Origin of the sequence: Kitasatospora sp. NPDC048407 (genome assembly GCF_043200475.1) — a bacterium.
In the GTDB taxonomy this organism is placed as follows: Bacteria; Actinomycetota; Actinomycetes; order Streptomycetales; family Streptomycetaceae; genus Kitasatospora.
Map to the genome: position 1 here is coordinate 108,773 of NZ_JBICXW010000018.1, position 56,491 is coordinate 165,263.

Genomic DNA, 56,491 nt, shown 5'->3' on the forward strand with positions numbered 1-56,491 from the left:
TCGGCCGCCAGCTCGATGCCACTTGGATGCTGCGCTCCGCGGCCGAGCCCGGCCCTGCTGAGCAGAAGGTCTGGCGGCGGCAGATCCTCAGCCTCAGACTGCAGATTGCCAACGTGCTGCGCTCCCAGGGCTCGTACATCGAGGCACTGGAACTGGACCGGGCGACCCTGAACGGCCAGCGCGAACTCCTCGGCGAACACCACCCGTACGCCCTGATGACCGCCAACTCGATGGCCGCCGACCTGCGGTACCTCAACCGCTTCCAGGAAGCCCTCACCCTCGACCAGGACACCTACAACCAGTTCATCGAACTCTTCGGCGAGGACGACCCGCGCACCCTCTCCGTCGCCAACAACCTCGCCATCGACCACCGCCTGGTCGGCAACAGCGTCGCCGCCCGCGACCTCGACCAGGACACCGTCGAACGCCGCTCCGCCGTCCTCGGCCCGCTTCACCCCTACACCCTCGGCTCCAAGTCCAACCTGGCCCGCGACCTGCGCGAAATGGGCGACTACAAGGGCTCCGCGGAACTGCTCAGGGAAGTCGCCAATGTCTTCACGGCCCTTTCGCATTCTGGCCTTCCCGAGGGACTGCGCAACGCGAAGTCGCTCGCCGTCTCACTGCGCCGCGCCGGACAGTACGCCGAAGCCCGCGAACTCACCGAGCGCACCTACGAGCGGTACGTCGACCTGTACGGCCCCGAATTCCCCGACGCACTCGCCTGCCGGCTCAACCTCGCCGCGGACTTCAGTGCCGCCGGTGACAAGGAGACCGCCCGCGACATCGCCACCGATGTCTACGAGGGCCACCGGCGACTGTTCGGCGACGAGCACTCCTTCACCTTTGCCTGCGAGAACGACCTCGGCATCTATCTGCGCGGCTCCGGCGACACCGAGGGCGCCGTCCAGCACGGCCGCTCCGCGGTCGACGGACTCAGCCGCGTGCTCGGCGCAGACCACCCGTTCGCCCTCAACGCCGTCATCAACTTCGCCAACGCGCTCGCCGAGAACCGGCAGCTCGACGAGGCCGAACAGCTCGGCCGCAGCGCGTACGACGGCCTCGCCGCCCGCTACGGGGCCACCCATCCCGACACCCTGATCTGCCAGGCCAACCTCGCCATCACCCTCCGCGCGGCCGGACGGCGCAGCGAGGCCGAGAGCTTGCGCATGCAGGCCGTCGCGGCGCTCGTCGAACTCTTCGGCGAGGAACACCCGACTACCATCGCGGTTCGAAACTGGCACCGCGTTGATCGTGATCTCGATCCTCCTCCTTTTTGACCCGCTCATATGTCGCGGCCGGATGGGTGGCCACGGTGCCGTCCGGCCGGTGTCCCCTGGTTCACTGCCACCCGGCCGGTGACCTCGGGGGCGTCCAGCGCGAGCAGCCGGGCGTAGGTCTCGGCCGACAGCCCGTTCCAGTAGTCAGTGGCGGGGACGGCCAGCGCGGGCCAGGTTGCGTCGAGCAATTCTTCGACCGCGTCGGCCTGCGCTCGCCAGTTCCCGATGGCGGCGCGCCGGATTTCGGCCAGGGCGGCGTCCGGATCGGGGCGATGGGGGCACGGCGTCAGCGGCGCTGGCCCGTCCGTCGAGGGCATGGCGTGGAGGAACTGCTCGTCGGCGGTGAACGCGGCGAGCGCGATCCGGACGCACGGCTCGGTGCGCGCGCGGGCCTGCGGGCATACGGTTTTGCCGCGGTCGCCCGCCACCCGGACCATCGGGACGGCCACCGAGCAGTCCGGGTCCTGGGCGAGCGCGAGGATCACGGCAAAGCGGTCGTCGGTGAGCGTCTCGTCCCAGTCGTAGTGGTGGAGAACGTATCGCGCGAGTTCGTGTCGGACGTCCGCGTCCGGGCAGGTGGCGAGCAGGCGGCTCGTGTCGGCGGGTGTGTCCGGCCGGTCGATGGGCGGCCATCAGGGCCTCGGGGGCGTCCCCAGGAATCCGCTCCCGTGACATCGCCCCGGACGCGATCAGCCGGAGGAACGCCTCACGCCCGCCGACGGTCAGCGGGGCGTCGAGCTGGCCGGGCGTCAGTTTCGGCTGATCGCACAGTTCCGACAGGACACCGGAGGCGCCGTGGGCGATCAGCGTGTCGATGTGTTCGGGAAGCAGCGCGGGATTGCCGGCTGGGTTCCGCAGGACGTCGTGCGCGCCGCTGAGACTCGGGCGGGGTTGGGTCGGTGCGGCGCGGGATTTGTCAGTCCTGTTCGCTTCAATCGCGGGGACGGAAAGGGGGATGCCGGGATGGGGTCTCTGGGAGTGCTGTTCGCGCTGACCGAGAGCGAGCGGACGCGGCTGTTGGCGTGTGAGGGCGACGAAGAGGTCATGGCGCTGGTCGGGGAGGTGGAGGAGGCCTGGGACGGGCCGCGGGTGTGCGAGTTGGACAAGGCGTGGGACGCGCTGCACCGGTGTCTGACGGACGGTCGGCTGGAGTTCGAGAACGGGGAGTTCCCGCTGTCCCACGTCGTTCTGGGCGGGCGGCTGCTGCTGGAGGACGACGACTACGTGGCCTGCTACGCGGATCCGGCGCAGGTGCGGGCGGTGGCGGCCGCGTTGGAGGAGGTCGACGAGGAGTGGTTGCGGGGGCGGTACGCGGAGCTGGAGTTCGAGGAGTACGAGGGCGCGCGCGGCGAGGAGGACTTGGAGTACACGGTGTGCTTCCTGCCGGGCGTGCGGGAGTTCTACCGGCGGGCCGCGAAGGAGGGCCGGGCGGTGGTGTTCACGGTCGATCAGTGAGCGTGCCTGTCGCCGCTCTTCACGACTTTGCCATCAAATGATCATTCGTTTGCCAAGGCGATGACCACGGGCAGACCACCAGGACGGGTCGAATTCCCTTCGCACACCGACCCATTCGGCGAAAGGCGCCTCTCCGATGTCCAGCACTTCCGACCGTCCCACGCCCGACCAGCAGTTGCTCGCCGCCGCCGGACGGCTCGACCGGCGGCGGTTCCTGACCGTCACCTCGGCCGCCGCCGCGCTCGCGTTCGGCGTCAACCTGCCCGGCGCGCACGCCGAGGAGAACGAACTCGCGCCGCGGACCCTCACCGAGAACCCGTTCACCCTCGGCGTCGCCTCCGGTGACCCGCTGCCGGACGCGGTGGTGCTGTGGACCCGGCTCGCGCCGCGTCCGCTGGAGCCAGGGGTGGGGCTGCCGCCGGCGGGGAGTGTCAAGGTCGGCTGGGAGATCGCCCGGGACGAGCGGTTCCGCCGTGTCGAGCGGCGCGGCAGCGCGAAGGCGCACGCCGAGTTCAACTGGTCGGTGCACGTGGACGCGACCGGCCTGGAGGCGGCCCGCGAGTACTGGTACCGGTTCACCGTCGGGCAGTGGACCAGCCCCGTCGGCCGCACCCGCACCGCGCCCTCGCACGGCCGCAAGCTCGACAGCACCAAGCTCGGGCTGGTCTCCTGCCAGGCGTACGAGGACGGCTACTTCACCGCCTACCGCCACCTCGCCCAGGAGGACCTGGACGCCGTCTTCCACGTCGGCGACTACATCTACGAGTACGGCATCGACTCCGTCGGCGGCGACCGCAAGTACACCGACCGCGTCCTGCCCGCCGCCCTCAACCACGAGACCACCACGCTCGAGGACTACCGGCTGCGGTACTCGCTCTACAAGACCGACCCCGACCTGCAGGCCGCGCACGCCGCCCACCCCTGGTACGTCACCTGGGACGACCACGAGGTGGAGAACAACTACGCGGGCGGCATCCCCGAGAAGAACCAGGACCCGGCGCCGTTCGTCGCCCGCCGCGCGGCCGCCTACCGCGCCTACTGGGAGAACCAGCCGCTGCGGATGCCCAAGCCGGGCGGCACCGACCTGACCCTCTACCGCCGCTTCCAGTACGGGCAGTTGGCGCAGTTCGACATCCTCGACACCCGCCAGTACCGCGACGACCAGGCCAACGGCGACGGCTGGCAGTACCCCACCCCCGAATCCCAGGACCCGAAGCGCACCCTGATGGGCGCCACCCAGGAACGCTGGTTCGCGGACGGGCTGCGCCGCTCCAAGGCGCTGTGGAACGTCGTCCCGCAGCAGGTGGTGTTCTCCCGCCGCAAGAACACCACCGCCGCCAGCTCCAAGCTGTCCATGGACGCCTGGGACGGCTACCCCGCCGCCCGCGAGCGCTTCCTGACCGCCGTCGACCAGGCCGGCGTCAAGAACCTGGTGCTGCTCACCGGCGACGTGCACGTCGCCTACGCGCTCGACGTCAAGCGCGACTTCGACGACCCGAACTCCCGCACCGTGGGCGTCGAGTTCGTCGGCACCTCGATCAGCAGCGACGGCGACGGCGAGGCCCACCCCTCCAACTGGGCCACCCTGACCGCCGCCAACCCGCACATGAAGTTCTACGACGGCCGGCGCGGCTACACCGTGGTCACCCTCGACCGCCAGCACGCCCGCGCCGACTACCGGGCCGTCACCCACATCACCCGCCCCGACGGCACCCTGCTCACCGCCGCCTCCTTCGTCACCGAGGCCGGCAACCCGGGCATCCGGCCGGCCTGACACGAGCGGTGGCCTGCGACGGTTCGTGAGGATCCGGGCCGTCGCAGGCCGCCGGTCAGACCCGACGGGGAAGCCGTCACACATCTTCACCGTCAGTTGTGGAGGAAGCCCTCCAGGGACGCCGCGAGGGCCACCGGGGTCTCGTACATCGGGTAGTGGCCGCTGCCGCCCAGCTCTTCGAGTTCGGCGTTGGGGTAGTGGGTGAGGAAGGTGCCGCGCATCACGTCGGCGGTGAGGGCGAGGTCGTGCTCGCCGACGATCACCTTGACCGGCACCGGGTTGCCGCTGATCCGGTGCTCCAGGTCGGCCGTCGCCCAGTCGCGGACGTAGCCGCCGAACGCCTCGGGGGCGGACAGGCGGAGGGACTGGTCGACCATGCGGTCCAGCCAGACCCGGCCGGCCCGTTGGCCGGTGACCAGGTCGAGGATGGCGAGGCGCTTCTCCCGGTCCTCGGCGGCGCCGTAGAACAGCGCCTCGCCCGCCTCGTCCAGCGGGTACGCCCCGGCCGGCACCGGCGCCAGGCCGACCAGCTTGCGCACCCGCAGCGGCGCCTCGGCGAGTACCTGCTGGGCCGCCTTCCCGCCCATCGAGTGGCCGACCAGGGAGAAACGGTCCCAGCCGAGTTCGTCGGCCAGGGCGAGCGCGTCGGCGGCGATCTCGGCGAGCGTGTACGTGCCGGGAACGTCCTTGCGCTGGCCGTAGCCGCGGTAGTCGAGGAAGGCGTAGCTGAAGGCGTCGCCGTCGAGGTAGTCGAGGAACGGGCCCCAGCCGGCGCTGGTGCCGAACCAGTCGTGGAGGACCAGGACATGGTGGTCGCCGGTGCCGGTCAAGCGGTGCGGAATCGTCATGCCCTCGGTCGTTCCCCGCGATCCGCCCGCCTGAACAGGCAGTTCACCCGGCATGGGCGGGGCCACCTGACGAACCGGAACCCCTGGGCCCGGGCTCAGTGCGGGCGCGGCGGGCCGGCCGGTGGCCGGTCCGGGTTCGCGGTGCTCAGCCGGGCGACCAGCTCGCGTTTGAGCACCTTGCCGCTGGGGCCGAGGGGGAAGGCGTCCACGAACTCCACCCGGCGCGGGTACTTGTACGGCGCCATCCGCTCCCTGCTCCAGGCGACGATCTCGGCGCCGAGGGCGGGGCCCGGCGTGCTGCCGGGGTGGGCCCGCACCACCGCGCAGACCTCCTCGCCGTGGACGGGGTGGGGGAGCCCGACGACGGCCGCCTGGGCGATCGCCGGGTGGCGGGCCAGGACGTCCTCGACCTCGCGCGGGTAGACGTTGTAGCCGCCGCGCAGCACCACGTCCTTCTTGCGGTCGACGATGGACAGGTAGCCCTCGTCGTCCTTGACGCCGAGGTCGCCCGAGCGGAACCAGCCGTCCACGATGGCCTCGGCGGTCGCCTCCGGCCGGTTCAGGTAGCCGGCCATCACGTTGTGGCCCCGGATGACGATCTCCCCGGTCTCGCCGGCGGGCAGCAGCTCGATCCTGTCCGCGACCTCCGCCCTGGCGATCTCGACCTCGACGCCCCAGATCGGCCGGCCCACCGTGCCGGGCCTGAGCGGCCACGCCTTCTGGTTGTAGGCCACCACCGGGGACGTCTCGGTCAGCCCGTACCCTTCGAGGACCGGGCAGCCGAACGTCTCGCGGAACGCGTCCAGGACCGCCACCGGCAGCGCGGCGCCGCCGGAGAACGCGCGGTCGAGCGCCGGCCTGCGCGGGTCGGCGCGGGCCGCGTCGAGGAGCGCCGTGTACATTGTCGGGACCCCCATGAACACGGTGCAGCCCTCCCGCACCATGAGCTCCAGCGCGCCCGGTCCGTCGAACCGCGGCATCAGGACCATGGTCGCCCCCGCCCGGAAGCAGGTGTTCATGCCGCAGATCTGGCCGAAGGTGTGGAACAGCGGCAGGCAGCCGAGCAGGACGTCGTCGGCGGTGAAGTCGAACGGCGACAGCATGGTCGTGTCGACGTTCATCACCACGTTGAGGTGCGTGAGCAGGGCGCCCTTGGGCCTGCCGGTGGTGCCGGAGGTGTAGAGGACCAGCGCGATGTCCCCGGGGTCGCGCGGCACCTGGCGGTCGATCGGGGCGCTGCGCGCCGCGAGCGCGTCCAGCTGCCGATCGGGGGCACCCTCCCGCTCCATGACGGTGAGCAGGGGCGTGCCGGCCGTCTCCGCCGCCTGGCCGCCCTCGGCCAGCAGCGGGGCGGCGCAGATCAGCGCCACCGCCCCGGAGTCCCGCAGGACGTACGCGATCTCGTCCGCCCGGAGCAGGGCGTGGACCGGGACCGCGACCGCGCCGAGCGCGAGCACGCCGAAGTAGGCCAGCGGGAAGTGTGGGGTGCTGGGCAGCAGCAGCGCCACCTTGTCGTCGGGGCCGATGCCCCGCGCGCGCAGCACCGCCGCGTACCTCCGCGCCCCGTCCCACAGCTCGCGGTAGGTGATCTTCCGGGCGCCGGACACGATCGCCGGGTGCTCCGGCCGGCGCAGCGCGGACTCGGCGAGGATGGCCGCCACGGAGAGGGTCACGGGGGTCTCACCCGCTCGCTTCCGCGGCCAGCCGCGCCTTGTCCGGTTTGCCGACACCGGTGAGGGGCAGCTCGGAGCGGACGCGGATCCGCGCGGGGACGTGCTTGGGCGAGACGGTCGCCCGGACGTGCTCGGCCAGCTCGTCGGGGCCGGCCGTGCCCGCGTCGCGCAGCACCACGGCGGCGTGCAGGTACTCGATCCGGTCCCGGTCCCGGACGCAGAAGACGGCGGCCTGCACCACGTCGGGGTGGGCCAGCAGGGCGTTCTCCACCGTCACCGGATGGATCTTGATGCCGTTGGTCTTGATCACCTCGCCGATCCGGCCGCGCAGGTGCAGGTAGCCGTCACCGTCGACGAAGCCGAGGTCGCCGGTGTGCACCCAGCCGTCCCGTACGGTCCGGGCGGTGAGCTCGGGCTCGGCCACGTACGCGCTCATCGTGAAGGGCGACCGGACGCAGACCTCGCCGATCTCGCCGGGCGGCAGGTCGTGGTGGTCGTCCGGATCGGTGATCCGGACCCAGTCGGGCATCGGGCGGCCGACCGTGGCCCGCAGCCGGGCGTCGAGGTGTTCGGCGGGCGAGAGCATGCTGACGAAACCCGCCTCGCTGGTCGCGTACACCTGGAGCAGCACGTCGCCGAAGACCTTGACCGCTTCGGCCAGTCGCTCGGGGGACGCGGGGGAGCCCAGGTAGGTGACCATCTGCAGACTGGACAGGTCGGTCGAGCCCAGCTCCGGATGGTCCATCAGCAGGTACAGCTGCGGAGGGGAGAGCAGCATCCGGGTGATCCCGTGCCGCGCGACGGAGCGCAGCACGTCGCCCGGCTCGAAGCCGTCCCGCAGGACCACCGAGCCGCCGGACGCGAGCGAGTCGTCGGCCGTGGCGCCGCTGGAGTGGCTGAGCGGGAGGCAGGCCAGGTAGACGGACCGCCAGCGCATCTGGAGCCCGGCGGAGATGAAGCCGTTGCGGGCCCGGAAGTCGAAGGCGATGCCCTTCGGCTCGCCGGTCGTCCCGCTCGTGTACGTCACCACCGCGGGCCGGTCGGGGGCGATCTCGATGCCGGCCGGGTCCAGCGCGTCCGGGTCCCCGGTCGTCAGGTCCAGGACGTCGGGGCCGAGGTCGCCGAGGGCGACCAGGGTGAGCGGCGTGCCCAGCCGCTCGCGCAGGTCGCGGGCGGACGCCAGGTTCTCCTCGTCGACGGCCAGGTGCGTCGCGCCGGTGTCCCGGAGGATCTTGAGCTTGGCGCCGGCGGCCAGGTGGTCCGCCGGGTCGACCGCGTTGGTGGTGTGCAGGTGGACCACCGTGGCCCCGACCAGGTTCGCGGCGTACCGCAGGACCAGGGTCGGGGCGGTGTTGGTGACGGTCAGGATGGCGACCACGGCGCCGGCGCCGTGCCCGCCGGTCTGCCGGTGCAGGGCCTGCGCGGCAGACCGGACCAGGGCGGTCAGCTCCGCCGCGGTCAGCGTCCGGTCGCGCCAGGACAGGACCACTTTCTCCGGTTCCGCGGAGATTACCTCAAGGATCTGGCTGACATACGTTTCGTCCGACGGCATGGGAAACTCCAGTGGTGCCGTTTCGAGGAATTTCCGCACAGCCTACAACGGGCAAAGCGGGTCCACCAGGGGGCGTGAATCGGAAAAGCGGATGCGCGGCGGGTTCTCAATTGTCGCACCCCGCGCCATCGAAGTGATATTTCGCTCTGAGACAATTCCCTCTACCGGTCCGGGCCTCGCATCGGCGCAGTCTTCGGAGAAAAGGGTCGTCATGAACCAATACCTGGAGCTCTTCTCGCGGCGCATGAAGGAAGGTGGATCACCGAAGGCGAAACGGGAGTTCCTGGAGATCGGCCGGCTCGCCGGGAAATTCCCGGCGGCCAAGAGCCTGCGGGACGGGGTCACCTCCGAGATCAGCGTGTGGTGCAGCAACGACTACCTGGGAATGGGCCAGCACCCGCTGGTCCTGGCGGCGACCCGCGAAGCCCTCGACGAGTACGGCGCGGGCTCGGGCGGCTCCCGGAACATCGGCGGGACCAACCACTGCCACGTACTGCTGGAGAACGAACTGGCGGATCTGCACGGAAAAGAGGACGCCCTTCTCTTCACCTCCGGGTACACCGCCAATGACGGAGCCCTCACGGTCCTCGCCGGCCGGCTGGGGGACTGCGTCGTCTTCTCCGACGAGATGAACCACGCCTCGATCATCGACGGACTCCGCCACAGCGGCGCCGAGAAACACATTTTCCGGCACAACGACACGGCGCACCTGGAAGAGCTGATATCCGCCGCCGATCCCGACCGGCCGAAGATGATCGTCATGGAATCGGTCTACTCGATGGCGGGCGACGTCGCCCCGCTCGCCGAGATCGCCCGGATCGCCCGGAAATACGGCGCGATGACCTTCCTCGACGAGGTCCACGCGGTCGGAATGTACGGGCCGCAGGGAGCCGGTATCGCCGCCAGCCTGGGCATCGCGGACGAGTTCACCGTCATCATGGGAACGCTCGCCAAGGGATTCGGCACCACCGGCGGGTACATCGCCGGTCCCGCCGAACTGGTCGACGCGGTGCGCGGCCTGTCCCGCTCCTTCATCTTCACCACCGCCCTGCCTCCGGCGGTCGTGGCGGGCGCGCTCGCCGCGGTCCGGCACCTGCGCACTTCCGACGAGGAGCGCGACCGGCTCCACGCGAACGCGCGGCTGACGCACCGGCTGCTCACGGAGCACGGCATCCCCTTCGTCTCCGACGGCTCCCACATCGTCTCGATCTTCGTCGGGGACGACGCGCTCGCCCGGCGGATCTCCGCCCTGCTGCTGGAGCGCCACGGCATCTACGTGCAGGCGATCAACGCGCCCAGCGTGCGCGCGGGACAGGAGATCCTCCGGAGCGCACCCGGCGCCGTCCACCAGCCCGCACAGGTCGAGGCGTTCGTCGCGGCACTGGACGGGATCTGGCGCGAGCTCGGGGTGCCGCGCATTTAGGGCTGCACGGCCGACCCGCTCCACGGGGTACGCGCGCGGCCCTCCCGCCGCTCCGCGCCCCGCCCGCTCCACGGGGTACGCGCGCGGCCCTCCCGCCGCTCCGCGCCCCGCCCGCTCCCCGTACCCGCGTCGTGTCGCGGCCCGCGCTATCGGGCTGCTATGCGGCAGTGGGCAAGATCGACGTCGCAGGTCCGGTGGGGGTACGCGCCGGGCCTGACGAAGGCGTCCCGGTCGGCGCGCGCCCCGCGAGAGCGGGCGCCCGCCACGGTTCGGCGACCGGTGGTCCCGCTCGCCGTGAAGGAGTCCGAAGACACGATGGCGCACCCCGACGGTACGGAAGCACCGCTGCTGTGGACACTGGCCGGCAGCGGCAGGGAGTCGCTGGCGGCCGGCGCGCGCGGCCTGCACGGGTACCTGGCCGGTCGTGACGACTGGAGCCCCCAGGACATCGCGCTCGCCCTCGCGCGCACCGCCTCCGAGGGGAGCCGGCGGGCGGCACTGGTGGCCGACCGCCGGGACGGGTTCCTGCGGCGGCTGGACGCGCTCGCCGACGGCAGGAGCATGCCCGGCCTGGTCGAGGGCACCGCCGCGGCGGGCCGCCGGGTCGCCTTCGTGTTTCCCGGACAGGGCGCGCAGTGGCCCCGGATGGCCGTGGACCTGCTGGACACCTCCGCGGTGTTCCGCGACCGGATGGACGCGTGCGCGCAGGCCCTCGAACCGTTCACCGACTGGTCGCCGATCGACGTGCTCCGCGACCCGGACGCGCCGGGCGCCCCCGCCGCGGACCGGGCCGACGTGGTGCAGCCCCTGCTGTTCGCCGTGACGGTGTCGCTCGCCGAGCTGTGGCGCTCCCACGGCGTGGAACCGGCCGCCGTGCTCGGGCACAGCGTCGGCGAGGTCACCGCCGCCGCGGTCAGCGGCGCGCTGTCCCTGGACGACTCCGCACGGGTGGTCGCCCTGTGGAGCCAGGCCCAGGCGACCCTGGCCGGGCAGGGCGACATGGTCTCCGTCATGGCCCCGGCCGACGAGGTCGAGCCGCGGCTGCGCCGCTGGGACGGCCGCCTCGTCGTCGCCGCGCACAACGGCCCGCGGTCCGTGATCGTCTCCGGCGACCGCGACGCCGCGGCCGAACTCCTCGCCGACCTGGCCTCGGAGGGGGTGCACGCACGGCGGATCGCGGTCGGCCTGGCCGCCCACTCCCCCCACATCGACGCGATCGTCCCCCGGATGCACGCCGACCTCGCCCCGATCCGGCCCCGCACACCGCAGCTGCCCTACTACTCCGGACTGACCGGCGGACGACTGGACGCCCCGGTCCTGGACGCCGACTACTGGTGCCGCAACCTGCGCAACCCTGTCCGGTTCCACCAGGCGGCCGGCGCCCTGCTCCGGGACGGGTACGGCGTCCTGCTGGAGGTCAGCCCGCACACCGTGCTGACCTCCGCCCTCACGGACTGCGCGGAGGAACACGGCGCGCAGGCCGCCGTCCTCGGAACGCTGCGCCGGGACCAGGGCGGTCCGGGCCGGTTCCTGACCTCGCTCGGCGACCTGTACGTGCACGGTGTCACCCCGGAACGGGAACCGGAAGCGCCGTCCGCAGGGGTACGGGAGCTGCCGGCGGCGGTCCTGGCGGCGCTCGCGGAGCCCGGCCCGGCGGACCCGGACGGTGCGGGCGGCACGGGCGGCACGGGCGGCGGCCGGGACGCCGGCGGCGCGTTGTACGCGGAACTGGCCGGCATAGACGCCCCGGAACGGCGCGCCGCGCTGGCCCGGCTGGTGGACGAGGAGATCGCCGCGGTGACCGGGCGGTCCGAACCGGTCCCCGCCGACGTGGCCTTCCTCGACCTCGGATTCGACTCCGTCACCGCCGTGGAGCTGCGCAACCGGCTGAGCGCGGCGACCGCGCTGCGCATCCCGGCGACGGCCGTCTTCGACTGCCCGACCCCGGCGGCCCTGGTCGCGTACCTCAGCGCCCGGATCGGCGGCGACCGGCCCGACCTGCGCACGGACGCGGTCGAGCCGGTGCGGCGGCCCGCGGACGACGACCCCGTGGTGATCGTCGGCATGGGCTGCCGCTACCCCGGCGGCGTCGGCAGCCCCGACGACCTCTGGGAGCTGGTGTCGGCGGGCGCCGACGCCGTCTCCGCGCTGCCCGACGACCGCGGCTGGGACACCGCCGGACGGTACGACCCCGCACCGGGCACACCGGGCCGGTACTACCAGCGGGAGGCGGGTTCGCTCGCCGGCGCGGCCGACTTCGACGCCGAGTTCTTCGGCATCTCGCCGCGCGAGGCCCTCGCCATGGACCCGCAGCAGCGGCTGCTGCTGGAGACCACCTGGGAGGCGCTGGAGCGGGCCGGGATCGACCCGTCCACCCTGCGGCGGACCCCGACGGGCGTCTACGTCGGCGCGATGACCATGGACTACGGCCCCTCCCTCGAACAGGGCGCCGACGAGGGCGGCCACCTGCTGACCGGCAACACCGGAAGCGTCGCGTCGGGCCGCCTGGCCTACACCCTCGGTCTCGAGGGGGCGGCGGTCACCGTGGACACGGCCTGCTCGTCCTCGCTGGTGGCCCTGCACCTCGCGGTCCGGGCGCTGCGGTCCGGCGAGTGCTCGCTGGCGCTGGCCGGCGGCGCGACCGTGATGTCCACGGTCGGCATGCTCGTCGAGTTCAGCCGGCAGGGCGGCCTGGCCCCCGACGGTCGCTGCAAGGCGTTCGCGGCGGCCGCCGACGGCTTCGGCCTGGCCGAGGGCGTGGGCATGTTGCTGCTGGAGCGGTTGTCGGACGCGCGGCGTCTCGGGCATCCGGTGTTGGCGGTGGTGCGCGGTTCGGCGGTGAACCAGGACGGTGCGAGCAATGGTCTGACGGCGCCGAACGGTCCGTCGCAGCAGCGGGTGATCCGGGCGGCGCTGGCGGACGCGGGGCTGACCGCCTCGGACGTGGACGTGGTGGAGGCGCACGGTACGGGGACGCGGTTGGGCGACCCGATCGAGGCGCAGGCGCTGCTGGCCACCTACGGGCAGGGGCGGCCGGCGGACCGGCCGGTGTGGATCGGGTCGCTGAAGTCGAACATCGGCCACGCCCAAGCTGCGGCCGGTGTCGCGGGCGTCATCAAGTCGGTGCTGGCGCTGCGGCACGGTGTGATGCCCAAGACTCTGCACGTGGACGGTCCGACGCCCGAGGTGGACTGGTCGGCCGGTGCCGGACGGTTGCTGACGGAGGCTCGTGCCTGGGACGACACGGGCCGCCCGCGGCGGGCGGGCGTGTCCTCCTTCGGCATCAGCGGGACCAACGCCCACGTGATCCTGGAGTCCGTGCCGGCCGAGGCGGTGGAGGACGCCCCGCGTCCCGGGCCGGTGGTGTGGCCGGTGTCGGCGCGCAGCGCCGAGGCACTGCGCGCGCAGGCGGAGGCGCTGGTGGCGCGGGTGGCGGCGGAGCCCGGGCTCGACGTGGCGGACGTGGGCTGTTCGCTGGCGGTGGGGCGCGCGTCCTTCGAGCACCGTGCGGTGGTGGTGGGCGGGGACCGGAGCGAACTGCTCGACGGCGTGCAGGCGCTGGCGCAGGGTGCCGCGGTGTCCGGCGGCGGGCTGGTTTCCGGTCGGGTGGCGCTGGTGTTCCCAGGTCAGGGTTCGCAGTGGGTCGGGATGGCCGCCGAACTGCTGGCCGAATCGGCCGTGTTCGCGGAACGGATGGCGGAGTGTGAGCGGGCGCTGGCGCCGTACGTCGACTGGTCGTTGGCGGAGGCGCTTCGCTCGGAGGCCCTGCTGGCGCGCGTCGACGTGGTGCAGCCGGTGCTGTGGGCCGTGATGGTGTCGCTGGCCGAGGTGTGGCGCTCGTTCGGTGTGGTTCCGGAAGCGGTGGTCGGCCACTCGCAGGGCGAGGTTGCCGCTGCGTGTGTGGCGGGCGGTCTGAGTCTGGAGGACGGGGCGCGGGTGGTCGCGCTGCGTTCCCGTGCGATCCGCGCGTTGGCGGGGCGTGGCGGCATGGCCTCGCTTCCGTTGCCGGTGGACGTGGTGCGGGAGCGCATCGCGGGCCGGTTGTCGGTGGCGGCGGTGAACGGCCCGTCGTCCACGGTGGTCTCGGGCGATGCTGACGCGGTCGCGGCGCTGGTGGATGAGCTTGTGGGGGAGGGGGTGCGGGCGCGTTCGATCGAGGTCGATTACGCGTCGCACTCCGCGCACGTGGAGGAGGTCCGCGAGCAGCTGCTCGCCGATCTGGACGGCATCGTGCCGCTGTCCGCTGCGGTGCCGTTCTACTCGAGCGTCACGGGCGGCCAGTTGGACACGAAGGCCCTGGACGCCGAGTACTGGTACCGCAACCTGCGGGAGACCGTCGAGTTCGAGCAGGCGACCCGCGCGCTCCTGGCGGCCGGGCACCGCTTCTTCGTCGAGTCCAGCCCGCACCCGGTGCTGTCCGTCGCGGTGGGGGAGTCGGTCGAGGCGGCGGGTGCGGATGCCGTGGTGCTGGGGACCTTGCGTCGCGGGGAGGGCGGCCCGGCGCAGGTGCTGCGCGCGGTCGGACGCGGCTGGGAGCGCGGGCTGGGGGGGGACTGGTCGGGTGCCTTCCCGGGAGCGCGCCGCGTCGAACTGCCGACGTACCCCTTCCAGCGCACCCGCTACTGGCTGACGGCCCCCGCCGCCGTCCCGGCCGCCCCCGCCGAGGACCGCTGGGACGACCTGGAACTGCAGGACCCCGCCCGGCTCGCCGAAATCCTCGGGGTCGGCCGCGCCGCCCTGGACGAAGTCCTGCCCGCGCTGGCGACCTGGCGCTCCGCCAGGAGCCGTGAGCGGAAGGCGGAATCCTGGCGCTACCACGTCGCCTGGGCACCCCTGTCGGTCACGCCGGCGGACGGCCTCCCCGGTCGCTGGCTCGCCCTGCGTCCCGAAGGCGGCGACGCGGCGGCCGTCCTGGACGCCCTCCGCGAGGCCGGGGCCGACCTCCTCCCGTGCGTCGTCGCCGATCCGGGCGCGACCCGCGAACAGCTGGCCGCCCTGCTCACGGAGACCGCCGGGGAACAGCCGATCGCCGGCGTGCTGTCCCTGCTGTCCTGGGAGGAACGCCCCCACCCCGAACACCCCGACCTGCCCGGTGGTCCGGCGCTGACCCTCGCGCTGGCCCAGGCACTCGAGGACGCGGGCATCCGGGCCAGGCTCTGGATGCTGACCAAGGGACTGGCTGTCCTGGGCGGCGCGGAGCGGCCCGGACACGTCGGTCAGGCCGCCTCCGCCGCCCTGGGCCGGACGCTGGCCCTGGAGCACCCGCACCGCCGGGGCGGTCTGGTCGACCTGCCCGAGGTGCTGGACGCACGGGCCGCCCGCCGCCTGTGCGCGGTGCTCGCGGGAGCCGCGGCCGACGAGGAACAGGTGGCGGTGCGCTCCACCGGGGTCCACGGACGCCGCCTCCGGCCCGCGCCGTCCGTGCCGCCGAAGGCCCGTGCGGGCGGCCCGGACGCCCGGTGGCGGGGCACGGTCCTCGTCACGGGTGGCACCGGCGGCGTCGGCTCGCACACGGCGCGCTGGCTCGCGGGCCAGGGCGCGGAGCGGCTGCTGCTGGTCAGCCGGCGCGGCGCCGACGCCCCGGGTACGGACGCGCTGCGGGCGGAACTGACGGCGCTGGGCACCGAGGTGGCCTTCGCGGCGTGCGACGTCGCCGACCCGGCCGCCCTGGCGGCGCTGGTCGCCGACATCCCCGCGCGGTACCCGCTGTCCGCCGTCATCCACGCGGCGGGCGTCCTCGACGACGGTGTGCTCGACGCGCTGGACCCCGCGCGGCTCGCCGTGGTGCTGCGCGCCAAGCTGACCGCTGCCCGGAACCTGCACGAGGCCACCGCGGGCCTCGACCTGTCGGCCTTCGTGGTGTTCTCGTCGGTGATGGGCGTCGTGGGCAACGCCGGGCAGGGGAACTACGCGGCCGCCAACGCGGCCGTCGACGCACTCGTCGCCGCCCGCCGGGCCGCCGGGCTGCCCGGCACGTCCGTGGCCTGGGGCGCCTGGGCCGGACCGGGCATGCTGGCGGACGAGGTCGCCGGCCGGCTGCGGGACTTCGGCATGCCGGTGATGGAGCCCGAAACGGCCGTCACCGCGATCGGCCGGGCACTGGAGGCGGACGACGCGCTGGTCGTGGTCGCCGACGTCGACTGGAAGCGCTTCACCGCGGCCGTCGGCCTGCGGTCCACCGCCCTGCTCGACGGGATACCGGACCCGGCTGCCGCACGGCCCACCCAGGACACCGCCGCACCGTCGGCGGCCCGGGAGGGCGACGGCGCCGCCGACACCCTGCGGCAGCGGATCGCCGCACTGCCGCGCCACGAGGACCGGGTCGGGGCCCTCACCGAACTGGTCCGCACCCAAGCGGCGACGGTCCTGCGCCACCCCGGCGTCGCCGCCGTCCAGCCCGGAAAGGCGTTCTCCGCGCTCGGCTTCGACTCCCTGATGGCGGTGGAGCTGCGCAACCGGCTCGCCGCCGTCACCGGGCTGGCCCTGCCGGCCACCGTCCTCTTCGACCACCCCACCCCGTCGGCACTGGCCGACCGGCTGCTCGCGGAACTGGACCTGGACCAGGCCCTCGACCCGGGTCTGCCGGACGAGGCGAGCGACACCGCCGACCCCGTCGGCAACGAGCCGATCGCGATCGTCGGCATGGGCTGCCGCTTCCCCGGCGGGGTCGCCCGGCCCGAGGACTTCTGGCACCTGCTCTCCCAGGGCACCGACGCCGTCGGCGACTGGCCGTCGAACCGGGGCTGGGACACCGAGGGGCTGTACGACCCGGACCCCGACCACCCCGGCACCACGTACACCAGGCAGGGCGGCTTCCTGCACGACGCGGCCGAGTTCGACGCCGAGTTCTTCGGCATCTCGCCGCGCGAGGCCCTCGCCATGGACCCGCAGCAGCGGCTGCTCCTGGAGACCGCCTGGGAGGCGGTCGAGGGCGCCGGGCAGGATCCGACCGCGCTGAAGGACCGGCAGGTCGGCGTCTACATCGGCACCAACGGACAGGACTACTCCGCGCTGCTGGAGGGCGCCGAGGGAGTGTCCGAGGGCCACCTGCTGACCGGGAACACGGCCAGCGTGCTGTCCGGGCGGCTGTCCTACGTCCTCGGCCTCCAGGGGCCCGCACTCACCGTCGACACCGCGTGCTCCTCGTCACTGGTGGCGCTGCACCTGGCCGTCCAGGCACTGCGGCGCGGCGACTGCGAGCAGGCCCTCGCGGGCGGGGTGTCGGTGATGAGCACCCCGCGGCTGTTCGTGGAGTTCAGCCGTCAGCGCGGGCTCGCCGCCGACGGACGGTGCAAGGCGTTCTCGGCGGACGCGGACGGCACGGGCTGGGGCGAGGGCGCCGGCGTGCTGCTGCTCGAGCGCCACAGTGACGCCCTGCGCCACGGCCACCCCGTCCTCGCGCTGATCAGCGGCACCGCCGTGAACCAGGACGGCGCCAGCAACGGGCTCACCGCCCCCAACGGCCCGTCCCAGCAGCAGGTCATCCGCGCCGCCCTGGCCGACGCCGCGCTGCGCGCCGAGCAGATCGACGCGATCGAGGCCCACGGCACCGGCACCAGGCTCGGCGACCCGATCGAGGCGCAGGCGCTCCAGGCCGTCCACGGACCGGAGCGCCCGGCGGACCGCCCGCTGTGGCTCGGCTCGGTGAAGTCGAACATCGGGCACACCCAGGCAGCCGCCGGGGTGGCCGGGGTGATGAAGATGGTGCTGGCCATCCGCCACGGAGAACTGCCCGGAACCCTGCACGCCGGGACGCCGAACCCGCACGTCGACTGGTCCGACGGCGGCATCCGCCTGCTCACCGCGCACACCCCGTGGCCGGAGACCGGGAACCCGCGCCGGGCGGGCGTGTCCTCGTTCGGCATCAGCGGCACCAACGCGCACCTGATCATCGAGCAGGCGCCCGCCATCGCGGCCGTGCCCGCCCTGGACCGGACCGACACCCCGGCCGCCCCCACCACGGACACCCCGGCCGCCACCCCCGCCGCCGCCACGATGGCCCTCGCCGCGGACACCGCCACCCCCACCGCCCGCCGTACCGGCCCGCCCGTGCCGCTGCTGCTCTCGGCCAGGACACCGGAGGCCCTGCGGGCCCAGGCCGGCCGGCTGGTGGGCCGGCTCGACGCCGACCCGGACGTCGAACTGGTGGACGTCGCCTACTCGCTGGCCACCGGACGGGCCCCGCTCGAACACCGGGCCGCCGTCCTGGGACGGGACCGGGCGTCCGTTCGGCGCTCGCTCACCGCGCTCGCGCGCGGCACGACGGCGGGCCGACTGCTCACCGGCGGCGGCGTGCGCCCCGGCCGGACCGCCTTCCTGTTCCCGGGACAGGGCAGCCAGCGGGCCGGAGCCGGCGCGGAGCTCTACGGCGAGGACCCGGTGTTCGCCGACGCCCTCGACGAGGTGCTGACCGGCCTGGACCCGCACCTCGACCTGAACCTGCGCGACCTCCTGTTCGCCGAACCCGGAACCCCCGACGCGGAACTGCTCGACCGCACCCGGTACACCCAGCCCGCGCTGTTCGCCCTGGAGACGGCGCTGTTCCGGCTGGTACGGCACTGGGGCGTGCGGCCCGACCTGCTGATGGGGCACTCCATCGGCGAACTCGCCGCCGCCCACGCGGCGGGCGTGCTGGACCTGCCCGACGCCTGCGCGCTGGTGACGGCCCGGGGCCGGCTGATGGACGAACTGCCCGAGGGCGGGGCGATGGTGGCGGTCGAGGCCGGCGAGGAGGAAGTGCGCCAGGCCCTGTCGGCCGAGGACCGGGACGCGGTGGACATCGCCGCCGTCAACGGGCCCGCCTCCGTGGTCCTGTCCGGTGACGAGGACGCGGTACGCCGCCTGGCCGGGACGTTCCGCGACCGCGGCCGGCGCACCCGGCGCCTGAGCGTGAGCCACGCCTTCCACTCCGCCCGGATGGACGGCATGCTCGACGCGTTCCGGGACGTGGCCGAGTCGCTGACCTACCACGCGCCCGGCATCGAGATCGTCTCCAACCTGACCGGGCGCACGGCCACGGCTGCGGAACTCCGCTCCCCCGACCACTGGGTGCGGCACGCCCGGGGCACCGTGCGCTTCCTGGAAGGGGCCCGCCAACTGCGGGCCGCGGGCGCGACCACGTACCTCGAACTCGGACCGGGCGGCGTGCTGTCCGGCATGCTCCACGCCTGCCTCCCCGAAGCCGACTCCGACTCCGCCCCCGGCGGCTCCGCTCCCGCCCCCGGCGGCTCCGTTCCCGCCCCCGGCGGCCCCGGGGCGGTGCCGCTGCTGCGCGGGGACCGCGGCGAGTCGGACGCGGTCCGCACCGCACTCGCCTCGCTGCACCTGCGCGGCGTGGCGGTGGACTGGTCGGCGGGCTGGAGCGGCACCGACGTGCGGCGGGTCGACCTGCCCACCTACGCCTTCCAGCACCGGCGCTTCTGGCCGGTGGCCGCGCCGGACCCGGCCCCCGCCGCCTGGCGCGGCCGCCGGGGAATCGCGGCCCCCGCCGGCCCGCACCGCTACCGCATCGGATGGGAGCCGCTCACCGCGCCCGCGGAGCCCCGCCTCTCCGGCCGCTGGCTGCTCGTCGTCCCGGACGGACCCGGCGCCGAGGACACCGCGCTCGCCTGCGAACAGGCCCTCGCCGGACACGGCGCCGACGTGGTCGTGATCCGGGTCGGGGCCGCCGTCGAACGCGCCGAACTGGCCTCGCTGCTCCCGGAGTTCGGCTCCCTGGAGGGCGTCCTGTCGCTGCTCGCCCTGGCCGAGGGGCCGCACCCGGGCCTGCGGACGCTCGACGCCTGCCTGACCGGGACCCTGCTGCTGATCCAGGCCCTGGGCGGGAGCGGCATCGACGCACCCCTGTGGTGCGCCACCCGCGGCGCGGTGGCGGCCCACGGCACGGAGGAGGTCCGCCCCGAGCAGGCCCAGGTGTGGGGCCTGGGCCGGGTGGCGGCCCTCGAGCACCCGCTGCGCTGGGGCGGCCTGGTCGACCTGCCGGAGCTGCTGGACGGGCCCGCGCTGGAAGGGCTGTGCGCGGTGCTGGCCGGACTGGACGGCGAGGACCAGGTGGCCGTGCGCGTGCCGGTACCGCTGGGCCGCCGGCTCGTCCCCGCGCCGGAGCCCGCGACACCCGCACCCGCACCGTGGACGCCGCGCGGCACGGTCCTGGTCACCGGCGGCACCGGCGGCCTCGGCGCCCAGGTGGCGCGCTGGCTCGCGGAGCGCGGCGCGGACCACCTGGTCCTGCTCGGCCGGCGGGGCCCCGAGGCCCCGGGAGCCGACGCGCTGGTCGACGCCCTGGCGGCGCTCGGCGCCCGGAGCACCGTGCTGGCCTGCGACGTCGCCGACCGCACCGCGCTGGAACAGGTCCTGGAGCGGCTGCACGCCGAGGGCGACACCGTACGGGCCGTGGTGCACACCGCGGGACTCACCTCGGACACCGCGCTGATGGACTGCACGCCGGAGGAACTGGCCCTGCTGACGGCGGCCAAGACGCGCGGCGCGGCCCACCTCGACGCCCTGTTCGAAGGCCGCCAACTGGACGCCTTCGTGCTGTTCTCCTCGATCTCGGGCACCTGGGGCAGCGGCGGCCAGGGCGCGTACGCGGCGGCCAACGCCTACCTGGACGGCCTCGCCGCGGCGCGGCGCGGCCGGGGCCTGCCGGCGACCTCGGTGGCCTGGGGCCCCTGGGCCGGCGCGGGCATGGCCGAGGGAGCCGTCGGCGACGGCCTGCGCCGACACGGGCTGGTGCCGATGGACCCTGCGGCGGCGCTGTCCGCGCTCGGCCTGGCGCTGGCCCTGGACGAGGGCGAAGCGGTCGTCGCCGAGCTGGACTGGAGCCGCTTCGCGCCCACCTTCGGTTCGGTCCGGGAGAGCGCGCTGCTGCGCGGCCTGCCCGCCGCCGCGGAGTACCGGACGGCGGACGGCGGCCCCGCGGACACTTCTGTCGGGTCCGCACCCGGTACGGGCGGCGACCCCTCGTGGTCGCACCGGCTGCACCGGCTGTCCGGGCCCGAGGGCCGCAAACTGCTGACCGAGCTGGTCCGGAGCGAAGCGGCCGCCGTGCTGGGCCACGAGTCGGCCGTCGGCCTCGCCGCCGACCGCCCGTTCCGCGAGGCGGGCTTCGACTCGCTCACCGCCGTCGAACTCCGCAACCGGCTGGTCGCGGCCACCGCCCTGCCGCTCGCGCTCACCTCCGTCTTCGACCACCCGACGGCGGCCGCCCTCGCCGAGCACCTGTTCGCCGGGCTGAGCGGCACGGAACCGGGTGCCGACGACACGACCGGCACGACCAGCGCGACCGCGGCGGATCCCGCGGCGGCCGACGAACCCCTGGCGATCGTCTCGATGGCCTGCCGGTTCCCGGGCGGCGTCCGCTCGCCCGAGGACCTGTGGCGGCTGGTCGCCGACGGAGTGGACGCGGTCGCCGAGCTGCCCACCGACCGCGGCTGGCCGCTGGAGGACCTCTACGACCCGGACCCCCTGCACCCGGGCACCTTCTACACCACCGGCGGCGGATTCCTGGACGGGGCGGCCGAGTTCGACGCGGAGTTCTTCGGCATCTCGCCGCGCGAGGCCCTGGCCATGGACCCGCAGCAGCGGCTGCTGCTCGAAACCAGCTGGGAGGTCCTGGAGCGGGCCGGACTCGACCCCGCGTCGGTACGCGGCAGCGAGGGCGGCGTCTACGTCGGCGTCGCCTCCCAGGGCTACGGCACCGGCCCGCAGGACCCGTCCGACCAGGTCGAGGGGCACCTGCTCAGCGGCACCGTCACCAGCGTCGCCTCCGGCCGGATCGCCTACACCCTCGGCCTCGGCGGCCCCGCCGTGACCGTGGAGACGGCCTGCTCGTCCTCGTTGGTGGCACTGCACCTGGCCGGCCAGGCACTGCGCGCCGGCGACTGCTCGTTCGCCCTGGTCGGCGGCGCCGCGGTGATGGCGAGCCCGGACGTCTTCGTCGAGTTCAGCCGCCAGCAGGGCCTGTCGCCCGACGGCCGCTGCCGCTCCTTCGCCGAAGGGGCGAACGGCACGGGGTGGGGCGAAGGGGTGGGCGTCCTGCTCGTGGAACGCCTCTCCGACGCGCGCCGCCTCGGGCACCCGGTTCTCGCGCTGGTACGGAGCACCGCGGTGAACCAGGACGGTGCCAGCAACGGCCTCACCGCCCCGAGCGGCCCCGCGCAGCAGCGGGTGATCCGGGCCGCGCTGGCCACGGCCGGACTGTCCGGCGCCGAGATCGACCTGGTCGAGGCGCACGGCACCGGCACCGTGCTCGGCGACCCCATCGAGGCGCAGGCCCTGCTGGCCACCTACGGCCAGGACCGGCCCGCCGACCGCCCGCTGTGGCTGGGTTCGCTGAAGTCCAACATCGGGCACACCCAGGCCGCCGCCGGAGTCGCCGGCGTCATCAAGACGGTGCTCGCCCTGCGCAACGGCGTGCTCCCCGGCACCCTGCACGCCCATGAGGCGTCCAGCCGGGTGGACTGGTCGGCCGGCGCGGTCCGGCTGCTCGCGGACGCCCGCCCCTGGGACGCCCCGGACGGGGGCCGGCCGCGCCGGGCCGGCGTCTCCGCGTTCGGCATGAGCGGCACCAACGCCCACGCCGTCCTGGAGGAAGCACCCGCCACCGCCGACGGCCCGCCGCCCGGCGACCCGGCCGATGACCCCGCAACCACGGTTCCCTGGCTGCTCTCCGCCATGACCCCCGCGGCCCTGCGCCGCCAGGCGCGCCGACTGGGCGAGCACCTGCGGGCCGACCCCGACGCGGGCGCCGCCGCGGCCGCCCGGGCGCTCGCCACCACCCGCCCCGCCCTGCCCTTTAGGGCGGCCGCCACCGGCCGCGACCGCGCCGCGCTGCTCGGCTGGCTGGACGCCCTCGCGGCGGGCGAACCCGCCCCCGACGCCGTGCAGGACCGGGCGCGCGGCGGCCGCACGGTCTTCGTCTTCCCCGGCCAGGGCTCGCAGTGGGCCGGCATGGCCGCGGCGGCGCTCGACACCTCCGCGCCGTTCGCCGCCGCCATCGCCGACTGCGAACGGGCGCTCGCCCCGCACACCGACTGGTCCCTGACCGAGGTGCTGCGCGGCGCGCCCGGTGCGCCGACGCTCGAGCGCGTGGACGTCGTCCAGCCGGTGCTCTTCGCCGTGATGGTCGCGCTGGCCGCGCACTGGCGCGATACCGGGGTCACCCCGGACGCCGTCGTCGGGCACAGCCAGGGCGAGATCGCCGCCGCCTGCGTCGCCGGAGCGCTGTCGCTCGACGACGCGGCCCTCGTGGTGGCGCTGCGCAGCCGGGCGCTGCTGAGGCTGGCGGGACGCGGCGGCATGGTGTCGGTCGCCGCCTCCGCCGAGCGGACCACCGGCCTGCTGCCCGCCGGCGGACGCGCGTGCGTGGCCGCCGTGAACGGCCCCGAAGCCGTGGTCGTCGCCGGGGAGCCCCAGGAACTGGCCGCCCTGCTCGCGGCCTGCGAGCGGGAAGGCGTCCGGGCCAAGGCGATCCCGGTGGACTACGCGGCCCACTCCGCCCAGGTCGCCGAGATCGAGGACGAACTGCGCGAAGCCCTCGGCGGGATCCGCCCCCGCGCCTCGGCCGTCCCGCTCTACTCGACGGTGACCGGCGAACCCGTCGCCGGAGAATCGCTCGACGCCGCCTACTGGTACCGCAACCTGCGCGAACCGGTCGACTTCGCCGGAGCGACCCGCACCCTGCTGGACGCCGGCCACACCCTGCTCGTCGAGGTCAGCCCGCACCCGGTGCTGCTCGCCGGGATCGAGGCGGTGGCCGCGGAGGCCGGGCGGGAGGTGTCGGCGGTCGGCACGCTGCGGCGCGGCGACGGCGGCCGGGACCGGCTGCTGGCCTCGCTCACCGAGGCGTGGGCGGCCGGCGGCGGTCCGGTGGACTGGTCGCCCTGGACCGGGACCCCCGGCCCGGCCCCCGTCCTGCTGCCGACGTACCCGTTCCAGCGCGACCGGTACTGGCTGGCCACCCCGGGCCGGACGGCCGCCGCCACCACGGCGGTGCCGGCCGAGGAGGCACCGGAGGCCGCGGGCGACGACGGGACCCCCGCCGAACGGCTGGCCGCCCGCCTGGCCCCGCTGGACCGGCGGGCCCGTCGGCAGGCGGTGCTCGACCTGGTCGTCCGGCACTCGGCCGCGGTCCTCGGCCATCCCGGAACCGGCCCGGTGCGCCCGGAACGTACCTTCGCCGAGGTCGGCTTCGACTCGATGCTCGCGGTGCGGTTCCGGAACGCGCTGTGCGAGGCCACCGGGCTGGCCGTCCCGCCGACGGCCGTCTTCGACCACCCGACGCCCGAGGCGCTCGCCGCCTACCTGGACGCGGAGCTGTCCGCCGCGCCCGAACCGCCCTCGCCGCTGCTGGCCGAGCTGGACCGGCTGGCCGCGCTCCTCACGGCCGCCCCGCCCGGAACGGCCGACAGCGACGGGGTCGGCGAACGACTGGACGAACTGCTGCGCGGCTGGCGCAGGCGCGCCGGCGCACCGGGCGGCAGGGCGCCGGGCGGCGGGGCAGTGCCTCCCGGGGCGGTGGACGACACCGCCACGGTGACCGAAACGGCGACAGCGGACGAGCTGTTCGCCCTGATCGACAACGACTTCGGGAACGTCTGAGAGAGAGCTGGCACTGATGTCCGACGACAAGAAGCTGCTCGACTACCTCAGGCGCGCCACCGCCGACCTCGGTGACGCCCGGAGGCAGCTGCGCGAGGCCGAGCAGGCCCGCCACGAACCGATCGCCATCGTCTCCATGGCCTGCCGCTACCCCGGCGGCGCCGACACGCCCGAACTGCTGTGGGACCTGGTCGCCCGGGGCGCCGACGCGATCTCCGCCTGGCCGGTCAACCGCGGCTGGGACCTGGAGGGCCTCTACGACCCGGACCCCGAGCGGCCCGGCACCTCCTACACCCGCAACGGCGGCTTCCTGCACGACGCCGCCGAGTTCGACGCCGAGTTCTTCGGCATCTCGCCGCGCGAGGCCCTGTCGATGGACCCGCAGCAGCGGCTGGCCCTGGAGACCGCCTGGGAGGCGGTCGAGCGGGCCGCGATCGACCCCCGCGCGCTGCGGCGCACCGGCACCGGCGTCTTCCTCGGGGCGATCGGCAACGGCTACGGCGCGGGCTCGCGCCACCTCCCCGAGGTCCAGGGCCTGCTGGACACCGGAACCGCGAGCAGCGTGGTCTCCGGCCGGATCGCCTACACCCTGGGCCTGGAGGGCCCCGCGGTGACCGTGGACACGGCCTGCTCCTCCTCGCTGGTCGCCCTGCACCTGGCGATCCGCGCCCTGCGGGCGGGCGACTGCACGCTCGCCCTGGCCGGCGGTGTGTCGGTGATGGCGACCCCCGACCCGTTCGTGGCGTTCAGCCGCCAGCGCGCGCTGTCGGCCGACGGCCGCTGCAAGGCGTTCTCGGCGGACGCGGACGGCACCGGCTGGTCCGAGGGAGCGGGCATTCTGCTGCTGGAGCGGCTGTCGGACGCCCGCCGCAACGGGCACCCGGTGCTGGCTGTGATCCGCGGTTCGGCGACGAACCAGGACGGCGCGAGCAACGGCCTGACGGCGCCCAGTGGCCCGTCGCAGCAGCGGGTGATCCGGGCGGCGCTGGCGGACGCGGGGCTGACGGCGTCCGAGGTGGACGTGGTGGAGGCGCACGGTACGGGGACGCGGTTGGGCGACCCGATCGAGGCGCAGGCCCTGCTGGCCACCTACGGCCAGGGGCGGCCCGCCGAACGGCCGCTCTGGCTGGGCTCGTTGAAGTCGAACCTCGGCCACACCTCGGCGGCGGCCGGCGTGGGCGGCGTCATCAAGATGGTGCTGGCGATCGGGCACGGCGAACTGCCCAGGACGCTGCACGCGGACCAGCCGACCCCCATGGTCGACTGGTCGTCGGGCGCCGTGGAAGTCCTCTCCGAGGCCCGCGCCTGGGACGACACGGAACGCCCGCGCCGGGCCGGCGTGTCCGCCTTCGGCGTCAGCGGCACCAACGCCCACCTGATCCTCGAACAGGCCCCGGCGGAGGAAGCCGAACCGGCGGCCGAAACCGTGGCCGACGGCGACCCGCACCCGCTGCCCTGGGTGCTGTCGGGCCGCACCGACGAGGCGCTGCGCGCCCAGGCGGCCCGGCTGCTGGCCCACCTGAGCGCCACCCCCGGACCCCTGCGGGCCGCCGAAACCGGCCGCGCCCTCGCCCTCACCCGCACCGCCTTCGAACGGCGGGCCGTCATGGTGGGCACCGATCCGGATCAGCTGCTCGACGGCGTGAAGGCGCTGGTGGAGGACCGCTCGGTACCGGGCCTGGTGCGTGGCGACGGTGTGTCCTCCGGCCGTTCGGTGCTGGTGTTCCCGGGTCAGGGTTCGCAGTGGGTCGGGATGGCGGTGGAGCTGCTGGGCGAGTCGGAGGTGTTCGCCGGGCGGATGGCGGAGTGTGAGCGGGCGCTGGCGCCGTACGTCGACTGGTCGTTGGCGGAGGCGCTGGGCTCGGAGGCCCTGCTGGCGCGGGTCGATGTGGTGCAGCCGGTGCTGTGGGCGGTGATGGTGTCGCTGGCGGAGGTGTGGCGTTCGTTCGGTGTGGTTCCGGACGCGGTGGTCGGTCACTCGCAGGGTGAGATCGCCGCAGCGTGCGTGGCGGGCGGTCTGAGTCTGGAGGACGGGGCGCGGGTGGTGGCGCTGCGTTCCCTGGCGATCCGCGCGCTGGCGGGACGTGGCGGTATGGCTTCGCTGCCGCTGCCGGTCGAGGTGGTCCGTGAGCGCATCGCTCCGGGCCGGTTGTCGGTGGCGGCGGTGAACGGTCCGTCGTCGACGGTGGTGTCGGGCGATGCTGACGCGGTCGCGGCGCTGGTGGAGGAGCTGGTGGGGGAGGGGGTGCGGGCGCGGTTGATCGAGGTCGATTACGCGTCGCACTCCGTGCATGTGGAGGAGGTCCGCGAGCGTCTGCTGGCCGATCTGGAGGGGATCGCTCCTGCCTCGGGCGAGGTGCCGTTCTTCTCTACGGTGACGGGCAGTTGGCTGGACACGAAGTCCCTGGACACCGAGTACTGGTACCGCAACCTCCGGGAGACCGTCGAGTTCGGGAAGGCCACGGAGGTGCTGCTGGAGGAGGGCTTCCGGTTCTTCGTCGAGTCCAGCCCGCACCCCGTGCTCACCTTCGGTGTCCAGCAGACCGCCGACGCGGCCGACACCGCCGGCTCCGCGCAGGGCCCTGCCGTGGTCGTTGGCACGCTGCGGCGCGGGGAGAGCGGCCTCGACCGCTTCCTGACGTCCCTGGGAGAGGCCCACGTGGGCGGCCTGCTGCCGGACTGGGAGCGGGTGTTCGCCGGACACCGCCCCGGCCGGGTGGCACTGCCCACCTACGCCTTCCAGCGCCGCCCGTACTGGCTGGAGGACACCGCCACCGCAGCGGGCGGTCCGTCCGCGGCGGGCGACGACTTCTGGGAGGCCCTGGGCGGGGGTGACCTGGACCGGTTCACCACCGCCCTCGGGGTGGCGGCCGAGGACCCGCTGAACGTGGTGCTGCCCGCGCTCGCCACCTGGCGCACCGAGCGCACCGAGCGTTCGGTGGTCGACTCCTGGCGCTACCGGGTGACCTGGCGGGCCCTGCCCGAGGGCCCGGCGGTCGCACTGGACGGCAGCTGGCTGGTGCTGTCCTCGGACGGCCAGTCCGAGGACGGGGCGCGCCGGTCGGAGGCGACCGTCCACGCCATGGAGCAGGCCGGGGCCTCGGTGGTCCACGTACGGATCACCGAGGCGGCGGCTGACCGCGCCGTACTGGCCGACCGGATACGCGAGGCCCTCGACACGCTGCCGGGACCGGTGGCGGGGGTGCTGTCGCTGCTGGGCCTCGACGAGCGCCCGCACCCGGCGCACCCCGCCGTCCCGCTGGGCACCGCGCTCAACCTGGCCCTGGTACAGGCCCTCGGCGACGCCGGGATCGGCGCGCCCCTGTGGTGGGCGACCCGGGGCGCGGTGGCAGTCGGCGGCACGGACACCGGGAGCGGGGTCAGCGCCGCGCAGAACCTGCTCTGGGGCCTGGGCCGGGTCGCGGCGCTGGAGTTCCCGCAGCGCTGGGGCGGTCTGGTCGACCTCCCGGAGGTCCTGGACCCGGACACCGCCCAGCGGCTGTGCCGGATACTGGCAGGCCGGGCCGGGGACGAGGACCAGGTGGCCGTCCGGGCCACCGGCTGCCACGGCCGGCGGCTGGTCCGGGCCGCCCTGGGCGACGCCGCGCCGCGGCGGAGCTGGCGGCCCGGGGGCACCGTGCTGATCACCGGCGGCACCGGCGGGATCGGCGCGCAGATCGCGCGCTGGCTGGCCAAGCGGGGAGCCGGGCACCTGGTGCTGGTCAGCCGGCGCGGCGCGGATGCGCCGGGTGCGCCGGAGCTCGCCGAGGAACTGGCCGCGCTCGGCACCCGGGTCACCCTGGCCTCGTGCGACGTCGCCGACCTGGACGCCCTGCGCGCGTTGAAGGACGGCCTCGAACAGGACGGCCACCGGATCAGCACCGTCTTCCACGCCGCCGGGGCCGGGCTGCTGGTGCCGCTGCCCGACACCGACGCAGACGAGTTCGCCGACACCCTCCACGCCAAGGTCGGCGGGGCCAGGAACCTGGACCTGCTCTTCGACCGGGACACCCTCGACGCCTTCGTGCTGTTCTCCTCGATCTCTGCCGTGTGGGGCAGCGCCGTCCACGGCGCCTACGCCGCCGCCAACGCCTACCTCGACGGCCTCGCCGAGGACCGCCGGAGCCGCGGCCTCGCCGCGACCTCCGTGGTGTGGGGGATCTGGAGCCCCGAGGGCGGGGCCGGCGGCATGGCCGCCGAACTCGCGGAGGACACCCTGCGCGGCCACGGCGTGCTCTTCATGCCGCCCGCGGTCGCGATCACCGGGCTCCAGCAGGTCCTGGACCACGACGAGACGGTGGTCGTGGTCGCCGACATCGACTGGGACCGCTTCGCGACGGTCTTCACCTCGGCCCGCCCCAGCCCGCTGATCGGGGAACTCCCCGAGGTGCGCGCCGCGCTGGCCGCCGAACCCGAGACCGGCGAGGCCGGCGCCGGGGCGGCCCCCTCGGCGCTGCGCGACCGGCTGGCGCCGCTCCCGGCGGCCGAGCGGACCCGGGTGCTGGTCGACCTGGTCCGGACCCACGCGGCCGCCGTCCTCGGCCACGACTCGCCGGACGCGATCGCCCCCGGCCGCGCCTTCCGCGAGCTGGGCTTCGACTCCCTGACCGCCGTGGACATGCGCAACCGGCTGAACGCCGCCACCGGCCTGCGGCTCCCGGTCACCGTCGTCTTCGACTACTCGTCGGCGGCCGCCCTCGCCGGACGCCTGGAGACCGGACTGCTGGGCGCCGCCGGGGAGCCCGACACCGTCCGGCAGCCCCCGACGGCGGCACCCGCCGCCGACGACGACCCCATCGTGATCGTCGCCATGAGCTGCCGCTACCCCGGCGGCGTCCGCACCCCCGAGGACCTGTGGCGCCTGGTCGCGGACGGACGCGACGCCGTCTCCGGGCTGCCGTCCGACCGGGGCTGGGACCTCGACGCGCTGTACGACGCGGACCCCGACCGGCCCGGCCGGAGCTACGCCGCCGCGGGCGGATTCGTCAGGGACGCGGACCGCTTCGACCCCGGGTTCTTCGGGATCTCCCCGCGCGAGGCCCTCGCCATGGACCCGCAGCAGCGCCTGCTGCTCGAAACCTCCTGGGAGGCGATCGAGCGCGCCGGCATCGACCCGTCCACCCTGCGCGGCACCCCGACCGGCGTCTTCGCCGGCGCCTCCTACCAGGGCTACGGCGGCAACCTGCGCGACATCCCCGAGGAACTCGAGGGCCTGTTCATCGCGGGCATCTCCACCAGCGTCCTGTCCGGGCGGGTCGCCTACCAACTCGGCCTCCAGGGGCCCGCCGTGACCGTGGACACGGCCTGCTCCTCGTCACTGGTGGCGGTCCACCTCGCCGCGCAGTCGCTGCGCTCGGGCGAGTGCGCGCTGGCCCTGGCGGGCGGCGCCACGGTGATGGGCACGCCGCTGTCGTTCACCGGCTTCAGCCGGCAGCGCGGGCTCGCCGAGGACGGGCGCTGCAAGTCCTTCGCCGCCTCGGCGGACGGCTTCGGCATGGCCGAGGGCGTGGGCCTGCTGCTCCTGGAACGCCTCTCCGACGCCCGCCGCAACGGCCACCCGGTACTCGCGGTGCTGCGCGGCTCCGCGATCAACCAGGACGGCGCGAGCAACGGCCTGACCGCACCCAGTGGCCTGGCCCAGCAGCGGGTGATCCGCGACGCGCTGGCGAACGCCCGGCTGACGGCCGCCGACGTGGACGCCGTCGAGGCGCACGGCACCGGCACCCGGCTGGGCGACCCGATCGAGGCCGACGCGCTGCTCGCCACCTACGGCCAGGACCGGCCGGCCGACCGGCCGGTGTGGCTCGGGTCGCTGAAGTCGAACATCGGGCACACCCAGGCCGCCGCCGGCGTCGGCGGCATCATCAAGATGGTGCTGGCCATGGGGCACGGCGAACTGCCGCGCACCCTGCACATCGACGCGCCGACCCCGAACGTCGACTGGACGGCGGGCGCCGTCGCCCTGCTGACCGAGGCCACCCCCTGGCCGGAGACAGGCCGGCCGCGCCGCGCCGGAGTGTCCTCGTTCGGCCTGAGCGGCACCAACGCCCACGTCGTCATCGAACAGCCGCCCGCCGAGCCCGCGTCCGCCGAGCCCGCGTCCGCCGAGCCCGTGCCCGCCGAGCCCGCGTCCGCCGCGCCCGCGCCCTCGTCGTCCGCCGTCCCGTGGGTCCTGTCAGGGCGGACCGCCGAGGCGGTGAAGGACCAGGCGGAGCGGCTGCACGCGTACCTGACGGAGCGGCCGGAGCTGCCGTCCGCCGACATCGGCTACTCCCTGGCCACCACCAGGACCGCCTTCGAGCACCGCGCGGCCGTCGTCGGCGGCGACCGGGAGACCCTGCTGGGCGGCCTGGCCGCGCTGGCCGCGGGAGAGCGCGCACCCGGCCTGGTCCGGGGCACCGTCGCCCGGTCGGCCAGGACCGTCTTCGTCTTCCCCGGCCAGGGATCCCAGTGGGCCGGCATGGCCCGGGAACTGCTCGACCACGCCCCGGCCTTCGCCGACCGCATCGCGGCCTGCGAACGCGCCCTCGCCCCGTACCTGGACTGGTCGCTGCTCGCCGTCCTGCGCGACGAGCCGGACGCGCCCCCGCTGGACCGGGTGGACGTGGTGCAGCCGGTGCTGTGGGCGGTGATGGTGTCGCTGGCCGAGCTGTGGCGGGCGCACGGGATCGTCCCCGACGCCGTGGTCGGCCACTCCCAGGGCGAGATCGCCGCCGCCTGCGTGGCGGGTGGTCTGAGCCTGGAGGACGGGGCCCGGATCGTCGCCCTGCGCAGCCGGGCCCTGCTGGCCCTGACCGGACGCGGCGGCATGCTGTTCGTGCCGCAGCCGGTCGAAGCCGTGCGCGAGGCACTGTCCGCCCACGACGGGGCACTCGACATCGCCGCGGTCAACGGGCCGACGTCGGTGACGGTCTCCGGCGACCCGGCGGCCCTGGAACGCCTCCGTGAGCAGTACGCCGAGGCGGGCGTCCTGGCCTGGCCGGTCCCCGGCGTGGACTTCGCCGGACACTCACCCCAGGTGGAGGAGCTCCGCGAGGAACTGCTCGCCCTCCTCGAGGGCATCGCGCCGCGGAGCTCCGCCGTCCCGTTCTACTCGACGGTCAGCGGCGGCCCCGTGGACACCCTCGGCCTGGACGCCGCGTACTGGTACGAGAACCTGCGCCGGCCGGTGGAGTTCGGCCGGGCGCTCGACGCGCTCGTCGCCGACGGGCACCACACCTTCGTCGAGTGCAGCACCCACCCCGCGCTGACCGTCTGGATCCAGGAGGCCGTCGAGGCCGCCGGGGTCGGCGACGGCGCCGTCGTCGGCACCCTGCGCCGCACCGAGGGCGGCCCCGGCCGCTTCCTCGCCGCGCTCGCCGAGGTCCAGGTCCGCGGCCTGCCGGTGGACTGGGACGCGGTGTTCGCCGGAACCGGCGCGCGCAGCCGACCCCTGCCCACCTACGCCTTCCAGCAGCAGCGCTACTGGCTGGAGGCCACCCCCGGCCGTCCCGCCGACGCCGCGACCGGCACTGCCGCCGCGACCGGCACCGGCCCGGCCGACTCCGGCTTCTGGGCGGCCGTCGACCACGGCGACCTGGACGCCCTCGCCACCACCCTGCGGGTCGAGGACGGGGAACTGCGGGCCTCCCTCGCCTCCCTGGTGCCCACCCTCGCCGAGTGGGCGCGCGGCCGGGCCGACGACCGGACCGCCGACAGCTGGCGCTACCGGGTCACCTGGAAGCCCCTGCCCGCACCCGAGCCGCCCCGGCTCACCGGCAGCTGGCTCCTCGTCGCCCCGGCGGGCGCCACCGCCGACCCGGCCGTCGCGTTCGCCGCGGACGCCCTGCGCGGACACGGCGCCACCCCCGTCCTGGTCGAGGCGGGCCCCGACGCGACCGACCGGACCCGGTTCGCCGCACTGCTCCGCGACGCCCACGACCGCGCCGGCGGGCCGCCCGCCGGAATCCTGTCGCTGCTCGCCCTGGACGAGGAACCGCACGGCGACGGATCGGCGCTCCCCCTCGGCCTCACCCTGACCGTCGCGCTCCTCCAGGCCCTCGGCGACCTCGGCACCGACGCCCCGCTCTGGAGCGCCACCCGGGGCGCGGTATCGGTGGGCCGCTCCGACCGGATCGACAGCACCCTCCAGGCCCTCGCCTGGGGCCTCGGCGGGGTGGCCGGCGTCGAATACCCGCAGCGCTGGGCCGGCCTGATCGACCTGCCGCGACGGCTCGACGACCGGGCCGCGACCCGGCTCGCCGAAGCCCTGACCAACCCCGACGGCGAGGACCAGCTGGCGGTGCGCGCCACCGGCCTCTACGCCCGCAGGGTCGTCCACGCCGGACTCGGCGACACCGCCCCCGCACGCGACTGGACACCCGAAGGCACGGTCCTGATCACCGGCGGCACCGGCGGCCTCGGCGCCCAGATCGCCCGCTGGCTCGCCCGCACCGGCACCGCGCACCTGCTGCTCACCAGCCGGCGCGGCGCCCAGGCCCCGGGAGCCGACGCCCTGCTCGCCGAACTGCGCGAACTCGGCGCCGACGCCACCGCCGTGGCCTGCGACGTCGCCGACCACGACGCACTGGCGGAACTCCTCGCCGGCATCCCGGCCGAGCGCCCGCTGCGCGCCGTCCTGCACACCGCGGGCGTCCTCGACGACGGGGTCATCGACTCGATCACCCCCGAACGCGCCGCCGGCGTCCTGCGCCCCAAGCTCGACGGCGCACGCAACCTCGACGCGCTCACCCGCGGACTCGACCTGACCGCCTTCGTGCTGTTCTCCTCGCTGGCCGGCACCCTCGGCGGCACCGGCCAGGGCAGCTACGCCGCCGCCAACGCCTACCTCGACGCCCTGGCCCGGCAGCGCCGCGACCTCGGACTGCCCGGCACCTCGGTGGCCTGGGGCCTGTGGGGCGGCGAGAGCCTCGCCTCCGGAGCGGTCGCCGAACGGCTGATCCGCGACGGCCTGCCCGCCATGGACCCCGCCACCGCCACCACCGCGCTGCGCCAGGCCCTCGACCACGACGACACGGCCGTCCTGGTCGCCGACTTCGCCTGGGACCGCTTCACCCGGGCGTTCACCGGGCTCCGGCCCAGCGCCGCCCTCGGGGACCTGCCCGAGGTGCGGGACGCGCTCGCCGCCGCGGCCGGGGCCCGGGGCACGGCCGACGGCGCCGAGGCGCCGGCCCTGCGGCTGGCCGCCCTGCCCCCGGCGGAACGCGACCGGGCCCTGCTGGACCTGGTCCGCCGCGAGGTCGCCGCCGTGCTCGGCCACCCCGGGCCCGAGGCGGTCGGACCCGACCAGGCGTTCAAGGACATCGGCTTCGACTCGCTGACCGCCGTCGAACTGCGCAACCGGCTCGCGGCGGCCACCGGCCTGCGCCTGTCGGTGACCCTGGCCTTCGACTACCCCACGGCCACCACTCTGGCCGGACACCTGCGCGCCGAACTGCCGGGAGCGCCCGCCACCGAGGCGCCCGACGCCGCCGGGCAGCCGCCCGCGGCCGCCGTGGTGCCCGAGGACGAGGCGATCGCCGTGGTCGGCATGAGCTGCCGCTACCCCGGAGGGGTCAGCACCCCCGAGGAGCTGTGGGAGCTCGTCGCGTCCGGAGGGGACGCGATCACCGGCTTCCCCACCGGACGGGGCTGGGACCTGGACGGCCTCTACGACCCGGACCCGGACCGGGTCGGCAGCACCTACGCGCGGGAGGGCGGCTTCCTGCACGACGCGGACCGCTTCGACCCGGCCTTCTTCGGGATCTCCCCGCGCGAGGCGCTGACCATCGACCCCCAGCAGCGGCTGCTGCTCGAACTCTCCTGGGAGGCGTTCGAGCGGGCCGGCATCGACCCGCTCTCCCTCAAGGGCAGCGCGAGCGGCGTCTTCGTCGGCTGCAGCCACCACGACTACGGGTCGCGCGTCACCGAGCCCTCCGAGGAATTCGAGGGCTACCTCGGCATCGGCAGCGCGGGCAGCGTGGCGTCCGGGCGGATCTCCTACAGCCTCGGCCTCGAAGGGCCCGCGGTGACCGTCGACACGGCGTGCTCCTCCTCGCTGGTCGCGGTCCACCTCGCGGCCCGGTCGCTGCGGGCCGGCGAATGCTCGCTGGCGCTGGCCGGCGGCGTGACCGTGATGTCGACCCCGGGCGCGTTCGTGGAGTTCAGCCGGCAGCGGGTGCTCGCCGAGGACGGCCGCTGCAAGCCGTTCGCCGCCGCCGCCGACGGCACCTCCTGGGCCGAGGGCGCCGGACTGCTCGTCCTGGAACGCCTCTCGGACGCCCGGCGCAACGGCCACCCCGTGCTCGCCATCGTCCGCGGCTCCGCCGTCAACCAGGACGGCGCCAGCAACGGCCTGACCGCCCCCAACGGGCCCTCCCAGCAGCGGGTCATCCGGGCGGCCCTCGCCGACGCCGGACTGACCGCCGCCGAGGTCGACGCGGTGGAGGCGCACGGCACCGGAACCAAGCTCGGCGACCCGATCGAGGCGCAGGCGCTGCTGGCCACGTACGGCCGGGAACGCGGCGAGCGGGAGCCGCTGTGGCTCGGGTCGCTGAAGTCGAACATCGGGCACAGCCAGGCCGCCGCCGGAGTCGCCGGCATCATCAAGATGGTGCAGGCCATGCGGCACGGGACACTGCCGCGCACCCTGCACGTCGACGAGCCGACCCCGCACGTCGACTGGTCGGCCGGCGCGGTCCGGCTGCTCACCGACGACACCCCGTGGCCGGAGACCGGCCGCCCCCGGCGGGCCGCGGTGTCCTCGTTCGGGGTCAGCGGCACCAACGCCCACACCATCCTCGAACAGCCCACCGAACCGGCCCCGGCGTCCACCGCTGACGCGGCTGCCGCCCCCGCCCTGCCCTGGCTGCTCTCCGGCCGTAGCGCGGACGCGCTGCGCGAGCAGGCGGCCCGGCTGCTCCGGCACGTCGAGCAGGACCCGGATCTCGCCGTCGCGGACCTGGGCCGCTCCCTGGCGCTGCACCGCAGCGCCTTCGAACACCGGGCGGCCCTCACCGGCACGGACCGGCCGGCCCTGCTCCAGGGGCTCGCCGCCCTCGCCGCCGGCGAGCCGTCGGCGGACCTGGTGCGCGGGGTCACCGGCCCGGCCGCGAAGACCGCCTTCCTGTTCCCCGGCCAGGGCAGCCAGCGCACCGGCATGGGCGCCGGACTGTACGCGCGGTTCCCGGTCTTCGCCGACGCCTTCGACGCGGTCTGCGCGGAGCTCGACCCGCTGCTCGACCGCCCGCTGCGGGAGGTGATCGACGCGGCCCCCGGCGACCCCGGCCACGGCCTGCTGGACCGCACCGAGTACGCCCAGCCCGCCCTGTTCGCCCTCGGCGTCGCCCTGTTCCGGCTCGTCGAGCACTGGGGCGTGCGCCCCGACCGGCTGCTCGGCCACTCCGTGGGAGAGCTGGCCGCCGCCCACGTCGCCGGGGTGTTCACACTGCCCGACGCCGCGGCGCTGGTGGTCGCGCGGGGACGGCTGATGCAGGCCCTCCCGGCGGGCGGCGCGATGGTCGCCCTCGCCGCTGCGGAGGAGGAGGTGCTGCCGCTGCTCGCCGGCCGCGAGGGCCAGGCCGGCCTCGCCGCGGTCAACGGCCCGGCCTCGACCGTGGTCTCCGGCGACGCGGCGGTGGTGGACGAGATCGCCGCCCAGCTCGCCGCGCGCGGCCGCAAGACCCGGCGGCTGCGGGTCTCCCACGCCTTCCACTCGCCCCTCATGGAGCCGATGCTCGCCGAGTTCCGCGAGGTCGTCGCCCGGATCGTCCCGGGGGAGGCCGCCATCCCGGTGATCTCCGACCTGACGGGCGAGCCGGCCACCGCCGAGCAGCTCGGCTCGCCGGACTACTGGGTGCAGCACGTGCGCGGCACCGTCCGCTTCCAGGACGGCGTGCGCCACCTGGAACGCGACGGCGTCACCGCGTTCCTCGAACTCGGACCCGACGGCGCGCTCACCGCGATGGGCCAGGACTGCCTGACCGGCGTCACCGGCAGCCCGGTGCTGGTGCCCCTGCTGCGCAAGGACCGGCCCGAAGCACCCGCGGCGACGGCCGCCCTGGCCCGGCTGCACGTCACGGGCGTCCCCGTGGACTGGGACCTCGTCCACGCCGTCCATTCCGGCGGCCCGGCCGGTCCGGCCGCCGACCTGCCGACCTACGCCTTCCAGCGCGGCAGCTACTGGCTGCAGGCCGGCCCGGCCACGGCCGGACTGCCCGCGGCCGGACTGCTGGCGGTCGACCACCCGCTGCTCGGCGCCGGAACGGAGCTCGCCGACTCCGACGGCTTCCTCTTCACCGCCAGGTTCTCGGTCCGCAGCCACCCCTGGCTGGCCGACCACGGCGTCTACGAGGGCGTGCTGTTCCCCGCCACCGCGTTCCTGGAACTCGCGGTCCGCGCGGGCGACCAGGTCGGCTGCGACCAGGTCGAGGAACTGACCCTGGAGGCACCGCTGGTGCTCCCGCCGGGCGGAGCCGTCGCACTCCAGCTCACCGTCGGCAGCCCGGACGCCGCCGGCACCCGCCCGCTGAGCGTCCACGCCCGGGCCGCCGACGACGGCCCCGACGCGCCCTGGACCCGGCACGCGAGCGGCCTGCTCAGCGCCGCCGGAGCCGCGGACCCGGCCGACCCGGCGGATCCCGAGGCCTGGCCGCCGGCCGGAGCCGTCCCCCTCGACACGGAGGGCCTGTACGACCGCTTCGCGGGCGGCGGGTTCGCCTACGGCCCTGCGTTCCAGGGCCTGCGCGCGGCCTGGCGGCTCGGCGACGAGGTGTACGCCCTCGCGAGCCTGCCGCAGGAGCAGCGGCCGGACGCCGCCGCGTTCGGCCTGCACCCGGCCCTGCTGGACGCCGCCCTGCACTCACTGGTGTTCGACGTCCTGGAGGGGCCCGCGCAGGGCTGGCTGCCGTTCTCCTGGAACGGGGTGCGCCTGCACGCCTCCGGGGCCGCCGAACTCCGGCTGCGGCTGACCCCGACCGGCCGCGACGCCGTCGCCGTACGGGCGACCGACGCCACCGGCCGGCCGGTGCTCTCGGCCCGCTCCCTCGTCCTGCGGCCCGTCTCGCCCGACCGCTTCAAGGCCACCCGCGCCGGACACCACGAGGAACTGTTCCGCCCCGAGTGGCAGGCCCTGCCCGAGCGCGCCGCCACGGGCACCGCCCTCGACCCGGAGTCCTGGACCGTGCTCGGCGCCGCGCCGCTCCCCGGCCGTGCGGTCGCCGACCTCGCCGCGCTGTCCGCAGAGCTCGACGCGGGCGCCCCGCCGCCCCGGCTGGTCCTGGCGGCCTGCCCGCCCGCCCCGGCCGGCGCGCTCCGCGACGCCGTTCACGACGGGCTCCGCACGGTCCTCGCGCTGCTGCGCGACTGGCTGGCCGAGGAGCGCCTGACCGGCGCCAAGCTGGTCCTGGTCACCTCGGGCGCCGTCGCGGTGACCGGCGACGACGTCCCCGACCCGGCGCCGGCCGCGCTCTGGGGCCTGGTGCGCTCGGCGCAGACCGAGAACCCCGACCGGGTCGTCCTGCTGGACCTGGACGACCCGGAGACCCCGCCCGCCCTGCTCGCCGAAGCCCTCGCGTCCGGGGAACCCCAGCTCGCGATCCGGGCCGGAGCCGTCCACGTCGCCCGGCTGGCCCGGGTACCGCTGGCCGCCACCGGGCGCACCCCCGGCTGGGACGGCGAAGGAACCGTCCTGATCACCGGCGGCACCGGCGCCATCGGCGCCCACGTCGCCCGCCACCTGGTTGCCGAACACGGCGTCCGGCACCTGCTGCTGACCAGCCGCAGCGGCCCCGCCGCCGACGGCGCGGCGGAACTCCTCGCCGAACTCGCCGCCCTCGGCGCGCACGCCGAGATCGCCGCCTGCGACGCCGCCGACCGCGACGCCCTCGCGGCCCTGCTGGCCGCCCTGCCCCCCGCGCACCCGCTGACCGGGGTGGTGCACGCCGCGGGCGTCCTGGCCGACGGCGTCGTCGCCACCATGACGCCCGAACAGCTGGACCAGGTCCTGCGCCCCAAGGTGGACGCGGCGATCAACCTGCACGAACTCACCGCCGGCCTGGAGCTGACCGAGTTCGTCCTGTTCTCGTCCATCGCCGGCATCTTCGGCGGCATGGGCCAGGGCAACTACGCCGCCGCCAACGCCTTCCTCGACGCCCTGGCCCACCGGCGCCGCGCCGACGGGCTGCCCGGCCGCTCCCTCGCCTGGGGCCTGTGGGCCAACAGCACCGGGATGACCGGCGGACTCACCGAGGCCGACCTGCGACGGATCGCCCGGGGCGGGATCGTCGCCTTCGACCCGGCCCAGGGACTGGCGCTCTTCGACACGGCCGGCACCCTCGACGAGCCGGTCGTCCTCCCGCTGCGGCTCGACACCGCGGCCGTCCGCGCCCAGGCCGGCACCGGCGGCGTCCCCGCCCTGCTGCGCGGCCTGGTGCGCCCCGCCGCCCGGCGCGGCACCGCGGGCCCCGCGGCCGGCACCGGCCCCGACGGGCCCGAGGCCCTGAAGCAGCGCCTCGGCTCCCTCAACGAGACCCAGCGCGGCCGGGTCCTGCTCGACCTGGTCCGCTCGCACGCCGCCCTGGTGCTCGGCCACAGCGGCCCGGCCGCGGTCGAGCCCGGACGCGGCCTGCTGGAGGTCGGCTTCGACTCGCTGACCGCCGTGGAACTGCGCAACCGGCTGCGCGCCGCCACCGGACACCCGCTGCCGGCCACGCTGCTCTTCGACCACCCCACCCCGGCCGCGATCGCCGCACTCCTCGCCGCCGAACTGCTCCCCGACGCCGGACCCGGCCCGCTCCCCGGCCTCGCCGAACTGGACCGCCTGGCGGACGCCCTCGACGGCGTCCCCGACGACCCGGCCGACCGCGAACGGCTCGCCGACCGGCTCCGCGAGTTCCTGCGCCGCCTCGACCCGGCCGCCACCCCGGCCGACGGCGACGGCACGGCCACCGCCTCCATCGAGGACCGGATGGACGGCGCCAGCGACGACGAACTCTTCGACCTCATCGACAACGAACTCGGCCTGTCATGACACCGACCCGACACCCGAACCAGGACGGCGGCCCCCGATGGTGAACGACGACAAGCTGAGGGACTACCTCAAGCGCGTGACGGCGGACCTGCACCACACCCGCCGACGCCTGACCGAGGCCGAGGAAGCGAGCCGCGAACCGATCGCGGTCGTCGCGATGAGCTGCCGCTACCCCGGCGGCGTACGGTCCCCCGAGGACCTGTGGCGCCTGGTCACCGACGGCACCGACGCCATCACCGGCTTCCCCGCCGACAGGGGCTGGGACCTCGACCACCTCGACGACCCGGAACAGCTGCGCGAAGGCACCAGCCACACCTCCCTGGGCGGCTTCCTCGACGAGGTCGGGCACTTCGACCCCGGCTTCTTCGGGATCTCCCCGCGCGAAGCGCTCGCCATGGACCCGCAGCAGCGGCTCCTCCTGGAGACCACCTGGGAGGCGTTCGAACGGGCCGGCATCGACCCCGCGACCCTGCGGGGCAGCCGGACCGGCGTCTTCGCCGGAGTGATGTACCAGGACTACGCGGTACGGCTGCGCCACGTCCCCGACGACGTGGCCGGCTACATCGGCAACGGCAGCTCCGACAGCGTCGCCTCGGGCCGCGTCGCCTACACCTTCGGCCTGGAGGGCCCGGCGGTCAGCATCGACACCGCCTGCTCCTCCTCACTGGTCGCCATCCACCTCGCCGCCCAGGCCCTGCGGGCCGGCGACTGCACCCTGGCCCTGGCCGGCGGCGCGATGGTCATGTCGACACCCGTCCCGTTCGTCGAGATGAGCCGCCAGGGCGGCCTGGCCCGCGACGGCCGCTGCAAGTCCTTCTCCGCCGCCGCCGACGGCACCGGCTGGGGCGAGGGCGTCGGCATGCTCCTGCTCGAGCGCCTCTCCGACGCCCGCCGGGGCGGCCACCCGGTGCTCGCCCTGATCCGCGGCACCGCCGTCAACCAGGACGGCGCCAGCAGCCGGCTCACCGCCCCCAACGGCCCCGCCCAGCAGCGTGTCATCCGGCACGCCCTCGCCAACGCCGGACTCACCCCCGCCGACGTGGACGTGGTCGAGGCGCACGGCACCGGCACCCCGCTGGGCGACCCGATCGAGGCCCAGGCCCTGCTGGCCACCTACGGGCAGGACCGCGCGGACGGGCAACCGCTGCTGCTCGGCTCGCTGAAGTCGAACATCGGGCACACCCAGGCGGCGGCCGGCGTCGGCGGCGTCATCAAGACCGTCCTCGCCATGCGGCACGGCACCGTCCCGCCCACCCTGCACGCACAGGACCCGTCCCCGCAGGTCGACTGGACCGCGGGCGCGGTACGCCTGGTCACCGCGAACACCCCCTGGCCCGAGACCGGACGGCCGCGCCGGGCCGCGGTCTCCTCCTTCGGCGTCAGTGGCACCAACGGACACGTCGTCCTGGAACAGGCGGACGAGCCCGTCCTGGAACAGGCCGCCGAACCCGCCACCCCCGCCGTCCTCCCCTGGGTGCTCTCCGGACGCACCGCCCAAGCGCTGCGCGCCCAGGCCGCACGGCTCCGCGACCACCTCGACGCCCACCCCGGACCCGGCCCGGCCGAGGTCGGCCACGCCCTCGCGACGACCCGCGCCGCGCACGAGCACCGGGCGGTCCTGATCGGCACCCGCCCCGACGAGTTCCGGGCCGGCCTCGACGCCCTGGTAGCCGGCCTCGACGCCCCCGGCCTGGTCCTCGGCACCGCCGGAACCGGCGGCGAAGTCGCCCTGGTGTTCCCCGGACAGGGATCCCAGTGGGCCGGCATGGCCGTCGAGCTCCTCGACTCCGCCCCCGCCTTCGCCGCCCGCATCGCGGACTGCGAACGCGCCCTGGCCCCCTTCGTCGACTGGTCGCTGGAAGCCGTCCTGCGCGGCGCCCCCGGCACCCCGCCGGCCGAGCGCGTCGACGTGGTGCAGCCGGCGCTGTGGGCCGTCATGGTCTCGCTGGCCGAACTGTGGCGCTCCCACGGCATCACCCCCGGCGCCGTCATCGGCCACTCCCAGGGCGAGATCGCGGCGGCCGTGGTGGCGGGAGCGCTGAGCCTGGAGGACGGGGCGAAGGTCGTCGCCCTGCGCAGCCGGGCGATCCGCGCGCTGTCCGGCCGCGGCGGCATGGCCTCGGTGGCCCTGCCCGCCGCACAGGTCGCCGGACACCTCGCCCCCTGGGACGGCCGGCTCTCCGTCGCCGCCGTCAACGGACCCGAATCCACCGTGGTCTCCGGCGACACCGACGCGCTCGACGCCTTCCTCGAGCGGACGGCGGCCCTGGGCGTGCGCAGCCGGCGCATCCCCGTCGACTACGCCTCGCACAGCGTCCACGTCGAGGACATCCGCACCGAACTGCTCGCCCGGCTCGACGGACTGACCCCCCGCCCCGCCGCCGTCCCCTTCTACTCCACCCTCACCGGCGGCCTGCTCGAGGACACCACCGTCCTGGACGCCGACTACTGGTACCGCAACCTCCGCGGGACCGTCCTGTTCGAGCAGGCGACCCGCGCCCTGCTCGCCGACGGCTACCAGGTCCTCCTGGAGAGCAGCCCGCACCCCGTCCTCACCGTCGGCGTCCTGGAGACCGCCGAGGACGCGGGCGCCGACGCCACCGCCCTGGGCACCCTGCGCCGCGACGACGGCGGCCCGCGCCGGTTCACCGAGTCGCTGGCCGAACTCCACCTGCGCGGAGTCTCCCCGGACTGGGACGCCGTCTTCGCCGGCCGCCGCCCCGGCCGGGTCGAACTGCCCACCTACGCCTTCCAGCGCGACCCGTACTGGCTCGAGGACGGCGCCGCACCCGCCGCCGACGTCGGCTCCGCCGGACTGACCCCCGCGGACCACCCGCTGCTGGGCGCCGTCGTGGTCCTCGCCGACAGCGACGGCCTGCTCCTCACCGGCCGCCTGTCGGCCCGCACCCACCCGTGGCTCGCCGACCACGCCGTCGGCGGCCGGGCCCTGCTCCCGGGCACCGCCTTCCTGGAACTCGCGCTCCAGGCCGGAGCCCGCGTCGGCTGCCCCCGGGTCGAGGAACTCACCCTGCAGGCCCCCCTGGCGCTGCCCGAACACGGCGGCACCGTGCTGCGCCTCACCGTCGGCGCCCCCGACACCCGGGGCCGGCGTCCGCTCAGCCTGCACTCCCGGCCGGACGCACCCGCCGACGGCGACCTCGACGAGGAGTGGACCAAGCACGCCGAAGGCCTCCTGGCCGAGGACGGGGCGGACGACGCCGCCGGGCCGATGCCCTGGCCGCCGCCCGGCGCCGAACCCCTCGCCCTCGACGGGCTGTACGACCGCTTCGCGGCGGGCGGATTCGCCTACGGCCCCGCCTTCCAGGGCCTGCGCGCGGCCTGGCGGCGCGGCGACGAACTGTTCGCCGAAGCCGTCGTGCCCGCCGGGCCGGTCGGGACCGCACCCGACGCCGCCCGCTTCGGCCTGCACCCGGCGCTGCTGGACGCGGCCCTGCACGCCACCGGCGTCCCCGGCACCCCCGGCGCGGACGCCCACCCCGAGGGCCGCCTGCCGTTCTCCTGGAACGGCGTGACCCTGCACGCCACCGGCGCCGGGGCGATCCGGGTCCGGCTCACCCCCGCCGGACCCGACGCGGTGGCGCTCGCCGTCGCCGACGCGACCGGCGCCCCCGTGGCGACCGTGGACGCGCTGGTCCTGCGGCCCGCCGGCACCGCCGCCCTCGGCGCCGACCCCGCCCCCCGGGGCCGCCACCACCAGGACCTCTACGCGACGGAGTGGGTCACCGCACCCCCGCGCGGCAGCGGCGCACCCGTCCACCGCACCGCGGACCTGGCCACGCTGCTGGCCGCCGTCGACGCCGGAGCCCCGGTGCCCGAAACGGTCCTGCTCGTCCGCGCCGAGCCCGAGCCCGCGGCCGACCCGGCCGCGGCGGTCCGCGCGGCCGTCCACCAGGCCCTCGCCGACGTCCGGACCTGGCTCGCCGACGACCGCTTCGCCGACTCGCGCCTGGTGTTCGCCACCCGCGGCGCGGTCGCCGCCCGCGAGGGCGAGGACGCCCGCAACCCCGCGCACAGCGCGCTCTGGGGCCTGGTCCGCTCGGCCGGCTCCGAACACCCCGGGCGCTTCGCCCTGCTCGACCTCGACGCCGACGACGAACACGGCACCGCCGCGGCCGTCGTCGCCGCCCTCGCCTCGGGAGAACCGCAGGCCGCGGTCCGCGGCGACGAGGTCCGCGTCCCCCGACTGGCCCGGGTCCCCTCGGACGGTGCGGCCGGGCCGCACCGGGCCTTCGACCCGGACGGCACGGTCCTCATCACCGGCGGCACCGGCCTGCTCGGCTCCCACGTCGCCCGCCGCCTGGTCACCGGGCACGGCGTCCGGCACCTGCTGCTGCTCTCCCGCAGTGGCCCGGCCGCCGCCGGGGCCCAGGAACTGCGGGACGAACTCGCCGCGCTGGGTGCCGAGACCGCCATCGTCGCCTGCGACGCCGCCGACCGGGCCGCCCTGGCCGCCGTCCTCGCGGACCTGCCGCCCGCACACCCGCTGACCGCCGTGGTCCACACCGCCGGCGCCCTCGACGACGGCGTCGTCACCGCACTCACCCCCGAGCGGGTGGACGCCGTGCTGCGCCCCAAGGTCGACGCCGCCCTCCACCTGCACGAACTGACCCGCGACCTCGACCTCACGCACTTCGTGCTCTTCTCCTCCGCCGCGGGCACCTTCGGCGGCCCCGGACAGGCCAACTACGCCGCCGCCAACGCCTTCCTCGACGCCCTGGCCGTCCGGCGCCGGGCGGCGGGGCTGGCCGGCCAGTCCCTGGCCTGGACCCTGTGGGAGCAGCCCAGCGCCCTCACCGGACACCTGGGCGAGGACGAGGTACGACGCCTCGCCCGGTCCGGGATGCCGCCGCTCTCCACCGAGCGGGGACTCGCACTCTTCGACACCGCCCTCACCGTGGACCGGGCCGCCCTGGTCCCGATGCGCCTCGACGCCGCTGCCCTGCGCTCCGCGGCGGCGGACGGCACCCTGCCGCCGCTGCTGCGCGGCCTGGTGCGCACACCGCCGCGCAAGGCCGCCGCGGTCACCGCGGCGGAGGCCGACGACAACGCCCTGCGCCTGCGCCTCGCGGCCCTCGACGGCACCGGACGGACCCGGCTGCTCGTCGAACTCGTCCGCACCCACGCGGCGGCCGTCCTCGGCCATGCCACCCCGGACACCCTCGACGCCGGACGAGCGTTCCGTGAACTGGGATTCGACTCACTGGCCTCGGTGCAACTGCGCAACCGCCTGAACGCCGCCACCGGCCTGCGGCTCCCCGCCAGCCTGGTGTTCGACCATCCCACCCCGGCCGCGCTCGCGGCCTTCCTGCGCGCCGGACTCACCGACACGGCCCCGGCCGCCACGCCCGCCGTACCCGCTGTGCCCGCCGGCCGGGACCGGGACGCGGACGACGACCTGGTCGCGATCGTCTCCGCGGCCTGCCGCCTCCCCGGCGGCGTCCGCTCTCCCGAGGAGCTGTGGCGGATGCTGGCCGAGGGCCGCGACGGCATCTCCGAATTCCCCACCGACCGGGGCTGGAACCCCGACGCGCTCTACGACCCCGACCCCGACCGCGTCGGCACCTCCATCACCCGGCGCGGCGGCTTCCTGCACGACGCCGCCGACTTCGACGCCGAGTTCTTCGGCATCTCGCCGCGCGAGGCCCTCGCCATGGACCCGCAGCAGCGGCTGCTGCTGGAGACCACCTGGGAGCTCTTCGAACGCGCGGCCATCGACCCGTCCACCCTGCGCGGCGCGGCGGTCGGCACGTACGTCGGCCTGATGCAGCAGGACTACGCCGCCCGGCTGCTGCCCTACATCCCCGAGGACGTCGAGGGATTCCTCGGTACCGGAAACTCGGGAAGCATCGTCTCCGGACGCCTGGCCTACTTCTTCGGCCTGGAAGGCCCCGCCGTCACCATCGACACGGCCTGCTCGTCCTCGCTGGTGGCCCTGCACCTCGCGGTCAGGGCGCTGCGCTCCGGCGAGTGCTCGCTGGCCCTGGCCGGCGGCGTCAACGTGATGTGCAGCCCCGAACTGTTCGTCGAGTTCAGCCGGCAGGGCGGACTCGCCCCCGACGGCCGCTGCAAGTCCTTCGCGGCGGCCGCCGACGGGACCGCCTTCGGCGAAGGCACCGGCATGTTGCTGCTGGAGCGGTTGTCGGACGCGCGGCGTCTCGGGCATCCGGTGCTGGCTGTGGTGCGCGGTTCGGCGGTGAACCAGGACGGTGCGAGCAACGGTCTGACGGCGCCGAACGGTCCGTCGCAGCAGCGGGTGATCCGGGCGGCGCTGGCGGACGCGGGGCTGACGGCCTCGGACGTGGACGTGGTGGAGGCGCACGGTACGGGGACGCGGTTGGGCGACCCGATCGAGGCGCAGGCCCTGCTGGCCACCTACGGGCAGGGGCGGCCGGCGGACCGGCCGGTGTGGATCGGCTCGCTGAAGTCCAACATCGGCCACGCCTCGGCAGCCGCCGGTGTCGCGGGCGTCATCAAGTCGGTGCTCGCGCTGCGGCACGGCGTGATGCCCAAGACGCTGCACGTGGACGGTCCGACGCCCGAGGTGGACTGGTCGGCGGGTGCCGGACGGTTGCTGACGGAGGCCCGGGAGTGGGACGACACGGGACGCCCGCGCCGGGCGGGCGTGTCCTCCTTCGGCGTCAGTGGCACCAACGCCCACGTCATCCTCGAACAGGCCCCGGCCGACCCGACGGCTTCCGCTGACACGCTCGTCGGCGAGCCCGGGCCACCGGAGACCGTCCCCCTGCTCCTCTCGGCGCGCACCCCCGAGGCGCTGCACGCCCAGGCCGCAGCGCTGGCGGCCCGGATCGCAGACGGGTCGGGCGTTCGCGCCGCGGACGTGGCCTTCTCCCTCGCCACCGGCCGCAGCGCGCTGGGACACCGCGCGGTGCTGGTGGGCACGGAGGACAACCTCGCCGAGCACCTGACCGCGCTGGCGCAGGGCGCCGCAGGGGCGGGCGGCGGGCTGGTTTCCGGTCGGGTGGCGCTGGTGTTCCCGGGCCAGGGTTCGCAGTGGGTCGGGATGGCGGTCGAACTGCTCGCCGGGTCGGCGGTGTTTGCGGCGCGGATGGCGGAGTGCGAGCGGGCGCTGGCGCCTTACGTGGACTGGTCGTTGGCGGAGGCGCTGGGTTCGGAGGTTCTGCTGGCGCGGGTGGATGTGGTGCAGCCGGTGCTGTGGGCGGTGATGGTGTCGCTCGCGGAGGTGTGGCGTGCGTTCGGTGTGGTTCCGGACGCGGTGGTGGGCCACTCGCAGGGCGAGATCGCCGCTGCGTGCGTGGCTGGCGGTCTGAGTCTGGAGGACGGGGCGCGGGTGGTCGCGTTGCGTTCCCTGGCGATCCGCGCGCTGGCGGGTCGGGGCGGGATGGCTTCGCTGCCGTTGCCGGTGGACGTGGTGCGGGAGCGCATCGTGGGCCGGTTGTCGGTGGCGGCGGTGAACGGTCCGTCGTCGACGGTGGTCTCGGGTGACGCGGACGCGGTCGCGGCGCTGGTGGATGAGCTGGTGGGGGAGGGGGTGCGGGCGCGTTTGATCGAGGTCGATTACGCGTCGCACTCCGCGCATGTGGAGGAGGTCCGCGAGCGGTTGTTCGCCGACCTGGACGGGATCGTGCCGGTTTCGGGTGGGGTGCCGTTCTTCTCTACGGTGACGGGTGGCTGGTTGGACACGAAGTCGCTGGACGCCGAGTACTGGTACCGGAATCTGCGGGAGACCGTCGAGTTCGGGAAGGCCACGGAGGCGTTGCTGGGGGAGGGTTTCCGGTTCTTCGTCGAGTCGAGCCCGCACGCGGTGTTGGGCGTGGCGGTGGGGGAGTCGGTGGAGGCGGCGGGCGCGGATGCCGTGGTGCTGGGGACCTTGCGTCGCGGGGAGGGCGGCCCGGCGCAGGTGTTGCGCGCGGTGGGCCGTGCGTGGGAGCGCGGGTTGGAGGTGGACTGGTCGGGGGCGTTCCCGGGGGCGCGGCGCGTCGAACTGCCGACGTACGCCTTCCAGCGCACCCGCTACTGGCTCGACGTACCGACCACGAGCCAGGACGTCGCCTCGGCCGGTCTCGCCACGACCGGGCACCCGCTGCTCGGTGCGGCGATGCAGGTCGCGGACTCCGGTGAGCTGCTGCTCAGCGGCCGGATCTCGCTGCGCACCCACCCCTGGCTCGCCGACCACGCCGTGTCGGGCGTCGTGCTTCTCCCCGGTACGGCCTTCCTCGAACTCGCGCTGCGCGCCGGGGCGGAGGCGGGCTGCCCGGTGGTCGAGGAGCTCACCCTCGGATCGGCTCTGGTGCTCCCGGATGAGGAGGCCACCCATCTGCAGCTCCGGGTCGCCGGGCCCGACGGCGACGGCCGGCGGAGGCTCAGCGTGTTCGCGCGGACGGCACGGGACGCCGACGCGTCCTGGACCGAGCACGCCACCGGCACCCTGGCACCCGGGGACCCGGCCGGAACCGCGGCCGGCCTGCTGAGCTGGCCGCCGTCCGGTGCCGAACCCGTGGACACCGGCGACCTCTACGAGCGCTTCGCCGAGGCCGGCTACCACTACGGGCCCGCCTTCCGCGGCATCCGGGCCGCGTGGCTCCGCGGCGGCGAGGTGTTCGCCGAGGTGGTGCTGCCGGAGCAGCAGCACGCCGACGCCGCCGGATGCGTGCTGCACCCCGCGCTGCTGGACGCGGCCCTGCAGACCGCCGCGCTGCTGCCCGACCAGGACGGCGGGGCCCGGCTGCCCTTCAGCTGGACCGGTGTGACCAGCGGGATCACCGGGGCCACCATGCTGCGCGTGCGGCTCGCCGCCGACGCGCCGGACTCGGTGAGCCTGCACGCCCACGACCTGTCCGGGCGCCAGGTGATCGGCGTCGAGGGCCTGCTGCTGCGGCCGCCGGCCGCAGGCGGGCCGCTCGCCGGGAGTGCTCACGCCGACCTGCTGTACCGCCTCGACTGGACCCCGGCGACCGACCCGGCCGACGGCGCCGTGCCGACCTGGGCCGCCCTCGGCGGCGCCGTCCCCGGTGCCGCCGTGTCCTGGCCGGACCTCGACACCCTGGGCGCCGCCCTCGAAGCGGGCGCCGCACTCCCCGAGGTGATCGTGGCGGCCGTCGCCACCGCCGAGCTGCCCGACCCCGCCGACCGGGTCCGCGCCACCGCGCACCAGGGCCTCGCGCTCGTGCAGCAGTGGCTGGCCGACGAGCGGTTCGCCGCGGCCAGGCTGGCCCTGCTCACCAGGGACGCGGTCCGCACCGGACCGGTCGACCGTCCCGTCGATCCCGCCCAGGCCGCGCTGTGGGGCCTGGTGCGCAGCGCGCGGGCCGAACACCCCGGGCGCTTCGTCCTCGTCGACGCGGCCAAGGCCGCCGAGCCGGCGGACGCCCTGCCCGCGGCGCTCGCAGCCGGGGAACCCGAGCTGGCGCTGCGGACCGGCCCGCCGCTGCTGCCGCGGCTGGTCCGCGGCGGACGGCCGGACGGCACGCTGTCCCTGCCGGACGGCGCCGCCTGGCGGCTCACCAGCGACGGCCAGGGCTCGCCGGAGGACATCGTGGCGGAGCCCGCTCCCGCGGCCCTCGCCCCGCTGGGCCGGGGCGAGGTGCGGATCGCGGTGCGCGCCGCCGGGCTGAACTTCCACGACGTCATCGCCGCGCTCGGCCTGGACCCCGACCCCGAACACCAGGGCCTGGGCAGCGAGGGCGCCGGCACCGTCATCGAGGTGGGCCCGGGCGTGGACGACCTGGCGCCCGGGGACCGCGTGATGGGGATCTTCGGGGGCGCGTTCGGCCCGATCGCCGTCGCCGACCGCCGCACCGTCGCCCGGATACCGGCGGGCTGGTCCTTCGCCCGCGCCGCGTCCGTGCCGGTGGTGTACCTCACCGCCTACTACGGCCTGTTCGACCTCGGCGGGCTGCAGCCCGGGGAGTCGGTCCTGGTCCACGCCGCGGCCGGCGGGGTCGGCACGGCGGCGGTGCAGCTCGCCCGGCACGCCGGTGCGCGGGTGTTCGCGACGGCCTCCCCCGCCAAGTGGGACGCCCTGCGGGCCGGCGGACTGGACGACGGGCACATCGCCTCGTCCCGCAGCACCGACTTCGCCGAGACCTTCCTGACGGCCACCGGCGGGCGCGGCGTCGACCTCGTGCTCGACAGCCTGGCGCGGGAGTTCGTCGACGCCGGTCTGCGGCTGCTGCCGAACGGCGGCCGGTTCGTGGAGATGGGCAAGACCGACGTCCGCGACCCCGAGGCGGTCGCCCGGCAGCACCCCGGGGTGCGCTACCGGGCGTTCGACCTGATGGAGGCCGGTCCGCAGCGCATCGGCGAGATGCTCGCCGAGATCCTGGACCTGTTCGAGCGAGGGGTGCTGCGTCCCCTGCCCGTCACCGGCTGGGACGTCCGGCAGGCCCCGGCCGCGCTGCGCTCGCTCAGCCAGGCCCGGGGCGTCGGCAAGAACGTCCTGCTGCTGCCCGCTGCGCCGGACCCCGAGGGGACCGTCCTGGTCACCGGGGCCACCGGCACCCTGGGACGGCTGCTGGCCCGGCACCTGGTCGTCGCGCACGGCACCCGGCACCTGCTGCTGGCGGGCCGCCGGGGCGGGTCCGCCGACGGAATGCCGGAGCTGGTGCGGGAGTTGACCGGGCTCGGCGCGTCGGTGACCGTCGCGGCCTGCGACGTCGCCGACCGGGACGCGCTCGCCGCCCTGCTCGGGTCGGTGCCCGCCGCGCATCCGCTGACCGCCGTCGTCCACGCGGCCGGCGTCCTGGACGACGCCACGATCGCCGGGCTGACCCCGGACCGGCTCGACCGCGTCCTGCGGCCCAAGGCGGACGCGGCGCTGGCCCTGCACGAACTCACCCGGGACCTCGACCTCACGCACTTCGTGCTCTTCTCCTCGGGTGCCGCCCAGTTCGGCGCGGCCGGGCAGGCGAACTACGCCGCCGCCAATGCCGTCCTCGACGCCCTCGCCGCCGAACGCCGGGTCGAGGGGCTGCCCGGCCTGTCCATCGGCTGGGGGCTGTGGGAGGAACGCAGCGAGATGACCGCGGCGGTCACCTCGGGCCGGGGTGCCGGGGCGGGCGCGCTGACCTCGGCGGAGGGCCTCGCCCTGTTCGACGCGGCGCTGCACTCCCCGTACGCCTACCGGCTCGCGGCCAGGATCGCCCCGTCCGTGCTGCGGGCGGACGACCGGCTGCCCGCCGTGCTCCGCGGCCTGGTCCGCCCCGCCCGGAGCGGCGCCGTCCCGGCGCAGGCGCCGACCCGCTCGATGGCGGCGCAGCTGGCCGAGCTGCCCGAGGCCGAGCTGCACCGGACCCTGCTCGACCTGGTGCGCGGCACCGCCGCCGCGGTGCTCGGCCACAGTTCGCCGAACCTGATCCGCCCGGCCCGCCCGTTCAAGGACGTCGGCTTCGACTCCCTCACCGGCGTCGAACTGCGCAACCGGCTGGCGTCCTCGACCGGGCTGCGGCTGCCGGCCGCGCTCGTCTTCGACCACCCCACGCCGGAGGCACTCGCCCGCCACCTCGCCGAGCGGGCCGGCGCCGCCCGTCCGACCGGCGACGCGGCGGTCCGGGCCGGCCTCGACGCCCTGGAGACCCTGCTCGACGCCCTGCCGCCGGACGGCGTCAGCGAGGAACTCGCCGGCCGGATCCGGGACGTGCTGTCCCGCCCGCTGTCCGGCGGGGCACCGGCCGCCGCCCGCCCCGCGGGCGACCCGGACGACCTGGACGATCTGGCTCCTGACCTGATCGAGGCGGCCAGCGACGACGAGATGTTCGAGTACCTCGACCGGCAGCTGGGGTCCTCATGACACCGGCCCGCGCCCCCCGCGCCCCCCGCGTCCTTCGGGACGAGACCCGAGCAGCCCGAGACGAAAGCAGCGGTGTCCAGTGAGCGACCAGAGGATGCGCGACTACCTCAACCGGGTGACCATCGACCTGCGCGACACCCGGCAGCGGCTCCGGGAGGCCGAGGCCCGCACCAGCGAGCCGATCGCGATCGTGGCGATGAGCTGCCGCTTCCCCGGCGGGGTCCGCACCCCGGAGGAGCTGTGGGAACTGCTCGCCGAGGGCCGCGACACCAGCGCGCCCGTCCCCGGCGACCGGGGCTGGGAGCGCGCCTGGCCGTCCGGCGGCACCGTCCCCGGGCGGGGGGCGTTCCTGGACGGCGCGGCCGACTTCGACCCGGAGTTCTTCGGCATCTCGCCCCGTGAGGCGGTCGCCATGGACCCGCAGCAGCGGATGCTGCTGATGACGTCCTGGGAGGCCGTCGAGCAGGCCGGCATCGACCCGCTCACCCTGCGGGGCAGCCGCACCGGGGTGTACGCCGCAGCCATCGACCAGGGGTACGCGACGCTGGGCTCCGCCGCCGCCGAAGCCGTCCAGGGGTTCCTGATGACGGGGAACTCGATGAGCGTGATGTCCGGGCGGGTGTCCTACGCGCTCGGCCTCGAGGGCCCCGCCGTCACCGTGGACACCGCCTGCTCGTCCTCGCTGGTGGCCCTGCACCTCGCGGCGCGGGCGCTGCGGGCCGGCGAGTGCTCGCTCGCCCTCGCCGGCGGCGTCAGCGTGATGGCGCTGCCGGCGGTGTTCGTCGAGTTCAGCCGGCAGGGCGCGATGTCCCCCGACGGCCGCTGCAAGCCGTTCGCGGCGGCCGCGGACGGCACCGGCTGGGGCGAGGGCGTGGGCATGCTGCTGCTGGAGCGGCTGTCGGACGCCCGCCGCAACGGCCGCACGGTGCTGGCCGTGCTGCGTGGTTCGGCGATCAACCAGGACGGCGCCAGCAACGGCCTGACGGCGCCGAACGGCCCCTCGCAGCAGCGGGTGATCCGGGCGGCGCTGGCGGACGCGGGGTTGACGACCGCCGACGTGGACGCGGTGGAGGCGCACGGCACCGGCACCACTCTCGGCGACCCGATCGAGGCCGACGCACTGCTGGCCACGTACGGTCAGGACCGGCCCGCCGGGCGTCCGCTGTGGCTGGGGTCGCTGAAGTCGAACATCGGGCACACCCAGGCCGCCGCCGGGGTGGCCGGGGTCATCAAGACGGTCCTCGCGCTGCGGCACGGCGTCCTGCCGCGCACCCTGCACGTGGACGCGCCCACCCCGCACGCCGACTGGTCCTCGGGCGCCGTCGAACTCCTCACCGAGGCCCGCGACTGGCCCGCCGTCGACCGGCCGCGCCGGGCCGGGGTGTCCTCGTTCGGCATGAGCGGCACCAACGCGCACGTCGTCCTCGAACAGGCACCGGAGCCGGAACCGGCCGACGCGCCGGAAGCGGCGCCCGGGACGGTGCTGCCCTGGGTGCTGTCCGGCCGTACCGCGGCCGCGCTCGGGGAGCAGGCGGCCCGGCTGCGCGCCCGGCTTGCCGCGGACGCGCCCGCGCGTCCGGCCGACATCGGGTTCTCGCTGGCGACCACCCGGTCCGCCTTCGAACACCGGGCCGTGGTGATCGGCGACGGGCAGCACGCACTGCTTGACGGCCTCGCCGCCCTGTCCGGCCCGGCTCCGGCCGCGTCCGCCGACGTCGTCGCGGGCACCGGCCGGGTCGTCGAGGGCCGGACCGCCCTGGTGTTCCCCGGCCAGGGCTCCCAGTGGGACGGCATGGCCCGGGACCTGCTCGCCACCAGCCCCGCCTTCCGGGACCGCCTCGCCGCCTGCGACGCCGCCCTCTCCGCCCACGTCGGGTGGTGTCTCCCCGACGTCCTGGCGGGCGTGCCCGGCGCACCCTCCCTGGAGCGGGTGGACGTGGTGCAGCCGGTGCTGTGGGCGGTGATGGTGGCACTGGCCGCGCACTGGGAGTCCTGGGGCGTCCGGCCCGACGCCGTCGTCGGACACAGCCAGGGCGAGATCGCCGCCGCCGTGGTGGCGGGAGCGCTGAGCCTGGAGGACGGGGCGAAGGTCGTCGCCCTGCGCAGCCGGGCCATCCGGGCGCTGGCCGGACTCGGCGGCATGGTCGCGGTGTCCCTGCCCGAGGACCGGGTCCGCGCCGAAATCGCCCCCTGGGCCGAGAAGCTGTCGGTGGCCGCCGTCAACGGGCCCGCCGCCGTGGTGGTCTCGGGGGAGACCGGGGCCCTGGCCGAACTGCTCGCCCACTGCGACGCCCAGGGCGTACGGGCCCGGTCCGTGCCGGTGGACTACGCCTCGCACTCGGCCCAGGTCGAACGGATCAGGTCCGAGGTGCTGGCCGCACTGGCCGGCGTACGCCCGCTCCCGGCCCGGATCCCGCTGTTCTCCACCGTCACCGGAGACCGGCTCGACACCACAGCCATGGACGCCGACTACTGGTACCGCAACCTCCGCGGGACCGTCCGCTTCGACGCGGCCGTCCGCTCCCTGGTCGAGCAGGGCCACGAGGTCTTCGTCGAGGTGTCGCCGCACCCGGTGCTGACCATGGCCATCCAGGACACCGTCGAGGCCACCGGCGCCGCCGAGCCGCCCGTGGTCGTCGGCACCCTGCGCCGCGACGACGGCGGACCGCGCCGGGCCCTGCGCTCGGCCGCCGAACTGTGGGTGGCGGGCGCGGCCGTCGACTGGTCCGCGGTGTACGCCGGCACCGGCGCCCGCCCGACCGCCCTGCCCGGATACCCCTTCCAGCTGCGGCGCTACTGGCTGGAGCCGGAGGCGCTGCCCGACGCCGGACCGGCCGCCGACCCGCACGACACGGCCTTCTGGCACATGGTCGACCACGAGGCCCCGGCCGAGATCGCCGCCCACCTCGCCGTCGACGAGGACGCCCTCGCCCCCGTCCTGCCGGCCCTGCGCGGCTGGCGCAAACAGCGGCGCGACGAGAGCGTCATCGACTCCTGGCGCTACCGCATCGGCTGGCAGCCCCTGCCCGACCCGCCGGCCACAGGCCCTGCCGCCGGCACCTGGCTCGTCGTCCTGCCCGCCGGACACGAGGACGACGCACGGGTAACCGGCCCGCTGCTCGCCCTCACCGAAGCAGGCGCCACCGTCGTCACGGCCGAGCTCACCGCCGACGCCGTCCGCCGCACGGACCTCGCGGACACGCTCACCACCGCCCTCGGCGACCGCGTCCCGACCGGCGTGCTGTCGCTGCTGGCCGCCGCCGACCAGCCCCACCCCGACCACCCGGCCCTGCCCACCGGGACGGCACTCACCGTCGCCCTGGTGCAGGCCCTCGGCGACCTCGCCCTCACGGCACCCCTCTGGTGCGCCACCACCGGGGCCGTGTCCACGGGCCCGGACGACCCGGTCACCCACCCCCGCCAGGCACTGGTCTGGGGCACCGGACTGGTGGCCGCGCTCGAACTGTCCGCCCGCTGGGGCGGACTCATCGACCTGCCGCCGGACCTCGACGCCCGCGCCCGGACCCGGCTCGCCGCCGTACTGACGGCCCCCGGTGCGGACGGCGCCGGTCGCGAGGACCAGCTCGCACTGCGCCCCACCGGCCTACTGGCCCGCCGTCTCCGGCGCGCACCCCGCAGCGAGGGCCGCACGGAGCACTGGAAGCCCCGCGGCACCGTCCTGCTGACCGGCGGGACCGGAGCAGTCGGCCCGCACCTCGCCCGCTGGCTGGCCCGCAGCGGCGCCACCCACCTCGTCCTCCCCGGCCGCCGCGGCCCCCAGGCACCCGGCGCGGCCGAACTCGCCGCGGAACTGGCCGCCCTCGGCGCACGACTGACCCTGCCCGTCTGCGACCTGGCGGACCGTCAGGCCGTGGCGGAACTGCTCACCGGCCTGGAGACGGCGGGCGACCCCGTCACCGCGGTCGTCCACGCGGCCGCCTTCGTCGCGCTCGCCCCCCTGGACGGCACGCCGATGTCCGCGTTCGAACAGATCGTCGCCGCCAAGGCCGCCGGTGCCGAACACCTCGACGCCCTGCTCGACCGCGAACTCGACGCCTTCGTCCTGTTCTCCTCGATCGCCGGAGTCTGGGGCAGCGGCGACCACGGCGCCTACGCCGCGGCCAACGCCTACCTCGACGCCCTGGCCCAGCACCGCCGGGCCCGCGGCCTCACCGCCACCAGCGTCGACTGGGGCATCTGGCAGGCCGAGAACCCCCACCTGGACCGCGTCGCCGGAGAGGACGCCGACCTGTTCAAACTGGAGGAGCACGGCCTGCCCCGGATCGCCCCCGACCTCGCGCTTCACGCCCTGCGCCAGGCCCTGGACGACGACGAGACCGTACTCGCCGTCGCCGACGTCGACTGGGAGCGGTTCGCCGCCGTCTTCACCTCCACCCGCCCCAGCCCGCTGCTGACCGGCGTCCCCGAAGCCCGCCGCGCCCTGGAGACCGCGACCGGCGACACGGAGGCACCCGCCGCCGCACAGCTGCGCGAACGGCTCGCCGCCCTCGGCGAATCCGAGCAGCACCGCCTGCTGCTCGACCTGGTCCGCACCCACGCGGCGGCCGTCCTCGGCCATGCCGGGGTGGACGCCATCCGGCCCGGCACGGCCTTCCAGGACATGGGCTTCGCCTCGCTCACCGCGGTCGAACTCCGCAACCGGCTCAACACCGCCACCGGACTGCGGCTGCCGTCCACCCTGATCTTCGACCACCCGTCGTCCACCGCGCTCGCCCGGGAGATCCGCGCCGAACTGCTCGGCCGGCACGCCGCCGGCCCGGCCCCCGCGGACACCGCCGCGCACCCGGCCGCGCCCGACGACGAGCCGATCGCGATCGTGTCCATGGCCTGCCGCTTCCCCGGCGGCATCGGCACCCCCGAAGACCTGTGGCGCCTGCTCGCCGACGGCGGCGACGCCGTCTCGGACTTCCCCACCGACCGCGGCTGGGACCTCGAGGCCCTCTACGACCCCGACCCCGACCGCCCCGGCACCTCGACCACCCGGCGCGGCGGCTTCCTGCACGACGCCGCCGACTTCGACGCCGAGTTCTTCGGCATCTCGCCGCGCGAGGCCCTCGCCATGGACCCGCAGC

Annotated in this window: 12 protein-coding genes (1 of these 12 only partly in view); 8 read left to right on the forward strand and 4 right to left on the reverse strand. The window is 75.5% G+C overall.

The window, feature by feature from the left end; genetic code table 11:
* A protein-coding gene (gene fxsT, locus ACGFWJ_RS27915; RefSeq protein ID WP_392954554.1) for an FxSxx-COOH system tetratricopeptide repeat protein crosses the window boundary here: on the forward strand, positions 1 to 1,277 show its final stretch. The gene continues 1,414 nt to the left of window position 1, outside the view; only the last 1,277 of its 2,691 coding nucleotides appear in the window; its start codon lies beyond the left edge, outside the window; its stop codon occupies positions 1,275 to 1,277.
* Between the two features lie 5 nt (positions 1,278 to 1,282).
* On the opposite strand, the gene ACGFWJ_RS27920 is transcribed toward fxsT, so the two are convergent.
* Complete coding sequence (locus ACGFWJ_RS27920; RefSeq protein ID WP_392954556.1) at positions 1,283 to 1,762, reverse strand: hypothetical protein; 480 nt, start codon at positions 1,760 to 1,762, stop codon at positions 1,283 to 1,285.
* 478 nt (positions 1,763 to 2,240) lie between these two features.
* Here ACGFWJ_RS27920 and ACGFWJ_RS27925 point away from each other — a divergent pair, with 478 nt between their 5' ends.
* A complete protein-coding gene (locus tag ACGFWJ_RS27925; RefSeq protein ID WP_392954558.1) occupies positions 2,241 to 2,732 on the forward strand; it encodes a YfbM family protein in 492 nt (163 codons plus the stop codon).
* A gap of 136 nt (positions 2,733 to 2,868) precedes the next feature.
* Positions 2,869 to 4,506, forward strand: coding sequence for an alkaline phosphatase D family protein (locus ACGFWJ_RS27930; protein WP_392954560.1), 1,638 nt, complete (start codon positions 2,869 to 2,871; stop codon positions 4,504 to 4,506).
* Positions 4,507 to 4,598: 92 nt separating this feature from the next.
* Here the strand turns inward: ACGFWJ_RS27930 and ACGFWJ_RS27935 are convergent, their stop codons facing one another.
* The 3 genes from ACGFWJ_RS27935 to ACGFWJ_RS27945 form a co-directional block, all read right to left on the reverse strand.
* The gene (locus ACGFWJ_RS27935; RefSeq protein WP_392954562.1) at positions 4,599 to 5,354 is read right to left on the reverse strand and encodes an alpha/beta fold hydrolase; all 756 of its coding nucleotides are present in this window, start codon (positions 5,352 to 5,354) and stop codon (positions 4,599 to 4,601) included.
* Between the two features lie 95 nt (positions 5,355 to 5,449).
* Positions 5,450 to 7,027 carry a long-chain fatty acid--CoA ligase gene (locus ACGFWJ_RS27940; RefSeq protein ID WP_392954564.1) on the reverse strand — a complete coding sequence of 526 codons (1,578 nt, stop codon included), beginning with the start codon at positions 7,025 to 7,027 and terminating at the stop codon, positions 5,450 to 5,452.
* Positions 7,028 to 7,034: 7 nt separating this feature from the next.
* Positions 7,035 to 8,579, reverse strand: a complete 1,545-nt coding sequence (locus ACGFWJ_RS27945) for a class I adenylate-forming enzyme family protein (protein ID WP_392954566.1) — start codon at positions 8,577 to 8,579, stop codon at positions 7,035 to 7,037.
* A 211-nt stretch (positions 8,580 to 8,790) separates the two neighbouring features.
* On the opposite strand from ACGFWJ_RS27945, the gene hemA reads away from it, so the two are divergent.
* The 5 genes from hemA to ACGFWJ_RS27970 all read left to right on the forward strand — a co-directional run.
* Positions 8,791 to 10,002 carry a 5-aminolevulinate synthase gene (gene hemA, locus ACGFWJ_RS27950; RefSeq protein ID WP_392954567.1) on the forward strand — a complete coding sequence of 404 codons (1,212 nt, stop codon included), beginning with the start codon at positions 8,791 to 8,793 and terminating at the stop codon, positions 10,000 to 10,002.
* Between the two features lie 315 nt (positions 10,003 to 10,317).
* The gene (locus ACGFWJ_RS27955) at positions 10,318 to 24,603 is read left to right on the forward strand and encodes a type I polyketide synthase (RefSeq protein WP_392954569.1); all 14,286 of its coding nucleotides are present in this window, start codon (positions 10,318 to 10,320) and stop codon (positions 24,601 to 24,603) included.
* A gap of 16 nt (positions 24,604 to 24,619) precedes the next feature.
* A complete protein-coding gene (locus tag ACGFWJ_RS27960) occupies positions 24,620 to 39,610 on the forward strand; it encodes a type I polyketide synthase (protein WP_392954571.1) in 14,991 nt (4,996 codons plus the stop codon).
* Between the two features lie 40 nt (positions 39,611 to 39,650).
* On the forward strand, positions 39,651 to 51,398 hold the full coding sequence (locus ACGFWJ_RS27965) for an SDR family NAD(P)-dependent oxidoreductase (protein ID WP_392954577.1): 11,748 nt from the start codon (positions 39,651 to 39,653) through the stop codon (positions 51,396 to 51,398).
* Between the two features lie 79 nt (positions 51,399 to 51,477).
* Positions 51,478 to 56,491, forward strand: a 5,014-nt coding sequence (locus ACGFWJ_RS27970) for a type I polyketide synthase (protein ID WP_392954573.1), incomplete at its 3' end; no start/stop codon positions are given.

What these genes read in the sequence shown, in the direction of transcription:
- ACGFWJ_RS27925 (WP_392954558.1), top strand. Translation starts at nt 2,241, where the DNA reads ATGGGGTCTCTGGGAGTGCTGTTCGCGCTGACCGAGAGCGAGCGGACG.
- ACGFWJ_RS27930 (WP_392954560.1), top strand. Translation starts at nt 2,869, where the DNA reads ATGTCCAGCACTTCCGACCGTCCCACGCCCGACCAGCAGTTGCTCGCC.
- ACGFWJ_RS27935 (WP_392954562.1), bottom strand. Translation starts at nt 5,354, where the DNA reads ATGACGATTCCGCACCGCTTGACCGGCACCGGCGACCACCATGTCCTG.
- ACGFWJ_RS27945 (WP_392954566.1), bottom strand. Translation starts at nt 8,579, where the DNA reads ATGCCGTCGGACGAAACGTATGTCAGCCAGATCCTTGAGGTAATCTCC.
- hemA (WP_392954567.1), top strand. Translation starts at nt 8,791, where the DNA reads ATGAACCAATACCTGGAGCTCTTCTCGCGGCGCATGAAGGAAGGTGGA.
- ACGFWJ_RS27955 (WP_392954569.1), top strand. Translation starts at nt 10,318, where the DNA reads ATGGCGCACCCCGACGGTACGGAAGCACCGCTGCTGTGGACACTGGCC.
- ACGFWJ_RS27960 (WP_392954571.1), top strand. Translation starts at nt 24,620, where the DNA reads ATGTCCGACGACAAGAAGCTGCTCGACTACCTCAGGCGCGCCACCGCC.